The organism is uncultured Ruminococcus sp. (genome assembly GCF_947301925.1).
Classification (GTDB): Bacteria; Bacillota; Clostridia; order Oscillospirales; family Ruminococcaceae; genus Ruminococcus.
In genome coordinates, this window is sequence record NZ_CAMYUE010000003.1 from 230,687 (window position 1) to 288,357 (window position 57,671).

Here is a 57,671-nt window from a genome sequence, read left to right on the forward strand (position 1 = left end):
GCAGTCGTAGTCGCCGTAGATACAGATACGCTCGCCGCTGTCTATGGCGCTGTTTATCGTATCCGCAGCCTCCTGCATATCCTTTATGAGAAAGGGGTCGGAAAGCTCATCGGCATTGAGGCTCTCCATGACCGAATCAGGCGAGGAATAGCCTTTCGCAGCAAGAGCTGCCGCTGCAAGTGAGCTGACTCCGCAGCCAAGCATAAGCGCAGAGACCGCATTTCTGTCGGGTCTGCCGACGGTCCATTTTTTCATACATATTCTCCTGACAACATGATATATAGTTCATTATATCACAAAAGCCCTGTTTTTTCAATAGAACAGGACAAAAAATCCAAATTGTAACCGAAAAGCCCCTGCATTTGCAGGGGCGGTATTCATGTTACGCTCTCGATCTTTATGCGGAGCTTCTTTATTATCTTCTTTTCCAGCCTTGATATGTATGACTGCGATATGCCGATACAGTCGGCCACCTCTTTCTGAGTCATCTCTCTGCCGTTGATGAGGCCGAAACGCATCTCCATAATCTCTCTTTCACGGTCGCAGAGCTCCGCCACGGCGCTGCGGAGGATCTCGCGCTCCGCCTCGGTCTCTATGCCCTTGTTGACAATATCGTCATCGGTGCCCAGTATATCCGAGAGGAGCAGCTCGTTGCCGTCGTAGTCTATATTCAGCGGCTCGTCTATGGAGAGGTCGTTGCGGTACTGCGAGGACTTGCGCAGGAACATGAGTATTTCGTTCTCGATGCACCGCGAGGCATAGGTGGCCAGCTTTATATTCTTCGTGGGACAGAAGGTGTTCACCGCCTTGATAAGGCCGATGGTGCCTATGGAGACAAGGTCCTCTATACCTATTCCCGTTGACTCGAATTTCTTGGCTATATATACCACAAGCCGCAGATTGTGCTCGATGAGGCATTTCCGTGCTGCGGGATCGTGCTCTGTAAGCCTTGCGAAGACCTCCGCCTCCTCCTGTCTTGTGAGAGGCGGGGGAAGGGTATCCGAGCCGTTTACATAGAATACCTCTCCTGTAAGGTGTTTTTTCACAAATGATCTTACTTTTTCGATAATGTTCATGTTTTTACTCCTTATGCCTATATTTTCAGCAGCTTCGGGTTGAATACCGCCTTTCCGCCGCATTCGCCGAAGCCTACGACAGCGTCGACCTTCTTCCTTCCGCCTTTTTCTCCGCAGCTTATGAGCACCTCGTCGGGGCGGAACACGGGTATCAGCCCTTCTCCCGAAACCGTGGAGCATGGCAGCAGACGGAATCCCCGCGGGAGGCTGTCCCTGTCAAGATGAGCTCCCGTAAGCTGTGCAAAGCTGTCCTCGGGACATATCAACACGGGAGAACCCGTAAAGAAATCCACAAGGCAGTTGCCCGTATCCGCCAGCCCGTTCAGAGATATTGTCCTGCCGCCCTTTCTTATGATAACGCTGTAGCCGTCGGCGGGAGCCCTGTCCCATATGAGACGAAGCACCCGAAGGGCAAAGTACATCACGGCTGTGGTGATTATGAGTATGAGCAGGGAGAAATCTATGTAGAAGCAGGCGTTGTTGAAGTGGATGAACTGCGGCTCCAGCAGGGAATATGCTCCGTATACCGCGCCTGCCAGCACGAAGTTCGCGCCGAAGAAGGCGGCGGTATTTATCATGAGCCGCCTGAACCCGTGATATCCGAAGGCGGCGGCAACTATGCTGACTGCCGCAGCCAGCTTTATTGTCAGGGACAGCGGAGCTCCCAGCTGCGGGAGAAGAATGGTCAGCGAGAAAAGGCTGCCGTAGACCGAGGCTGCCGCACATCTTCCGTTTTTCAGGGGGGAATGGGTAAGCCCTGCCGTTATCCGCAGCAGGAAGAAGTTCACATAGATGTTCAGAACGATGAGTACATCGACGTATATCGTCTCCACTAAGCACCTCCTGTCAGGCTGTCTTAATACATTATAATGCACTGCCTCCGCGTAATATGTCATAATCTGTCCGCGGCCGGTCCGGATATTGACAAAGGGGCAGCGCCATGCTATAATGGTTACTCAAGACAGACACGGAGTTTTTGAAACCGCTCTGTCTTACAGGACAAATCCATCGGCGAAAGGAAGGAAAAACTATGAAGATCGCAGTATTCTCAGACGTTCACGGAAATCTTGCGGCATTGAAAAAAGTGCTGAGACAGATCAAAGAAAAAGGCGCAGACCTGACAGTGTTTTTAGGAGACATTTTTCAGCGAGGCAATGAGGAGTTTGAATGTCTTGAGCTGTTGAAGGAAAGCGGTATCATCTGTCTCAAGGGTAACTGCGAACTTTACGCCGGGTACGGAGTAGATGTTGATCCCGATGTGGAGCATCTCAGGGCGTATTATGACGGTATCAGGGAAAGACTCACCCATGAGCAGATGGAGTTTATCAGGCAGCTGCCCTTGTTCTATGAGCTGGAATGTCACGGACATAAGCTGCGCTTTTCACATTTCCTGTTTCTTGATAAAGAGGCGGCATATCCGTTTTTACCGCTGTCGAGCCTGAAAAACGGCGAGTTCGACAAGGCCTGTGCAAGTGAAGAGGTAATGGGATATGATCTTGTTGCCGTGGGACACTCCCATCAGAACTTTGTGAAAGGAAAAGTAGTTTCTGTTTCGGCTGCGGGACTGGAGGGAGCTTCTTACCTTCTTATCGAAGTCAGCGAGGAGTCGGTCGGATTTGAGCACATAAGCCTTGACTGAGTATTAACACAGCCTACATATAAAGGAAAATGCCCCGCAGCGGTCTTTATCGCTGCGGGGCATGGCTTTTTATTGATATTGCGTTTCGTCAGATCATATCAGCGGCAGGAATATAGCGCCGAGTATCATTAATGCTGCAAGAGCCAGCACGATTATCCTCATCCACAGCTTCTTGTCGGTGCTTTTCTGCTTGTTTTTCACGGGCTGTACAGGCTTTGTCTCCTGCACCTTCCTGTTCTTTTTACTGCTCATTCATATCACCTCAATGTCTTTTTTTAGTACGTTTTTGCGGTTCGGTATATAATCGGAGTATATCTCCGACTTCTTTCTGTTTCCGTAGGCGGCCTTTTTTCTGTCGAATACGGGTTTGCCGTCGGGACGGCGGCTCCTGCCGCGCTCGGCATAGGGGCTTCCCTTGTAGAGCTTTACCTCCACCTTGTTGCCGTTGATCTTCATAGAGTCGGAGCTCTCGATGATGTAGTCGCACTCTGCCTCGGGCACTTCAACGGTGGTGTGCTCGTCGTATATGTCTATCTTGCCGAAGTCCTTGCCGGTCATTCCCGTGGCGTCCACCAGTGCGCCGAGAATGAAATTCGGAGCTATACGGCGGTTCCTGCCTATATTTATGACTATCCTTGCGGTCTTGGCGCCGCTGTTCCTGCCCTTTCTGAGAGGACGGGCGTTTTCAAGATCGGGGAGAGCCTCTGTCTCCGCGCGGAGCTGCTTTTCGATAACTCTTGCCGCGGCCTCGCGGTAGTCTATGCCCCGGGCAGCCAGCCTGTCAAGTATATCATAGGCGTTATGGCCTGCCTGAGCCTCTGAGATCTCCTTTATCATTGACTCCTTCTTCATGGCTATGATATCGGACTTCTCCGGGAGAGGCATCTCGCGTATCTCGGCGTGTATGTACTTTTCAATAGCGCGGAGATCGTAAAGCTGACGCCTGCCGCTTATAAGGGTATAAGCTGTACCCGTTCTGCCTGCACGGCCTGTTCTGCCAATGCGATGGATATAGTATTCGTTGTCCTGCGGCAGGTCGTAGTTGAACACCGCGTCGACTCCGCTGACGTCAATGCCTCTTGCAGCAACGTCCGTAGCCACAAGTATCTCCGCAGCTTTTCCCTTGAAGCTGTTCATGACCTGTGTACGCTGTATCTGCTTCATATCGCCGTGGAGGCCTGCCGCTCTGAAGCCGCTTTTCACCAGCTCGTCGGTAAGCTGATCCACCATGGCCTTTGTGTTGCAGAATACCATAGCGGAGGAGGGCTTGTATGCCGTAAGGAGGAGCTTCAGGGCGTCGGTCTTTCTGCCCATTGCCACCTCAAAGTAGAACTGCTCTATGAGCTCCACAGTCCTCTGTGCCGATTTTATCTTTATATGAACGGGATCGCGCTGGTACTTCTCGGTTATGGCCATGATCTCCTTTGGCATAGTTGCCGAGAAGAGCACGGTCTGTCTGTCCTCGGGGATATCTGCAAGTATGGTCTCTATATCCTCGCGGAAGCCCATATTCAGCATTTCGTCGGCCTCGTCCAGTATCACGGTGCGGATACTGTCCAGCTTCAGAGTGCGTCGGCGGATATGATCCATGACACGTCCCGGCGTACCTATGACGATATTGGCGCCGCGCTTCAGCTCATGTATCTGCTTTTCCATGCTTGCTCCGCCGTATACCGCTGAGGTCTTTACGCCCTCCTTGTATTTGGCGAATTTGCGTATCTCCTCGTTGGCCTGCATGGCAAGCTCACGGGTGGGGCAGAGTATCAGCACCACTGCCGACTTCCTGTCGGCCTCGGTTATGCTCTCAACGGCAGGTATGCCGAAAGCGGCGGTCTTTCCCGTGCCTGTGTTGGAGCGTCCCACCACGTCACGGCCTTCGAGGAGCAGCGGTATGCTCTCCTGCTGTATCTCGGTCATCTCCGTATATCCCAGCTCGCCAACGGCACGGAGAAGAGCCTGCGACAGATTCAGTTCATTAAAATTCATTATATTACCTTTCTTTCTGTATTCCAATACAACTTATAATAGCACAAAAAGCGGAAAAGGTCAAGAGAATAAGTGATGAGTTTTCGGTGAGTAGGAGGGATTATTGACAAATCGGCAGCAATGTTTTATAATAAATATAAAAATCAGCAGTAAAAGGAGCTTCGGAATGATACAGGACATCTATCCCAGCAGGCTGTATAACAGCTTTAAAAACCACGAAATCAGCAATAATGACTATCTTCTCTGCTTTGACGGCGAGGGAAGGGTGCTTGCGGATACCCGCAGCGGCAGCATTGTTTTCCCGAAAAGCGGTGATATCTCCGTCGGCAGGACTATCTACGGCTTTTCGGTGGATAATGACCGCTATTTCCTCGCTTTAGGTGAGACGGATAATACAGATACAGTCTTTGAGCACCTGACACTCCGTCAGCTCAGGGACAGATTCAGCGGAAAGGAGCTTTTTGCAGCCTTTACAGCCTATCACCTCTGGAATTGGTATAATGACAACAGCTTCTGCGGAAGGTGCGGAAATGGGTTTGTTTTAAGCAGTGACGAACGGGCGCTGAAATGCAGCAAATGCGGTAATACAGTTTATCCCAGAATAAACCCCGCGGTCATAGTTGGAGTTGTAAAGGGCGACAGCATACTTGTTACACGCTACCGCCGCGGATACGCTCATAACGCCCTTGTGGCAGGCTTTACCGAAATAGGCGAGACTCTCGAACAGACCGTTGAGCGCGAGGTCATGGAGGAGACAGGCGTGAAAGTCAGGAATATCAGGTACTATAAGTCCCAGCCATGGGGAATGGCGCAGGATATCCTTATAGGCTTCTTCTGCGAGGCAGACGGCAGCGGAGAGATACATATGGACGAAAACGAGCTGAAGTATGCGGAGTGGGTGAGCCGTGAGGAGCTGGAGCTCCAGCCCACGGATATCAGCCTGACAAACGAGATGATGAAGGTATTCAGAGACGGTAGAAACTTCTGATATAACAAGAAAGCCCTGTGAGCGGTCAGCCGTTCACGGGGCTTTGTTTATTTTCTGTTTATGCCTGTCAGGTCCTTTATGACTTCTCCCGCGATTATAAGTCCTGCCACTGACGGCACAAAAGATACAGACCCGGGAGTGGAGCGCCTGCCGCTGCCGCTGCGCATTTCTGTCTGTCCCGAGCCGTCATCAGCGGCCTCACCTACGGGAACAACGGGCTGCTCCTTAGAGTAGACCACCTTCAGCTTCTTTACGCCGCGGCGCTTGAGCTGATAGCGCATAGCCCTTGCAAGGGGGCAAACGGAGGTCCTGTATATATCCGTGACCTCAAATGCCGTAGGATCCAGCTTGTTTCCTGCGCCCATTGAGCTTATTACGGGAACTCCCGCCTTCTGCGCCTGCATGATGATCTCTGTCTTGCCTGTTACGGTGTCGATGGCGTCGATGATGTAGTCATACTGCGAAAAGTCAAGCTGATCGGCAGTTTCGGGCATATAGAACATCTTGTGGCAGGTAACTTTGCAGTCGGGATTGATGTCGTGTATGCGCTGAGCCGCCGCGTCCACCTTGTACATACCTACGGTGTTGTCAAGGGCGATTATCTGGCGGTTGATATTGGTCACGCATACCTTGTCGTCGTCGATAAGGTCAAGCGCCCCCACTCCCGAGCGGGCAAGAGCTTCAACGGCATAGCCGCCCACGCCGCCTACGCCGAAAACGGCAACACGGGAGTTTGCAAGGATTTTCATGGCTTCTTCGCCGAAAAGAAGCCCGGTTCTTGAAAAACGGTCGGACATAGTTTACTCCTTCTTATAGTGACTTTTCCATGTATCCGCAGGTAAACGGGAAGAAATCGAATTTTTTCGTGTCTGTATGTACAGCTCCCTGTTTTTCGTACCATTTGCGGAGCTTCTCATTTTCTTCAACTATGCTGAATACAAGCTTTTCGCAGCCTTTATCCTTTGCTTTTGCGCAGGCGTCGGCGAACAGAGCGCTGCCGATGTTTTTATGCCTGTATTCGGGAAGAACACAGAGGTTATTCAGCTCGCATTCATTGTTTTCGAGCAGAAGCAGGGAATAATATCCGATAATTCTTCCGCATTCGGAAAAATATCCGTACATCGGACGTTGCTCGCTGTCAAACTGCGAGTAGAGTTTATCATCAGTAGTTGCAAAGGCAACAAATCGGGGAGCGTTTTCAACAGTGAAGCCGAACTCGTCTGCAACAGTCATGAAGCTTGTCCTTATGACTTCCGTACATTCGGGAATATCATCTCTTTCTATAGCCTTTATCGTAAGTATTGAAGGCACTCTGAACTTTTCCAGACGGTAGAGCCTCTCCTCGTCAAGCTCCGCCTTGCCGTCCTTGTAGTCGTAGCCGAACTTCCTGTAGAACTGGCAGCCTGTAATGGACGAGGGTATCTCTATACGCTTTGCACGGAGGAAGTACTCGTCCTTTTCGAGAGTTTCCATAATGAGCCTGCCTACGCCTCTTCCCTGATACTCGGGAAGCACGAATATAGTGAACAGACTGCTCTCATCTTCCTTGCCCCAGTAAGGACCGATAGCTCCGCAGCCGATGATAGTATCGTTATCCTCTACTACATAGAAGTGCGTCCAGCCGGCGCGCTCGAGGATATTCTTAGGCTGCGTGATTTTGACCCACTCTTCCATGGACTCGGCAGGGTAGTCCTTAACGTTGGATATTCTTATAGTTTTTATAACAACAGCCGAAACTGCTTCTGCATCGGCTGTTTCAAATCTTCTTATGCTCATTTTCTTTCTCCTTTCTGAGTTTATGTGCGGTGATTATGGTATAGCTGTAGGCATTTACGGTAATTATACAGCCGTTCACGGTCACGTACCAGTTCTTGCCTCTGCGCTCGGTAACGGCTTCGGGAGCGCTTATTCTGTCCCTGCACCATTCAACGACATCGGCGCAGTCAAGGGAAAGATTTCGCCTTATACGAACTGCGCCAAGCTCCGTAGTATGGAGCTTGGCGATATTGTTCAGTAATTCCATTATTCTGTGATCCTGCGTGCTTCGATGTAGAATCTCTTGTCCTCGGCGTGTCCCATGGAGAATGTCTTTCTCGGGAGAGCGCCGTCTTTGATAACGGTGGGGAAGAGCTGAGACTTGTCCATATCCGGCAGTATGAACGCAATGCCATTATGCTTCTCAGCAAGTGACTTGACTGTATCGGCGCCGTGGATATAGTCTATCTTGCCGCCGTTTGCCTTGATGTAGCCGTCCAGGAAGTTCTGGAGAGAACCAACGGACAGGTTCGAGGACTTCTTGTTGATGTAGAGCTTCTTTTCGGTGCCCTTGCATGAGCAGATAACGTACTGATCGGATACCTTTGTCTCGGAGAGCTCAAGTGCAGCTGTGAGCTCGCCAATGAGCTTGTCACAGTCCACATCGTACACAAGGCGGTGGATAGCCTCGAATTTGAGTGCGTCGCTGTGGAGGTTAACTATCTCGGCAAGAGCATATCGGGCAGGGTGATTGGAGAAGTCCTTATCGGGATCAGCCTTTTTCAGCTGCTCGTAGAACTCCTTGGCAGTAGCGAGGGAGTGGTTTCCGTCGCCCATAGCGTAGAGGAGAACGGGAGTATCGGAAAGACCGTACTTCTTGCAGAAGGTGTCGGGGTCTGCCAGTGCGCAGAGAGCCTTGTCGACAGCCTCCTGAGCGGATTTGTCTACCAGCCAGCCCTTGATGCTGCCGCCGTTCTGCATGAGCTCCAGATCGTAGAGCTTGCTGTCGTCGGAAACGGTCTTTGCGAGGGGCTCGATAACAGTATTGTCAGGATCGTCAATGAGTATCATGATGTGGGGGAGTTCGAGGGGAGCGCCCTGTCTTACCTTGATACGGGGAGGTATACGCTCGATGACAGTAGCCTCGGTAGCTCTTACCTCTGAGGTGCTGCCCTTTGAGAAATCGTACTTTTCCAGGTCGATAGCGCCCACGATGCCCTGACGGAGAATGCCGTTGCTCTGAACGCGCTCAACGTAGACCATAGCGTCCTTGTACTCGGTGAATATACCGTCGGCAAGGTACTTGTCCATAGACTTATGTATATTGTCGATACGCTCTGCAACGCCGTCCTGCTCGAGGTAGAGCTCGGGGAGGATAAGGTTCAGCGTAGAGGGAGCGCTGCCCACAGTAGCGCTTACCTCGTCCCAGTACTCAGGCTCGCTGGTGTACTGGTCGCAGGCGATAACGGACCACTTGTGCATATCGCAGTCCTTGGGGATAAGAATGTCAGCGGAATGAAAAGCAGTTGAGTTCATGGTAAATACTCCTTTATAGTTATTGGTTTTTAGTGCTCAGTGCTTAGTATGGGCGGATGCCCAAGAGTTTAGAATTGAGAGTTGATGTGCTCTCTTCGCACACATTATTTCAATAAGTCGCCGTCGGACGACACAACAGCTCTCAACTCTGAACTTTTTTCATTTCATTAAAGAGCCTGCCCACGGGAAGCCCCACCACATTGAAGAAATCTCCGTCAATGTGGGAGATAAGTGCGGAGCCAAGCCCCTGTATGCCGTAGCCTCCCGCCTTGTCGTAGGGCTCATCGGTATCGGCGTAGGCCTCTATTTCGGCAGCCGTGAGTTCCCTGAAAGTAACGTCTGTCACCTCGGAAAAGGAGGAGATCCTGCCGCCGCTGATAATGCAGCAGCCCGTGACTACCTGATGTGTACGTCCCGAGAGCTTGGATATATCGGCAATGCACTGAGCTTTGTCCTTAGGCTTGCCCAGTATCTCGCCGCCGCAGATCACCGTGGTGTCGCAGCCTATAACAACGCTGTCGGGGTACTTTTCCGCAGCCGCTTTTGCTTTCAGCACCGCAAGATACTCGGAAGCCTTCATGGGCTCGATATCGGGGGGGAGAGTCTCGTCGCAGTCCGTTGAGACCGCCTCGAAATCCTCGGTTATGTATCTCATCAGCTCACGCCGTCTCGGTGAAGCTGATGCAAGTATTATCTTCATCATATTCTCCATATCTTTATTTCACGGCTCCCATACGAAAAGCCCCTCCGACTTTGCAAGCTGCTCCATCAGCTGTCTTATCCCGCCCGCAGAGGAGAACACCGTCATGTGTGTGTCGTCTGTATCCACGGAAATAAGGGTATCCTCGGAAGGTATGAGTATATACACCAGTCCGTCCGCGGCCATGATAAGGTCTGAGAGCTGCTGCGGAGAGGGCGCGGCTGTCTCATGTTCTCTAAGGCAGTCGTATGCCGTGACGTCGTAATAGCAGTTGAGTTTCAGTATGATATTCAGGAATTTTCTGCGGAGCTCCGCAGAATAGGGCGGATCGAGGAAAAACTTCTCGATCCCGAAGAAATTGCCGCCTGAGTCCTCGGGGACGCGCCGCGGAAGGAAGTCCACAACGAAATATTCACCGCCGAGGAGGCGTTCTGTAAGCTGTTCGTTCATAGCTGCCTCTTTAATAGTTTATTCTACAATCAATTCTATCACAAGGACAGTTGTATGTCAAGGCAGGAAGTCCTCTCATTGTTCATTTTGTATCAGTATTCGTAAGAATTATTGAATATTTTTTACTGTATCATTTTTGTGTCACTATTGAATTGTGAATTGAAATGTTGTATAATTATTAGGTATTTATTTATGTAAAAGAGGGTAATAATGATATGAATGAAAGAGGATTCGGAGGACCGCGCGGCAATTACGGACCTCCGCAGGGGATAGGCGGACCACCTCCGGGTGCAGGCGGACCACCTCCGGGCGCAGGCGGACCACCTCGGGGCGCAGGCGGACCTCCCGATGGAATGGGCAATCCGCTGGGATATGCTCCTGTGCGCTCGCTGATGATGAAGTTTGCAATACCCAGTATAATCGGTATGCTGGTAAGTGCTCTTTATAATATGGTAGATCAGCTGTTTATCGGAAAAGCAGTTGGTACCCTGGGCAACACGGCTACCTCCATAGCCTTCCCCTTTACGACGGGGTGTATGGCACTGGCGCTTCTGCTGGGAATAGGCGGCGCGTCATGCTTCAATCTCACCCTTGGAATGGGCGATAAGAAAAGAGCTCCCTATTTTGCGGGAAATGCTCTTTCGCTTATGGTGGTCAGCGGAGTTATCCTTTCCGCGTTGACACTGATATTCCTGACGCCTCTGCTGAAATGCTTCGGCGCCACGCCTGCAGTGCTGCCCTATGCGCAGGAATATGTAAAGTATACGGCACTGGGCTTCCCGTTCCTGATACTCACATCGGGAGGCGGACATATAATCCGTGCGGACGGCAGTCCGAAAATGACCATGATATGCAACATCACGGGCGCTGTGATAAACACGGTGCTTGATGCAGTGTTTGTTCTCGGCCTTGACTGGGGAATGAAGGGCGCTGCTATCGCTACTGTGATCGGACAGGTGGTTTCGGCCGTGATCGTAGTGGTTTACTGCTTCAACTTCAAGACGGTCTACCTTTTCGGTATGCACCTTTTCCCGAAGGGAAACATAGTCGGCAGGATATGCTCCATAGGAATGGCTTCCTGCTTCAATCAGCTGGCTATTGCCGTTGTGCAGATCGTTCTCAATAATTCTCTGAGACATTACGGAGCTCTTTCGGAGTACGGTGCAGATGATCCCATAGCTGTAGCGGGTATCGTCATGAAGGTCAATATGATAGTATTCTCCATTGTTATCGGACTTGCTCAGGGAACCCAGCCCATCGAGAGCTTCAACTACGGTGCGCAGAAGTACGACAGAGTAAGGAGCGCATTCTGGATGGCTCTGAAGACGGGAGCTGCCATATCTCTGGTGGCGTTCGTGATCTTCCAGCTGTTCCCGAAGCAGATACTCGGCGTATTCGCCAATGATCAGGCAAGCGCGGGATATTATAAGTTCGGAGCCAGATTCTTCCGAATATCATTTTTCTTCACCTGGCTGAACTGTCTCCAGCCCATAACCTCCACGTTCTTCACGTCCATAGGAAAGCCCATAAAGGGTGTGTTCCTGTCGCTGACAAGGCAGATACTCTTCTTCCTGCCGCTGCTGCTGGTGCTTCCTATGTTCTTTGATATAGACGGTATCCTTTATACAGGACCTATCGCAGACGGACTTGCTGCTCTGGTTGCCGTTCTTATGGCACGGCATGAGTTCAAGGAAATGCGGAAGCTGGACTTCTATTATTAAAACAAAAATAAAATTCCCGCAGTATTGATTTATTGTGGGAATTTTGTTATAATATTTAGGTGTGCTGGGGCATAGCCAAGCGGTAAGGCAACAGACTTTGACTCTGTCACTCGTGGGTTCAAATCCCGCTGCCCCAACCAGCGCCGGGCGGGCGCGCGCAGTTTCGCGGCTTAGTTTTACTGAGCCGCGAATTTTTTTCGCGACCCATACCGTATCTAAATCGCTTCACCTTGCCGGCACAGCTCGCGTTTCACATATTGTGGAACGCTTTTTTTATTCACGAAAATTTTTTCAGATTATATGAAACACTTTCCGTTTTGGTATCGATAGTAATGTATGAAGGCGAACGGAGCAGAGAGCTGCCGTACAAAAGCCGGTTATTCAAATAAGGAGAGTTAAATATGAAAAAAAGAATTATTGCTGCAATTACAATATCCATGCTTCTGGTGGGCTGCGGAGAGATATCGGTCAAAGATGCTGATGTCTCGGAGCTCAGCTTACAGAAGGTGACTACAACGTCCGTTGCCGGGACTCAGGCTTCTACAGAAGCGACTTCCGCAACAGCTGAAAAGACAGAGCAGACTTCAGAGGCTGCAAAGCCTTCCGAGAATACAGGCGCAGATGCTTCCGCTGATGTACAGTCAGAGGCACAGGCCGAGCCTGCCCCTGCTGATGTACAGGCAGATAATACCGTGCCCGACTCTCAGCCTGCGGCTGATGCATCTCAGAAGGATCCCTTCGCAGGCACTTTCTATGAGAGCAAGGTGGGCAGAGGCGCAATGACTATCACAAATATCGGAGACGCTACATACAGCGTTAAGGTAAGCTGGCCGGGCACATCTTCCGGAGAAATGATCTATGAGGTCAGCGGAGAGTTCAATGGCAGAGGCGTGATGCATTACACGGACTGCGTGAAGAAGTACAGAACCACCACGGATAATGTCAACTTTAACGATGAGGTAGAATATACCGACGGAACAGGTTATTTCATGATTTCAAACGATGGTGAGAATGAAGGTATCACCTGGCACAGTGATAAAGCTGAAGATGGAGGTTATGACTTCCGGTTTATCAGGTCATGAGGGAAAAAAGGATAAATATGTGAAAAAACGGAGCGGCTTTGGGGCCGCTCTTTTGTTTTGAAAAAGAGGAGATTATATTACATAATATAGATATTATATTAGATATTATTAAAATGTAATAACGGCAGCTGATTTTCCTTACGGTATATTTTTCTTGGCAAACAATTGTGGACATAGTCAAAATAGTAAAATGTCATATGTTTTTTATATATCTGCGAACAGCTTAAAATGCGATATTAGCGGCACGAAATGAAGTCGGCGGCAAATGCGTTTTGGTATTTTGCATATATTTACGTCCCGTATATTATACAAAACCCCGAATAATGGAAAAGCTATTGACATCACGCTGAATAGGGTGTAATATAATATTATAAACATAATTAACATCCGCTTCTACGGAAGCTTATACCATTCAGGGGGTAGTATTATCATGAAGAAGCTTATTGCAGCAGCTATGGCTACGGTCATGGTCGGAAGTCTTGCATCCTGCGGCAAGGATCAGGGCTCAAAAGAGGAAGAGACAAAAAAGATCGGTCTGGCAATGCCTACTCAGGATCTTGAGCGCTGGAACAACGACGGCGAGTACCTGAAGAAGCAGTTCGAGGAAGCAGGCTATGAGGTAGAGCTCAAGTATTCACAGGGCGATGCCACAAAACAGAATAATGACATAATCGGTATGATCGCTGACGGAGTTGATCTTCTGCTGGTGGCTCCTGTTGAGGGAGACAAGCTGTCAAAGACTCTCGATGAGGCAAAGGCAAAGAATATCCCTGTGGTTTCCTATGACCGTCTTATAATGGATACAGACGCTATCACATATTATGTATCCTTCGATAACTATACAGTAGGTAAGCTTCAGGGCGAATTTGTCCGCGACGAGCTCCAGCTGAATTCCACCGACGGACCTTACAATGTAGAGTTCGTTTCGGGAGATCCGGGAGATAACAATGCACGTTATTTCTTCAGCGGCGCTTATGATACACTTCAGAGCTATATCGATTCGGGCAAGATCGTTGTTCCTTCGGGCAAGACCACCTTTGAGCGCGTTGCTACCGACGGCTGGACCAGTGACAATGCCGAGAAGGATATGAAGACGAATCTGTCGTCCAATTATAAGGATAAGGAACTCGATGCTGTTGTATGCTCCAACGATTCCACGGCTCTCGGCGTAACAAGAGCTATCGAATCGAGCTACAAGGGCAGAAACCTTCCTCTTATCACAGGACAGGACGGCGATATCGAGAATCTCCGCAATATCGTTGACGGAAAGCAGTCTATGACTGTTTACAAGAATATCAACGACGAGGCAGGCGTTGCTCTTGAAGTCTGCAAGAAGCTCCTGGCAGACGAGATACCTGCTGCAAGTCTTGTTGATTCGCTGTCTGTAGAGTGCGAATTCGATACAGACTCCTACAACAACGGCAAGAAGTATGTTCAGTCCTATCTGCTGGTACCCAATGTCATCACAAAGGATAATCTCCAGCTTCTGGTAAACACAGGCCTTTACCAGTGGGACGCTGATGACAAGTATCTCGAACTTGTTAAGTGATTGTATATTAAAAGAGACTGTCTGACGGCAGTCTCTTTTTCATTATCCGAAACTGTAATTGCGTGATTGTTGCTTTTTTGTTCGTTTTGTGTTATAATGCAATAAAACAGTTCATGCAACGAGGTGAATCAGTATGAAAAGGAAAGATTATATAAGCTGGGACGAGTATTTCATGGGCATCGCCATGCTCTCGGCACAGCGCAGCAAGGACAACTCCACACAGGTCGGGGCCTGCATAGTCAACGACAAGCACAAGATCGTATCTGTGGGCTATAACGGTATGCCTACGGGCTGTGATGATGATGATATGCCCTGGGAGCGTGAGGGCGAGACTCCTCTCGATACCAAGTATCCCTTTGTGTGCCATGCGGAGCTGAATGCTATACTCAACAGCAGCTTCGGCAGCCTCAGCGGCTGTACTCTCTATGTTACTCTTTTTCCCTGCAACGAGTGCGCAAAGGCCATAATCCAGTCGGGTATAAAGAGAGTGGTTTACAAGTGCAACAAGTATGCCGATACAGACAGCGTAAAGGCCTCCTGCATACTCTTTGACAAGTGCGGAGTTTCTGTGGAGGAGTACCAGTCCAGCGGCAAGGATATAGTCCTTTCCATGTAACGGGGGAGAAGACGATGATGAAGCGAATTAACTGCTCGGTGCAGCTTTGAAGGGAACGACGCACCGAGTAAGAAGGTTCCAGTGCTGCACCCTTTTATAATACCATTAAATATAAAGGAGCAGTTTTTATGAACGTATATCTTGAAAAACTCGAACGCATAGAATTCATTGTGACTATGTGCTGCACAGGAAAATGCAGGCATTGCAGCGAGGGAGACCACTCCGCATATCACGGCCACATAGACGGAGCCGCTGCCGCAGAGGCGGTGACAGAGGTCTGCCGTCATTACAATATAAAGTCCCTCATGACCTTCGGCGGTGAGCCGCTGCTTTTTCCCGGGACTGTCTGCGCGATACACAGCGCTGCCGCAAAAGCGGGCATAGGCTGCCGCGAGATAATCACCAACGGTTATTTCACTAAAGACAAAGCGCGGATAGCTGAGGTGGCTCATATGCTGGCGGAAAGCGGCGTGAACCGCATACTGCTTTCGGTAGACGCCTTCCATCAGGAGACCATTCCTGCAGAGCCTGTTGAGCTCTTTGCGGAGAGAGCAAGAGCGGAGGGCCTGCCCATAGAGCTGAGTCCCGCATGGCTGGGAGGCAGAGACGCCGATAATCCATATAATGCGGAAACGAGACGGCTTCTGGAGCGCTTTTCGGAAAAAGGCTTCGGTATAGCTGACGGCAATGTTATATTCCCCAAGGGCAATGCACTGAAGTATCTGAGTGACTACACAGAAAGCTTTGCGGATATCGCGGATCCCTATGAGGAAGATCCGCGCCAGCTGCACTCGCTGTGCTTCAGCGCGGACGGAAGTGTGCTGAAAGGCAATATATATGACAATGATATCATTGATATAATAAGAGACTACAGGCCGTAAAAAAGCCCGTGAGCTTAACCGCTATACTCATATAGCAATTTTACGGGTGATATTGAGGGAAACCCTTTTGAAAAAGGGTTCCTCTGACGGAGGCGCGTCCCCTCTGTCACTGCGTGACATCTCCCCGCACTGCGGGGAGTCACCCTCAAACTCCCTTCCTAAAACTTTTAGCATTAAATTTAGCCCGTGCAGGGCGCTTCCCGGTTATTACCGGATTTCACATTTTGTGAAGAGCGCCCTGCACGGGCTAAATTCAGTTATAAAGTCTTTGGAAAAGGGGTTCGGGGAAAGAACCTTTCCTCAGAAAGGTTTTTCCCCGATAATTACGCATAAACTTCTATATAAGCACCACGGTTAAGCTCACGGGCTTTATTTATACTCTTTTCAGGTGGCGGGACTGTTTTTTTCTGCGTTTTTCGTCGTACATCCTGTTATCCGCCTCGGTGACGAAGTAGAATATATCCTGCCCCGTTTTAGGTCTGGCTATGGTATACCCCGTACTTGCGCCGAGAACATAAGGATTGCGGCCGCTGCTGTTTATCTCCGCGATACCGGCCTCTATCCGCTGTGAGAGCTGCTGGGCCTGTTCTTCGGTGTAATCGGCGCCGAACACTATGAACTCATCTCCGCCGAAGCGGCAGAATATCTCGCCGTCTGTGCATACTCTGCGCAGTATCTCCGCTGTATTGCAAATGGCCTGATCGCCTGTACTGTGTCCGTAGGTATCGTTTATGGACTTGAGACCGTCAAGGTCAATGAACATCAGCATGATATCCCGGCTGTTCTTTACACAATCGCGGTATATGTCCTCGGTGGCCTGCACGAAGCCGTTGCGGTTGTATATACCCGAGAAGGTATCCTTGGTATAGAGGTTTGCAAGACGGTCTACGGCGTATTCAAGACACATGAGCTTCCGCAGGTTTTCCAGTGAGTTGCAGATATTAATGCAGAAGGTCTCGAACATGATGTTCTGGAGTGCCAGTCTTGTGCTTTTTATGGCCATATATCCGAGACAGCGCTCGCCGAAGTGCAGGGGAGTGATATAGTATATCTTGCCCGATTCTCCCGTATCAGTCGCAGGAGGCAGTATATCCCTTGACTTTATCTTTCCGCACTCCATGAATTCGCCGTTGACGTAGGCTATGGGCACAGAGACCTCCTCGGTGTAGGCGACGGGGACAGGCTGATCTGTATGGTTTGCTGCTGCAGGATTGTCCACAGCGGTCTCGGAGTCCCAGTTATCGCAGAGACAGAAGTAGAATTCATCGGGATGTATCTCCACGGCAGTGCGCTTCAGTGTGGTTATGTAGTCGTCGAAGTTGTTGCAGGCCTCCAGCTGGGTGGACATCCTGTTCAGAACGGCCATATATATCTGTACGGTCTCAAAGTTGGAATAATTGCGGAAATTGAGATCCTTCAGCTGGTTCACATCAGAGAGAGCATTGTGGCAGCAGCCGCAGCTCTCGGTAAATCTTGCCGACATATTGAGTATGACGTTTCTCTGCTGACGGTTTCCGTTTAAGTGCTCGCGGAGCATCTTGCAGGCAAGTCTGCCCGACATTGTCAGCGGACGGTCTACGGAGGTGAGCTCCACCTGGAAGTTGTGGCTGTTGTAGGTGTTGTCGAAGCCTGTGACCGCAACGTCCTCCGGGACCTTGTAGCCTCTTGAACGCAGAGTTGTTATTGCGGAGGCTGCCATAACGTCATTGGCACAGATAACTGCCCTGGGCATATGGGGCAGGTTATCGGTGAAGTGCTCAATGGCGGCCTTGCCCGAGGGAGCGCGGAAATCGCCGTAGTATATGGCGTCTTCGCTGATGCTGATACCGTTTTCCTTCAGGGCGGTACAGAATGCAGCGAGCCTGTCGGAGCTCTCGGAGTTGTCCGCAGGTCCCGAGATATAGGCGATATCCCTGTAGCCGTGGACCTTTATCATATGCTCGGTTATACTGCGCATGGCGGTCTTGTTGTCGATGCCTATATGATAGAAGCAGGGGACGTCCTTGTCGATGCTTACGGCAGGGATCCCTGCATTTTTTATCTTTTCTGTTATATCCTTCATAACATGACGTGAGGACAGGGTGTTGGTGAGCAGGATAGCGCCGTCGAAGTCTGAGAAATCGGGAAGCTCGAAGATGTTGAATTCGCCGATCTCATGTCTGGGACTGTTCATTTCGCCGCTGAAGGACACAAAGGCCGACACATTGAGACCGAATTCGGCAGCTCCCGAAGATATTCCGCGGAGTATAGCGCTCTGATAGCTCTGGCCTATCTCCTCCACGATCAGCGCGATCCTTTTAGTATCCATTTCTGCCCCTCCTTTCCATATAGTCATGTTATATTGCAATAAAACTATATATTTATTTTACTATACTTTTTGATAAAAATCAATAGATTTTTATTATAATATTCATTGGATATATTAACGCTTCGTTAATATAATTATCCTGAGAGTAATAATCCTGTGGCCGATAACAAATAAGCATACAGCGGAAAGAAGTCGAAAAAACTCTCCGATTCTTGGATAATTTATAATAAATGCCGAAAATCAAGGTGTATATTGACAAATCTCAAAAAAATGGTATACTAATTAGTAGGGGATAACGTCATATTAATGGCTTTATCAAATAATTCCGTATCTGTGCCCGACGCACAGGCGGAAATGCTGCGGAGGGAATTTATGAATATCTGGCACAAGATCAGTCCTAAGAGAATAAATCCCGAAGATTTCATCGCAGTGATCGAGATAGGCAAGGGCAGCAAGATCAAGTATGAGCTCGACAAGGAAACGGGTCTCATCAAAATGGATCGCATACTCTATACCTCAACTCACTATCCTGCGAACTACGGTTTTATCCCGAGGACCTATTCAGACGACAACGACCCCCTCGACGTTCTGGTGCTCTGCTCTGAGCAGCTCATGCCGCTTACGCTGGTAAGATGCTATCCTATCGGAGTTATCAGAATGCTTGACAACGGACATCTCGACGACAAGATCATCGCGATACCCTTTGACGATCCGAATTACAATATGTACAAGGATATCGAGGAGCTTCCGAAGCACATTTTCGATGAGATGACGCATTTCTTCACAGTCTACAAGGAACTTGAAAACAAAACAACAGCCGTTAATGAGGTCGATCATGCCGAAATTGCAAAGAAGATTATCAGCGGGGATATTGAACGCTATATCGAAAACTTCTGCAAGTAAGCGGTGCTCGTACCGAAAATGACTAAAAAGCGAAAGGAGTATCGCGCGTAAAAACGTGCGAAAACAGTATTATGACAGCTTCAAGTGAAATTTTATTCGGCAGCGATTCAAATGTCGCACCTATCGGAATCATCGCAATGAACAGCGTTACCGAGCTCGGCAGCAAGATCGATGACTACCTCGTTGACTGGGCAGGCAAGGGCGGTATCAATGTGGACAGCTTCCTCGTTGAGAGCGAATGCCCCCGTTTCTCGTCAGGCGACGGCAAGGGCCTTATCAAGTCCACTATCCGCGGCAAGGATCTTTTCATTATCGTAGACGTTGGAAACTACAGCATAAAGTATGACTATTTCGGAATGCAGAACGCAATGTCCCCCGACGATCACTTCCAGGATCTCAAGAGGATAATACAGGCTGCAAGCGGCAAGGCACACCGCATAACTGTCATTATGCCCACTCTTTACGGCGGACGTCAGCACAGAAGAAGCTACCGCGAGTCTCTGGACTGCGCCTGCGCACTTCAGGAGCTGGAGGCTATGGGCGTATCCAATATCGTTACCTTCGACGCACACGACCCCAGAGTACAGAACGCTATCCCGCTCATGGGCTTTGACAATGTAATGCCTACCTATCAGGTGCTGAAGGCTATGCTCAAGGACATAAAGGATCTTGACTTCAGCAAGGAGAAGTTCATGGTAGTAAGCCCCGATGAAGGCGCTCTCAACAGAAATATGTACTATGCTTCCGTTCTTGGCGTTGAAATGGGTATGTTCTACAAGAGAAGAGACTACTCCACTATAGTTAACGGCCGCAACCCCATCGTTGCACATGAATATCTGGGCAATCCCGTTGAGGGCAAGGACGTTTTCGTTTCCGACGATATAATCTCATCAGGCGAGTCGATGCTGGACGTTGCCTCCGCTCTCAAGGAGAAGAAGGCAGGAAGGTTCTTTGCTTACGCTACCTACGCTATCTTCACCAACGGCCTTGAAAAGTTCGACAAGGCTTACGAGGACGGCATAATCGACGGCGTATTCGGTACAAACCTTACATACAGGACTCCCGAGCTTCTCAGCAGACCCTGGTTCCATGAGGTTGACGTTTCAAAGTATATCGCATACTTCATTGAAGCTATCAATCATGACGTATCTATCAGCAAGATCATTGATCCTCACACAAAGATACAGAACCTTCTCCAGAAGTATGGCATGAAATAATAGATCACAAAGGCACTGTTCACAAACGGTGCCTTTTTATTTTGTGAAATCTGCGTGAAACCATTGGATAACACTTACAAGAATATTGACAATTATTCGTCAATGTGCTATAATGATACTTGCAAATTTTAATTTGCACAAGCAGTCATTTGTTAAATGATATAAAGGGGGATCTTAAATGCTTCAGTTAAAGGACATCGTGAAGAAGTACGGTGTCGGGGAAAATGTGGTCACAGCCCTTGACGGGGTGAGCATGACCTTCCGTGAGAACGAATTTGTGGCTGTACTCGGCCATTCGGGCTGCGGCAAGACCACACTGCTCAATATCATCGGAGGTCTCGATCACTATACATCGGGCGACCTCATCATCAACGGGGTATCCACAAAACAGTACAAGGACAGAGAGTGGGACGCCTACAGGAACCACTCCATAGGCTTTATTTTCCAGAGCTATAACCTTATACCTCATCAAACAGTGCTCTCAAACGTGGAGCTGGCGCTGACTATCTCGGGCGTTTCCAAGTCGGAGCGCCGCAGACGGGCAAAGGAGGCTCTTGAAAAGGTAGGCCTTGGAGATCAGCTCCACAAGAAGCCCAACCAGATGTCGGGCGGACAGATGCAGCGTGTGGCTATCGCACGAGCTCTTATAAACGATCCTGATATACTCCTTGCCGACGAGCCTACGGGCGCACTTGATTCGGAGACCTCCATACAGGTAATGGAGCTCCTGAAGGACATCGCCAGTGACAGACTGGTAGTCATGGTAACTCACAATCCCGAGCTTGCCGAGCAGTACGCTACCCGTATCGTAAGGATAAAGGACGGAAAGCTCACAGGCGACAGCGATCCCTTTGACGGTGAAAAGCCCGAAAAGGCCGGATCAAAGAAGAATAAGTCCGCAAAGACCGTAAAGAGCGGCAAAAAGGACGCAAAGCAGGAAAAGGATACAAAGAAGGAGCAGCCCGCAAAGGCTGCTGCGGATAAGAAAAAGAAGGTCTCGATGTCCTTCGGTACCGCAGTTTCTCTTTCACTTAACAACCTGATGACCAAGAAGGGAAGAACTCTTCTGACCGCGTTTGCAGGTTCTATCGGTATCATCGGTATCGCCCTGATACTTGCCCTTGCCACAGGCGTTAACGAGCTCATAGACAATATACAGGAGGAGACCCTTTCCTCCTATCCTCTGGAGATAACCAGGGAGAACACCGATACCTCGGGTATGATAGAGGCTCTTATGAAGAACCAGCAGGAGTACGAAGCCCGTACCTTTGAGGACGATAAGGTCTACTCCAACACCCAGGTGTACGATATGTTCAATTCCTTCAATACTGCCGCAAAGCAGATCAACAACATGAAGGACTTCCGTAAATTTGTTGACAGCGACAGCGTCATAGCAGACAAGGCCTCCGCGATCGGCTATTCCTATGATGTGAAAATGCCCGTGTTCACACAGTCTCCCTCGGGCGAGATAATCAAGGTGGACTTTATGGATATGTACGGCAAGGCAATGGGCATGGGGGATTCGGACGTTATGACCGCCACCATGAACAATCCTATGGCAGGCATGGAGATGCAGGCCTTCGGACTCAATGTCATGGAGGAGCTGCTTCCCGGCGAAAACGGTGAATATGTCAGCGACCTTGTCAAGGAGCAGTATGAGGTGGTCAGCGGTAAATGGCCCGAGGACTATGACGAGGCAGTCGTGGTGCTCAGACAGAACAACGAGCTCCCCGATATCATCACCTACGCAATGGGTCTGAAGGATCAGGAGGGCTTCAACGAGAAGCTGAAGGCTATAATGGCAAACGGCGAGATAACCGACTACGGTCAGCTTGAATGGAGCTTCGACGATATAACAGGCAAGAAGTTCAAGATGATACTGCCCTGTGAGTATTACCAGAAGAACGAAGCAGGCAAGGGCTGTATCGACCTGTCTGCAACGGAAAAGGGACTTGAGTTCCTTTACAACTCCGCAGATGTGGGCACGGAGATAAAGATCGTGGGCTTCATAAATGCAAAGGACGGCGTAAAGTCGCCTATGCTGAAGGGCTATATCGGATATACCAGCGCACTTACACAGTACGTCATCGACAAGACCAATAACAGCGAGCTTGTAAAGGCTCAGACAGAGGATAAGGAGAACGACCTTATCACAGGCACAAAGTTCATGTTCGACGGATACGTTGAGCCTACAGCTCAGGAAAAGAAAAAGACCGCTGAGGACTTTATCAGCAGTGCCGATACGGATACAAAGGCCGATATCTACCGTCTGGTGGTATCACAGCCCGATCCCGCACAGCTCAGCGCTCAGGTAGAGGCTGCAATGAAGGACTTTGACCGCAATACCTTTATCGAGCAGATCTCAGGACAGTATGCCGAGGAGCTCGGTATAGACACCACTCAGATCAACGCCTATATCGGTCAGCTCAGCGATGAGGAGATAAAGAGCTATGCCGAGGAGGCTATGGGTCAGCAGATAAAAGAGCAGTATGCAAAGGCAGCTCAGGAGCAGCTGGGCTCGCTTACCAATGCGGAGCTTGCAAAGCTCCTTGACAGCACGCCGCTTACCGATGACAACTACGCTGCTGTATTTGAGAAGTACACTCCCGAGGAGATATCGGATTCCACATATGAGGATGTTCTCAGTACGCTGGGCGTCGCAGATGAGAGCGATCCCTCTATCATACGCATATTTGCAAAAAGCTTCGAGGACAAGGACGAGATCGCCGATGCTATCACGCGCTACAACAAGAGCGCTGAGGAAGCAGATGTCATACACTACACCGATTTCGTGGGACTTCTCATGTCGTCGGTAACAGGCATAATAAGCGGTATATCCTACCTGCTCATTGCATTTGTGGGCATATCCCTTGTGGTATCCTCAATAATGATAGGTATAATCACCTATATCTCAGTGCTCGAGCGTACCCGTGAGATCGGTATACTCAGAGCTATCGGTGCTTCCAAGCACAATGTAAAGACGGTATTCAATGCCGAGACCCTTCTTGTGGGACTGGCGGCAGGTATTATAGGCATAGGAGTATCCGTGCTTCTTACCATTCCCATAAACGCCGTTATCCACAGCGTGACCACTCTTGACAACTTCCGCGCACACGTTCCCGTGGTGGGAGCGATAGTGCTCATAGCCATCAGTATGATACTGACGCTTATCGCAGGTCTTATCCCTGCGGGAGTAGCTGCAAGAAAGGATCCCGTGGAGGCTCTCAGAACAGAATAAAAAAGAAAAGGACTGCAATGCAGTCCTTTTTGTTGTCATTATGAGTATATTTCGGCAAAATCGTTCACCTTTGTGCCAAGATCGGTTATATAGTCCGCAGTGAGCACATCGCTGAAGCCGCATTCCGAAAGCGCCTGACGGAAAGTGAATTCTCCCGAGTTGCAGGATATCCTTGCCATTTTCTCATAGCGCTCCAGAGCCTTGTCGGGAGCGTTGAAGGCGTCCTCAAAGAGGTCGAAGGTCGCCAGCGCCGAGGTGGCGTAGCTTATATAGTATCCCGGGCTCTCAAAGATGTGGGATATCATATACAGGTGATAGTCGCCCACATAGTAGCTGAAAATGTCGTTGAACATATCCACCATTTCCTGCGGCGTCAGGTCGTCCTTTCCCTTGACGGCACGGTATTCAAATTCGCCCACAAGGTAGCCGCTTATGACGGAATCCAGCAGGTCTATTACCTGTTCAAGCTTCATGGCATCGCTGCTGTCTCCGTACAGCTCGTCGTAGAACTGTGTGAAGATGAGCTCAAGTCCCTGGGACTGTATCTCCGCTATATCAAGGTTATTGCGTGAAAGGTAGGTCGGAGTGTCATCGTAGAAGGTAGCGTGGAAGTGTCCGAACTCATGTATAGCCGTGGGGAGCAGCTGATCGTCGTCCATATTGCCTATGAATATGGTTGCACTGGATTCAAGGGGCAGCTCGTCGGTAAAGGCTCCTTCAAACGCAGCTTCATCATTGCATATGGTATAGAGCTTGTCATGGCAGATGAGCTCCGCACTTCTGCCCAGGTCATCGGAGAGCAGGGGAGCGTATTCACTTATGACCTTAAAGGGCTCAGTGTACTCCGTACCCGATGAAAAATATTCGTCCCAGTCGAGATTGTCGATATAAGCGTCTATGAGCTTGTCCATGGCGGGCATCAGCTCTGACTCTATTGAGTCTCCGAGAGCAAGTATCTCCTCGCCGCTGTAGTCCCTGTCGTACTGGGAGTACAGGCTTTCCGCGTCGTAGTCCTTCAGCAGGTCAATGAGTATCTCCGCGCATTTCAGATCCTTTTCATCGTCGCTGAGACTGTCGTCGGCAATGATATCGTAGTATTCGCTGCGCTCCTCGGAGATATCCCAAAAGCTGCTCTCCGATTCTGAGCGGACGGTATCAAGGTCATAGCTGAGATCACCGTAGGATTCGATATCGTCTTCTGTGATAAGGGGCTCGAACAGCTCCTTGTATTCGCTCTGGAAGCCTCGTACAAAGCCGTAGGTCAGAAGGTCGGCTGCTACATACAGTACATTGTATACCTTGTTGTAGGCCTCCTCCGCCTCGTCCTCGGTGTAGTTGGAGTAGAACTCTATTTCCGCATAGGTATGAGCCTCGTATATCCTGTCATAGAGGTCAAGAAGGGCGTCGATGTCCTCCTTTACCGTCTCGCTGTTGGCAGTCTTGCAGATATCCTCCGTGAGAGTGTCCACGGCTGTCTCCACCTCGGAGAGATGGGGACATTCCGCATGACGGACGGGCTCAGAGCCGCCCTCCGCATAGGACTGGCCTATTTCCATTTCCTTTTCATAGTCCCTTTCCCTCGAGCTTCTGGGCACGTTATTGTCCGAGCAGGATATAAGCGAAAGGGTCACCGCACCTGCGGCGAGAAGGGCGATAAAACGGTGTTTCATATATTATCCTTTCTTTTCAGCGGCGCAGCTTTTCAACTGCGGAAGGGATATCGCGTATATCATCGACTATTATGTCTGCATCTGCCAGCTCGTCCCTGCTGCCGAAGCCGTAGCCGCAGCCTATGGACGGAAGACCGTTTTTCACGGCGGTCTCTATGTCGTGGAATCTGTCGCCTATGACGATATAGTCTCCCTCATGCTCGGGAGCTATCCTGCGGAATATCTCATACTTGGGGATAAAGTCATAGGCCTCGCAGCAGTAGAAGCAGTGGAAGAAGCGGTCAAGACGGAACACTCGTTTGTGGCGTTCAAGGTAATGGAAGCGGCAGTTGCTGAGGAATATGAGGGTATAGCCCTTAGCTCTCAGTTCGGAAAGCATATCCTCCGCGCCCTCATAGAGAGCGCCCTCGCCGCTGTCTACTCGCCTTGCCATATCCTCACCCAGCATTACCCTTGCCTTTTCGCGTATTACAGGATCGAGCTCAGGGTGGAACTGATTCCACATATCCGTGGAGTTAAAGCCAAGCCAATGGCTTATCTCCTTGTCGGCGTACTCCCTGTCGGAGATATAGCCGTTATGGGAAAGCCACTTCATAGTGTCACGGAAGGCGGGAGCATAGGTGAGCATGGAGTTGTGTATGGTGCCGTCGTAGTCGAATATGAGGTTTGTCATTATGCCTCTATCTCTCTGATGAGGTTTATCATCTCGATGGCGCCCTCGGCACACTCGCTGCCCTTGTTGCCTGCCTTGGAGCCTGCGCGTTCGATAGCCTGCTCGATATTCTCGGTGGTGATAACGCCGAACATAACGGGGATATCGCTCTGGAGTGATACCTGTGCGATACCCTTGGCAGCCTCGTTGCATACAAGGTCATAGTGTGAGGTGCTGCCTCTTATGATAGCGCCGAGGCAGATAACAGCGTCATACTTGCCGGACTTCGCCATTTTGGAAGCGATGAGGGGGATCTCGAAAGCACCGGGCACCCATGCTATGTCTATGGCGCCGTCGCTGACGTCATGGCGCTTGAGCGTGTCTATAGCGCCGCCCAGCAGCTTTGATGTTATGAACTCGTTGAAACGGGCCACAACGATACCTACTCTTATGTCCTTTGATACAAGCTTGCCTTCATATGTTTTCATGATATTTCTCCTTTTATATTATACTTGTCTGTTGCGTGTGTAATTATCATTCAGGAGCTTTTCAAGCTCCTCCTTCTTTTCGGTTATGTCGAATTTCTTCGGCATTATACCGTTGTTGAACCAGAGATTGAGGGTCTCGCCCGATATTAAATAGGTCACTTTTTTCTTCTGTTTCGCAAAGCCGAACCTGTCGGGGAGGTATACCCTCTGGGTAGTGATATAGGCAAATCTGCCCACGATGAAGTCCAGCACCACCACAACGGTGAGAATGAGGCCTGCAAGGAACAGGAGGCCGTAGCAGGTCATGTGGTAGGTGTCGTTCATGGTCCTTGCGCCGTTCCACTCAAGGAAGCCTATGAGTATCCATGCTGCCCATACGCAGGACCACCAGAGAGCGTCCTTCTTGCGTTTTCTTTTCAGCTTTATTGCAGTCTTTTTCTTCGATACCCTGTTTTTGAACACGAAATAGCCTGCAACTCCCCACAGGGATATGATCGTTACTATACAAAGAACGCATATTGAGATTATTTTCAGCTTTCCCATGTGATATACTCCTTATTTTGTCAGCGGATTTTCATAGCCGTGCTTGCCGTACCAGTCAGCCAGCATTTTTACTGTCTTCATCTTCTTTATGCCCAGATGGAACACGGCGGGCTTGTCGGCGCCCTTGCGGTAGAGCTTCAGGCATTCGCCCAGCTTGTCCTTGGCAAACTCATAGCTGTATTCCTCACGGGGCAGGAGCTTGCAGCCCAGAGGACCTGCGCTTATGACGCCCTGAGGGGACAGGGGGACGAACAGTCCGAATATGGAAAGTATCATTGCTCCCAGGAGAATGGCCCAGGGAACACGGAAGCCCCTGTTGAACACCAGCAGGGCAATATCTGCCGCAATGGCAATAACATATAGCAGCAGGGTGGGAAGGTTCATGACGAAGGACTTTTCCTTCACTTTAACGATGCCGCGGAGCAGGTTGATATCGGTCATAAGAATGACGAGAGTGCCGAGAGAAAGAACTATGGTTGCAAAATACCACCAGATACTCATAATATATCACCTCAATAATCAAGTATATGTCCCATCTTGTCGCGCTTTGTTTTAAGATAGAACAGGTCGTAGGCGGTAGCGTCCACCTGTATGGGTACACGCTCCTTTATTTCCAGTCCGAAGCCGCTGAGTCCGTAGACCTTTTCGGGGTTGTTGGTCAGCAGGCGCAGAGTCTTGCAGCCGAGATCGCGGAGGATCTGTGCGCCGATGTAGTATTCGCGCATATCCCCGGGGAAGCCCAGAGCAAGATTTGCTTCAAGGGTATCCATGCCCTTGTCCTGGAGCTCGTAGGCGCGGAGCTTGTTGATAAGGCCGATCCCTCGTCCTTCCTGCCTCATATAGAGGAGTATGCCGCGGCCTTCCTTTTCGATCTGGGACATGGCCGCCGCAAACTGCTGTCCGCAGTCGCATTTCAGCGAGCCGAAGGCGTCTCCTGTGAGGCACTCGGAGTGTACGCGGCAGAGTATATCCTGTCCGTCGCCTATATCTCCCTTTACCAGCGCCACATGGTGCTCACCGTTGAGCTTGTTGACGTAGCCGAGAGCCCTGAATTCGCCGTATTTGGTGGGAAGCTTGGTGTTGGCCACGCACTCCACAAGGTCATCGTGGACCTTTCTGTACTCCTTCAGCGCCTGTATGGTGATGAACTTCATGCCCCATTCCACAGCCTTTTCCTGAAGCTCGGCAGCTCTCATCATAGTGCCGTCGTCACGCATTATCTCACAGCAAAGGCCGCATTCCTCCAGCCCTGCGATACGCATGAGATCAACAGTAGCTTCGGTATGTCCCTCCCGTTCGAGAACGCCGTTCTTCCTTGCCATAAGGGGGAACATATGCCCGGGCTTGCGGAAATCGTCGGGCTTGGCGTCGGGAGATACGCACATTCTTGCGGTATAGCCTCTCTCCGCCGCGGATATGCCCGTAGTGGTGTCCACATGGTCTATGGATACCGTAAAGGCGGTGCAGTGATTGTCGGTGTTGTAGTCCACCATCTGGTGAAGGTGGAGTTTGTCACATAGGGCGGCACTCATGGGCATACAAATGAGACCCTTTGCGTGAGCTGCCATGAAGTTTACATTTTCGGTCGTTGCGAACTGAGCAGCGCATATCATATCGCCCTCGTTCTCGCGGTCCTCGTCGTCGGTGACGAGGATTATCTCGCCGTTTCGGAGAGCCTCGCAGGCCTCCTCGACAGTGCTGTACTGAAACATTAATTATTCTCCTTGCTGATAGTATAATTTATATAAAGCCGTGCTTTGCCAGCATCTCCATGCTGAGACTGCTCTGAGGAGCAGCTTCCGCAGGCTTCATGAGCTTTTCCACATACTTGCCGATGATATCGTTTTCAAGATTTACCGTATCGCCGACCTTTTTCGCGGAAAGTATGGTCTGCGAAGCGGTGTGTGGGATAATGGACACGCTGAATGAGCCTTCCGCAACTGCCGCCACCGTAAGGCTTATGCCGTCAATGACAATGGAGCCCTTTTCCACGATGTACCGCAGCAGATGAGGAGCTGCGCTCACTGTGTACCACACGGCGATGCCGTCGTTTCTGATATTGGTTATGGTGCCTGTGCCGTCGATATGCCCGGAGACGATATGTCCGCCGAAGCGTCCGCCCGCAGCCATAGCCCTTTCCAGGTTTACGGGACTGCCCGCTGTAAGGCTGCCCAGAGACGAGCGGCTGAGAGTCTCGTTCATGACGTCTGCGCGGAACACTCCGCCGCCGAAGTCCGTGACCGTAAGGCATACTCCGTTTACGGCTATGCTGTCTCCGAGATGAACGTCCTCCAGCACCTTTTTTGCCTGTATCTCAATGAATGAGGAGCTGCCCGACCGCTGTATGCGGCTGACTCTGCCAACCTCCTCGATTATTCCCGTGAACATTACTTATAGACCACCTTTCCTTCGATCAGGATATCTGTGCCTATACGCTGTATTTTCGTATTTTCTATCATGTAGGCATTGTCTGGGGTTTTTACTCCCGTACCCTCGACAGGCGTTTTTGCGTTACGTCCGCCGAATATCTTCGGGGCGATGTAGGCTTTTACCTTGGTGACCAGTTCGTGGCGGAACAGATCCTCGATAAGTTCTCCTCCGCCCTCTACAAGTATGCTGTCTATCTTTTTTTCTGACAGTTTCCTTACTAAAGTATACAGATCTACACGGCTGGGGTTAGGCACGGTCGATATTATCGTGCAGCCCATTTCTTCGAGGATATGCCTTTTTTCACGTTTTTCGCGGTCATAGCCCTTGTTGCAGCTGGTCATAGCGATTATAGTCGGAACGTCTTTTGCAGTCTGTACTATCTTGCTTTCAAGAGGTATCCTGAGATTTGAGTCGCATATTATCCTTATTGGGTTTCTGCCGTTTTCAAGGCGGCAGGTGAGCAGGGGATCGTCCGCAAGAACAGTGCCTATACCCACCATTATGGCGGAGTGCCTCAGCCTTTCGCGCTGTACGTCAAGTCTTGCTTCTTCTCCCGTTATCCATTTGGACTCGCCTGTGCAGGTCGCTATCTTGCCGTCCAGTGTCATTGCGTATTTTACTGTAATAAACGGCCATGCTTTAGTGATATAGTGGAAGAATATCTCGTTGAGGGCGTCGCATTCCTCTTGGAGTATGCCCTCGATGACCTCTATGCCGTGCTCGCGGAGTATCTTCACTCCCTTGCCCGCCACAAGGGGATTGGGGTCGGCAGAGCCGATAAACACCCGCTTTATGCCGTGGGCTATGACAGCGTCGGTGCAGGGAGGCTGCTTGCCGTGGTGGCAGCAGGGCTCCAGAGTTACATACATATCCGCACCTGTACAGTCTATGCCCTTTTCGTCGCAGTATGCAAAGGCGGAGCGCTCTGCGTGGAGGTCTCCGTATTTTTTGTGATAGCCGCTGCCTATTATCTGTCCGCCGCGGACGATGACAGCTCCCACCATGGGGTTGGGCGATGTGAAGCCCATACCCTTTTTGGCAAGCTCGAGAGCCTCGCACATAAATTCTTCGTTAGTCATTGTTTCTCCATAGGATTATTTTGGTAGGGAACGCCGCTCCCGGCATTCCGGGTGTTCATGTAAATAGAAAAAGCCCCGTGATTCGGGGCATAAACTCTTATACTGCACTCAGCGTGCGGTTTATCTTCTTTCATCCGGACTTTACCGTCGGCTTCGGAATCACACCGAATCAACCCAAAGGCTCGCAGGCTATAACTGCCGGTCAGGACTTTCACCTAACCCCGAAGATAAAAAGTGGATATTCAGTTATTCTTCGGTAGCGTATGCCGGGAGCGGAGGCACTCCGCCTGCCGGTAGGGAATTACACCCTGCCCCGAAGATATATAAGATCCAAGACCTAAGATCTAAGATCTAAGATCTAAGAATTAAGACATGAGAATTGGTATATAAGAGTTTTATTCAGAACTATGCTTCTTAGTTCTTAGTTCTTAGCTCTTAGTTCTCAACTGTTATTATATCACTGTGTTATACATTTGTCAATATCCTATTGACTAAATCTTAAAAAAGGGGTATAATATGTATATTACATCATAAGGAGTGTTTTTAATGAGCGAATGTACACACGACTGCTCAAGCTGCGGAAGCGACTGCGGCAGCAGACAGGAGCCTCAGAGCCTTCTGGAGCAGCCCAACAAGATGAGCAGCATCGGCAAGGTCATCGGAGTTGTCAGCGGTAAGGGCGGAGTCGGCAAGACTCTCGTTTCATCCATGCTTGCAGTTTCGCTTCAGAGACTTGGCAAGAACGTGGGAATCATGGACGCAGATATCACAGGTCCTTCAATACCGAAGGCTTTCGGCGTTCATCAGAAGGCTGACGCCTGTGAATTCGGCATAATCCCTGCAAAGACCAAAATGGGTCTTGATATAATGTCTATCAATCTTCTCCTTGAGAACGAGTCCGATCCCGTTGTCTGGAGAGGCCCCGTTATCGCCGGAGTGGTAAAGCAGTTCTGGACAGATGTTATCTGGAAGGACATTGACTGTCTGGTAGTTGATATGCCTCCCGGAACAGGCGACGTTCCGCTGACAGTGTTCCAGTCCCTGCCCGTAGACGGTATCGTTATCGTAACATCACCGCAGGAGCTTGTATCCATGATAGTTGAGAAGGCCGTAAAGATGGCAAAGCTCATGAATATACCTATTCTCGGTATCATCGAGAATATGAGCTATTTTGAATGTCCCGACTGCGGCAAGCGCCACAGCATATACGGCGAGAGCCACATCGAGGAGATCGCTGCACAGTACGATATCCCCGTGCTTGCGAAGCTCCCCATTGATCCACAGCTTGCAAAGCTCTGCGATCAGGGCACTATCGAGCTTTTCGAGGGCGAATGGCTCACAGAAGCTGCCGAGAAGATCATTTCGGAATAAATGCAGGGGACGCCTGTCCAGGCGTCCCTTTTTGTGTTATGATACAAGAAAAGGGAGGAATGATCCGCCCTTTAGTTTTTATATGAAAACGGGAGCCCGAGGGCGGGCTCCCCTACATCAGCGATACTTATAAACCGTCGCCGCCTCGAAGCCGTCCAGCAGGGTAGTCATTCTTCCGAATGCCATACCTGTGCCCTTGGCTACGCAGTTTATGGAGTCCTTGGCGATATTGCAGCTTATACCCAGAGTACGCTTTATCAGCTGAGTAAGTCCGCCGAGAAGTGCGCCGCCTCCTGTGAGGAGAAGTCCGTTGTCGTAGATATCTCCCACCAGCTCGGGGGGAGCGTCCTCCAGTACCTTGCGGATAGCCTCCATGATAGCGAAGGTGTCGTCCTCGATAGCCTCAAAGAGCTCTGTTTCGCTGAGGAGCACCTGTGCGGGAAGTCCCTTGAGGAGACTTCTTCCCTTGACCAGATATGTCATCTCGTCGCTGGGGTCGTAGAGGTTGCACAGCTCTATCTTTACCTTCTCGGCAGTCCTTTCGCCGATGAGGAGCTTGTACTTGTTCTGCATATACTTTATTATCGAGCGGTCTATGGAGTTGCCTGCCACCTTGACGGTATGTGAGGTAACAACGCCGTTCATGGAGACGATAGCCACATCTGTGGTGCCGCCGCCGATGTCAACTATCATGTGTCCCTTTGCCTTGGTGATGTTCACGCCTGCACCTATCATTGCGGCGATAGGCTCCTGAATGAGGTATACCTGGCGGGAGCCTGCACTCTTTGCGGCGTCCACCACGGCACGGCTCTCGATGTCGGTGATGAAGGAGGGGATACAGATAACGATACGGGGCTTCATGAGCTGTCTGCCCGTAACCTTGAGTATGAACTCCCTTATCATGCTGTGGGTCAGGTCGTCATCGGAGATGACTCCCTCGCTGATAGGACGCTTTACCGCGATATAATCGGGGTTCCTGCCTATCATCTCATAGGCCTCCTTGCCTACAGCGAGGACTCTTTCCGTCCTGGTGTTGTAGGCTATGACCGAGGGCTCGCTGAGGACAACGCCCTTGTTGCCCATGGTCATAACTATATTTGATGTGCCAAGGTCTATTCCGATATCAGTATTTGCCATTTCTACGTTCCTTTCTTACTGCCCGAAGGGGGAGGAGCTGTCATGTCTGTCCGTCCCTGCAAGCATATGGCGCAGGCAGGTGTAACGCCTTGTGCGCTTGTTGTTGTCTACCATTTTATTTATATTCTCCTCGTTCCCGATAAGAATGAGGAGCTTTTTTGCTCTTGTAACTGCCGTGTACAGCAGATTTCTGTAGCACAGCTTGTCGAAGCCGCCCATTATGGGGAGGATCACCGCTTCAAACTCGCAGCCCTGACTCTTGTGTACGGTGACTGCGTAGGCAAGATCCACCTGTGACAGCAGATCGAAGGTATAGGCGGCCTTTCGTCCGTCGAAGTCGATATACGCAAGGGAGCTCCTGTTGTCGATGCTGATTATGCGGCCGATATCTCCGTTGAAGATACCTGCGCCCTGTTCGCCGTCCTTTGACCAGGTGATGTCGTAGTTGTTGCGGGTCTGCATGACCTTGTCGCCCTCGCGGTAGGTGTATACGTAGCCCTTTTTCTCCTGCTTGTTCCGTGCGGGAGGGTTTAGCTCGTCCTGAAGGAGCTTGTTGAGCTCCACGGTTCCTGTTACGCCCTTGCGTGAGGGAGTAAGCACCTGTATATCCTCGGTGGGGGAGTAGCCGTAGGCCTTGGGGAGCCTTGTTTTTGCAAGGTCGGTTATGAGCTTCAGCGCCTGCTGATAATCGGTGCGCCTGAAGAAGAAGAAGTCGCTGTCCTTGCGGGTGAGGTCGGGATATTCTCCCGCAACTATCTTATGGGCGTTGGTGACTATGCAGCTCTGCTGAGCCTGACGGAATATCTCCTTCAGCTCCGTAACGGGGACTATCCTGCTGTCGATTATGTCGCCCAGAAGGTTGCCTGCGCCCACTGAGGGCAGCTGGTCGCTGTCGCCCACCATTATGAGCCTGCATCCGAGACGTACTGCACGGAGCAGCTTCTCGAACAGCACCACGTCCACCATTGACATCTCGTCGATGACAAGCACGTCGCAGTCCAGGGGATTGTTCTCATTGTGGGCGAAGGTGAGCCTGTCCCCCGAATCGTAAACTACTTCCAGGAGGCGGTGTATGGTCTTTGCCTCGCAGCCTGCAAGGTCCGACATACGCTTGGCAGCCCGTCCCGTGGGGGCTGCAAGGAGCACCTTCATGCCCTTTTTCTCGAATATGGATATGATAGCGTTGAGGGTGGTTGTCTTGCCTGTACCGGGACCGCCCGTCAGCACCATCAGACCTCTTGAAACAGCGGTGGTTATTGCCTGCCGCTGGAGCTTTTCGTATTTTATGTTATGCTCCTCCTCCTCGATGTCGATGAGAACGTCATAATCGAAGTCCTCGGGGGAGGAGAAATCCTTCAGTATATGTATCCTGTCCGCAATGAAGCTCTCCGCGTAGAAGTAGTCTGGAAGGTAGACGAATTCCACCTCGTTCCTGACGTACTCGAAAAGCTCGTTATCGTCAAGCGCGGCATTGTATGCGGCGTAGAAGTCACTTTCGGTTACGCCCAGGGTGTCCTGGGTCTTTTTTGCCAGCACCTCCAGAGGCAGGCAGGTGTGGCCTATGCCGCCGTTTGCGCGGAGTATGTACTGCACTCCCGCGATTATCCTCTTGTTGTCATTGCGAGCTATGTGCATATCGTGGGCGATAGTGTCGGCCTTTGAGAAGTCCAGCTCGATGCACTCGCCGCAGAGCAGGTAGGGGTTCAGCTTCAGCAGTGTCATGGCGTCGGAGCCGAATTTGCGGTAGGTGTTCATGGCGAAGCGGGACTTCACCTCATACTGGGACAGAAATGCCATAAGGTTCCGAAGGCAGAAAAGCTTCTGCGCCTCGGCAGCTATCTCATCGCACTTCTTCGGTGATATGCCCTTTATCTCCGCAAGACGGAATGGAGCGTTCTCCATGATATCGAGAGTGCGGTCGCCGAACACGTCAACTATTTTCCGCGCAAGGCCGGGGCCTATGCCCTTGACGGCTCCGGAAGCAAGATACTTCTCGATGTTTACCACGGTCTCGGGGAGCTTTCTCTCACAGTATACCGCGCTGAACTGTGTTCCGAAGCGGGGGTGGGTGATATAGCTGCCCTCGAGGATAAGACCCTCGCCCTCCTCGATATCGCCGAGCTCTCCCACAACGGTGATGAGCTCGCCGCCTGCATCAAGGTCAAGGACGATATAGCCGTTATTCTCGTTTTTGTAAAGGACATTCTCCACCGTGCCCTCGATGTGAAGGACCTCGTGCTCCACCGCTTTCACCTCTGCACATAAAAATACATCATATATTATACCACAAAGCTGAAAAAAAAGCAACACCGAGAAATATATTTCTCATGGGCAGGGATTGCGGAGATACCTTCTCATTGCCCTGTCCGCCCCATGGGGGAGTACCAGCTCGGCGGCGTGGTATACCGAGCAGAACTCCCTGCACAGCTCAAGCTGCTGATCTGTGCCGCCTATGTCAATTAGAAGTATAGTGCCGATAAAGGTGCTCCCGTCCTCGATGAGAGAGGCAATGTATTCCAGACGCTGCGGGAGCTCATCGTCCTCCGCAAGTACGGGTATCACGGTACACAGGGGATAGCTTCTTCTCCTGAGCTTTGAGCATACGAAAAAGCAGCATATCTCTATGGCTGCAATGAAGAATACAACGGTCAGGGCTGTTATCTCGGCAGTTTCCATACGACCACTCCTTTCGCTGTATTATATGCGGCAGGAGGGGTTCGGGTTACGGCTCAGAGGGGCTTTCTTATGAGCATACACTGTGAGGATTTGACAAATCCCAGCTTTTCAGCCGTTCTTGAAGAACCGTGATTTGAGCGCTGACAGGTCCATGTGGGACGTCTTTCGGGGAGTATCTCCCGTATCAGTGCGGCAGCTGCCGCAGCGGCAAGCCCCCGTTTACGGTGGAGCTCTGCCGTCTCTATACCTATATCTGCCTCGGTGCTGCTTACAGCCGAAGTAAACGCCCATGCGGCAGGCTCGTCTCCCTGCATGACGCATACTCCCATACCGTTTTCAAGGTATTCATCATAGTCCCTCCAGTAGAGAGAGGGAGGCACTCTGCCTTCAAGTCTGCCGAAAAGCTCCCTGTCGATAGGGCTGAGGGTATAGCCTTCGGGGAGAGGCATATCTGGTGCGCTGTCACAGGGATAGGAGTATATATCCCGTGGGATAAGCTCCACTCCGCCAAGCGAGTCAAGGAAGGCGCATACGGCTTCATCGCTGCACATGAGCTTCAGCTCCTCGCTGACGGTGAAGCTGTGGAGTTCCCTCAGTGACGCTTCATCGGGTATCCCCGTGAAAAAAGAGAAGTTGTTTCTGTGGCGGAAAAGTATGCAGTTCCCGAAGCGGTATATCCTGCCGCTCTGGAAGCCCTCTGCTATTGACAGGGGATAGACTCTGCATATGGGCACATTCTCAGCCGCAGAGATAAACGAATTGTATTCAGCAGGGGAAATAAGTTCCATGTTATCACCTCATAATTATCATATCGTAACAGAAAAGCTCCCCGGAAGGGAGCCTTATGTCATATTATCCTGTTCACACAGGGAACCAGCTTCAGCAGTCTTGTTATAGCATATGATACAGCCAGTGTGACTATAAATATGCCTATGACAGCTAATGTACCGCCGTGGTCGAAGGGATTGAACTTCATTACAGCGTATATGAACTTCAGCACTGCCATGTGTATCAGGTAGATACCGAATGAGCAGCTGTCAAGCTCTGCGGCAATGGTGTCCAGTACAGGCACTTCGCTGTTCTTTGTTCTGCGTATATAGCCGAATGCTCCCAAAGAAGCCGCCAGATACACGGGGAAGGAGTAAACGCTGAGCATGGAGTTTATCTTTGTACTTGCTTCGGGTGCTTCCGACGCATTTGAGGTGCTGTATACCGTCAGCATAGCGATTATTCCCAGACTTATGAGGAACATAAGTCCGCTTGCATTCTTCGGAAGCTTTATTATCCCCGTATGCATTGCATGACCGAGGAAGAGATACAGCGGATATACCGTGAACACACAGATGTAGAACGAAAGCTTTTTGCCCGATATGGTCTCTATAAGCGGCAGCACCGTAAGGAACACGGTGTATACGAGCAGCAGATACTTTATATCGTTTGCTTTGGCGTTGCTGCTTATGAGCTTGTATATGGGGAGCATTATATAGACCGCCAGCATAAGGTAGATATACCACATATGCGGCCAGCCTGTTCCCTGAAAGATATCGGTGAGGATATCCTTTACCGTTGCGCCTGCGGAGCGGTGTGCCGTGGTAAATGTATCAAATACCGAGAACAGCACCGAGAATACAACAAGAGCAAGCGCCATTCTCGGGATATACTTTCCGAAAAGCTTCTTTGCAGAAAGCTCGCGGTTCCTGTCAAGGAGCAGCGCTCCCGAAGCCATAACAAAGCAGGGAACTGCCCACATCATGGCGTTTCGCAGCGAGAGCATAAGACTCTGCTGTCCGGTTGTGGTTGAATAATTATTAGCAGTGTAGACAGTGTGCAGTATTACTACTGCGATACACGCAAGAGCTTTTATGCGGCTCAGATAGAGCACGCGCCCTTTTTTTACCATGTCAGTCCACCGCCGCCGCCTGCAAGGCAGCCTCCGTTGGGATCTTCTGTAGGTGCCTGAGTAGGTGCATCTGTGGGAGCTACATAAACTGTTGTGGGCTCAACATAGGGTGCCTGAGTGTATACGGGCTCCACATATGCGGGCTGAGTATAAACGGGCTCTTCATAATACTGAGCGTCGATGTTGTTGTTAGCCTCGGGGTTGACCTCGGAAACGGGCTCGGTTGCGTTCTGTGCAGCAAGCTCTGCGGCAGCCTTCTCGGCTTCCTTTGTGCTTACCTTGTCGCCTGACTCCTTGGAAACGTACTCGATATATGCAACGTCACCTTCAAGCTTGATCTCGCCCTCGTCGATATCGCCGAAGGGGAACTGGTGGAGCTCTGCGGTCTTGTTGTCAGTGAACTCGATCTTTATTGTATACTCAACTGTGGCAACAGCCTCGCTGTCTCCGTAGGTAACATCGCTGACCTTGTTGGGAACATAGTAGAGAAGACGTCTCTCGTTCTTGACATAGGGATCCTTCTCGTCGATCATGTTGGAGGGATATTCCTCCTCGGTCTCAGCCTTTACGGTGAAGCTCTTGATGTCTTTGCCTGTCTTGTTGTCAAGAGTGAGGACGTATACCGAGTCGCCAGCGGCTCTGTCACCGATAAGCTTCATCATATCGGTGGATGTGGTGGGCTCTGTGGAGACCTGTGCAGTAGTGCTGGCAGCCTCAGTAGGTGCCTGGGATATCTCGGCGGCAGGTGTGGTGTTTCCGCAGCTTATAAGCGCAAGTGCGCATACGAAGGCAATGGTCGCAAATATTTTTCTCATTTTTTTATCTCCTTTTTTCAGCTCATTACAGTTTGTTTCTGATACATCCAGGTACCTGTCTGTTTGTACTGGATCATATAGCCGTTCTTACCTGTTTCATTCTGGAAGTCGGGGTCGCATACATAGAGTGTTCCGTTTATTGTTACCTCGACCCATGAATGAGGTCCGTAGCCGCCCTTGGCAAGGGGAACCTGACCTGATATCATGTGGGCGTCATAGCCAAGAAGCTTAGCCATCTCACAGAACATAGCCGCCATTACATAGCAGTTGCCCTTTCTGTTCTTGAAGCCGTAGTCAGCATACCACTCCATGGTAGTCTTGGCGTCCTGGGGGAAATTGGGATCCTGCTTGCGTCCGTAATAGGTTATGCCGGCAGCGTCATTGAAGGCCTTCTTCAGATCCTTTCCGATGACGTTGAGTCTAGCCTGTGCAAGGGGATACGACGCAGTAGTAGTTGTGGTCGTGGTGGAAGTTGGAGTGGTAATGGTGGTCACGTTCCACTTTGCGCCTGTGGCGTAGTAATCCTTCTTGGGGAGAACTACCTGTGCTATCTCGTTGGGAGTGAAGGTGGTCTTTTCAACTATGACTTCCTTGGCTGTTACGCTTATCTCGCCGTCCTTGTACTGTACCGACTCTACAACGATATCGGGAGTATAGTCCGGTGTGGTAGGCGCCAGTGAGGATACCTTGGTAACGAAGCCCATATTAACATAGCCCGATACGCCGTTGATGGTCACATGGCCGAAGTTGCCGTCTGCGGTGCCGTTGGCGTGGGTTATGGTGAACTTGGTGCCGGGATATATCTTGCCGATAGAGGCTGAGTTGTAATCATGTTCTTTTCTTATGTTCATATACTCCGTTACAGCAGCAGAGGGAGTATAAATGCCTGCATATGTATTGGTGCAGCCGCATGAGAGCTTCTCAACGCTCTTGACGCCGAACCTTGAGGGATCGAATCTTACGGGCTTCAGGAGCAGTACGGAATCTGCGAAGAACTCGTCGTTGTACTTGGAAAACAGGCTGTTTATGGTATCTGCCGAGAAATACTTTGAGAGAGCGTTCTTCAGCTCTGTCTGTGAGGTGACAACTGCTTCTCCCTCACTGAGCGGGAGCTTTTTCATAGCGTCGGTAACAGCGCTGTCAGCGGACTTGGTGTTGGTCTGCTTGAACTTCAGGGCTCTCTCAGTAGCCAGCAGGAGCTTTCTCAGCTCAGCCATATCGTAAACGTCAACGCTCTTGTCGCCGTTGATATCAGCCACCTTGGCCTGATCCTCTGTGAGTATCTTCTTTCCCAGGATATGATCCTGGAGGATAGTGAGATCGTCGGCTGATATAACACCGTCACCGTTGAGATCGCCTGTGGCGGCTGCGTTTACAGCTGCGGGCATGACTCCCGTGGCGGCTATCATGCCTGCCAGTATGACACTGAGCACCTTTGGATGTTTCATATATTTATCTTCCTTTCAGGTTTATCTTATGACTTCCATATTAACATAACGAAGCGACAGAAGAAAATGTGACATGAAATTAGAAAAAATTTTATAGATCTCCGTAAAAACTTACTCAGATTATGTGATCCCTTTACTATCCCTTCAATATATGGCCCGGAACGGAGCTTGCGTCCGTCAGCCCAGGCTGCGGAGATCATTCTCGGACAGGGACGTTGAATTGTCGCCCAGAGAGAAATATCTTCCGTATCTGTTTCTGAATACTGCGGTATCTCCGCTTGTGACGGGGGAGAATGCGCCGTCGGGCAGTTCGCTGCCGCCGTCTTTAATAAAGAACAGCAGGGTATCGCCCTCCTCCTGGCTGCCTTTGCAGCCGCAGCTGTCATATACAAAACAGCCTTCCACGTTGCGGTGGGTGTACAGACCGTGGCTGCTGATGTACTCATCGGCAGGCATATAGCCGCCGTCCATGAACACTGTCAGCCTGTCTCCGCTTTTCAGATCGCCCCTGAATGCCTCCTGAACCGTGAGGTTTTCGGCAGTCATGGGAACCCCGTCAATAGAAGTATACACTATTTTATCGATTTTTGCAAGTACCACAGCGTAGGAATTATCAAACATCTGTTGAATATTTTTTGCAGTTTGCTTATCCGGCCCCTCGTTTCCCTCTATCGGTTCTGTCGGCGAATTTCCTGCTACTGCAAATTCTCCGGCATCTATTATATCACCGTTTACGTCATATGTAAAGTCGGGGGAAACCGTCAAGTCTTTGGGGCTGTTGCCTTCAATGGGACTAACAGGATGTTCTTCCATCTCCGGCGGCGATGTGGTGACTATGACTCTGTCATTCTTTGAGGTAGTGGTGACAGCTCCTGTTTTGGTTGTGGTCACCTTTGCGGAGGTAGTCCTTGCGGAGGTGGGGCGCTGTGAAGCAGCTGTGGTAGACCGGGGTCTGCTCTCCCTGGAAGTCGTTCCCGGTTTTGCGGTGGCAGTGGTCACAGCTTTGCCGTCTTTGGCTGTGGTAGTGACAGCAGCTCCGTCCTTTTCCGTGGTGACCGCCCAGGAGGTGCTTATGCCGGCGGTGGTGGGCTCGCTGTTGGTATCGGCGGTGGTATCGGCAGCTTCGGAGGTAGTCTCCGTTACTATGGGCAGAGGATCGCTTACGCCGAAATTGGTTTTGCCCTTCGGCATATGAGTGATAACGCCTATGCACACCGCAAGCATTGCCGCAGCCGCTGTGATACGCATTATTATGGGCATAACGGGCTTTTTCTGCTTTTCGGTGTCGCGTTTTCTGAATTCCTCAATGAATTCCTTTTTCTTATCGGGTTCGGGGATACCGAAGGCTTCCGAAAGTCTGAGTTTTTCCTTATCGGTCATATAAGCTCCTCCTTTCCCATATACTCCTTCAGCGAGCTGAGGATACGGTTTATCCTGCGGCTCAGGCTGAAACGCGAGATGTTATACAGCTTTGCTATGACGTTCAGGGGAACGCCGTTGAGAAATCTCAGCAATACTATCTCCCTGTCCTCGCTGCTGAGTTTGTCAAGAGCCATTTTCAGCTCAAAGCCCGAGAGAACGTCCTCCTCCATGTCCTTGCCGTCGGATTCGGTGTCGGAGAGCTCTGTGGGTTTCTTTTTGCGGAACTCATCGGTACAGAGATTGCCTGCGATAGTGTAGAGAAGCTGTAGTGTCTTGTCCTCGCTGCTGTAATGCGGGTGTTCGAGGTAACGGAGAAAGGTCTCCTGCGTCAGATCTTCTGCGGTCTCCTTATGGCGGACGCGCAGATAGCAGTAACGGTATATCTTTTCATACTGTTCATCAATATCCAAAGACACAGGACCACCTCCTCCGAAGTCTTATAAATTACATTATAACATATAATATTGTATAATGCAACAGCCGCGGCGTTATCTTCCCGTTTTGCAGAGCTTTCACGCGAAAAAGGCAGCGGCGGCTCGCCGCTTATAACATATAATATTGTATAATGCAACAGCTTCGCAGGCGGTAATGCAGAAAAAAGGGGAACCCGAGATGAGTTCCCCGAAATATCCCCCTTACAGGATATGTTTTATTAAAAATAGCGTGCAGACAGATGTTTTACATCAAAGTGAATTGAGTGCTCCGATAAATACGGGGAGTTTTGTTTCCGTATCTATTATGCAGTATACAAAAGGCCTGTCAAGGACAACGTCTTTTATTTCCTTTTGCTCGATAGGAGCAACGGCGTTTTCCCTCATTGCTACCAGTGTTGCGGCAGCAGCCTTTGTGCCGTTTTCGTCAAGCTCTATGAATGTCTTGTGGATAACAGCGCCTATGTGGATAGGATTCTTGTTGGCTATAGATGACATCTCCGAGAAGTCGGCAAAAGCATCGAAAGCTGTGGGCATACCCATTGCAACGAGCTCTTCGGACAGATCGTTATCATATTCGTAACTGAATTTCGGAAGCTCCACACGGGCCTCTATCTTATTGTCCTTGTTGCTGTTGAGAATTCCGTTGAGCTTTTCAGCGGTCAGGTTTTCGATAAAGCTGTCAACAGTGGTGTTCTCATCGGGGAGTAGAGCCGCAAAGGCATAATTGCCGCCGCTGTAGTACTTTATCATGCCGTCGGTGTCGTCGTCGCCTATGTACCTTTCGTGACTGCAAAGCATATCTGCGTCCTGCTCGGAACCGTCAGCAGCAGTGAACTTGCTCTCCTTCATGTTGTATTCAAAGTACGGTTCTTCCCACTGTGCCTCGAATGCAACGGCGTTTACCAGGTACATAACGTCGTATATGTCGATATTATCGAGAATACTCGGTATCATTCCGTGGGTCTTGTCGTTTACCCAGCCGTTTACGTCATTCAGAGTTGTCTCGTCAAAGGGCGAGATGTAGAATTCACTGTCGTAGTAGTCGATACAGTTCTGAAGGAATGTTGGACGGACCTTTATGCGATTCTCGTCATTAATCGCCCAGATAGAGTTTGCTGTGTCGATCTGCCAGTCGTTGTATTCGCTCTTGTTGTTGTTTACGGTGCGCAGACGCTGTGTGAGCAGATACTTGTTGAGCTGTTCCATTTTCATACCGCCGCCAAGTACGTTCTCCATCTCGGTGCGGGTCTTGCCGTTGGCGCCGTTTGCTGTCATAGCCAGAGCCTGCATGATGGAGTAGGGCGATATGAGCGTATTTTCGGGATCCTTGTTTTCTGCGTATGTCTTCCTGAACATCTCAACGGTGAATTCTGCCTGACTGTTGATGAATTTCTCATCGGCAGCAAGTCCGCCGGCGTGTGAAGAGCTTATGCCCGCGCAGAGATTTCTTGAATCGGGTGCATATGAGGGCTCGGGAGCCGATGCTATACAGTTTATGAGCATTTTTCTCATAGCGGACAGATCGAATACGTCCATAATGCCGTCACTGTTCACATCGCCGCCCATGGATATCGTAATATCAGTGTTGCCTCTGAGCCAGCGCTGGAATAAAACCAGATCGGCAAGGTTGAATACACAGTCACCGTTTACGTCGCCTGTTATGTATGGGGTGAGACCCGACGCGGCCGTTGCTGCTGCAGCAGGTACCGCGATACACATAGCGGTAAGAGCTGCCAGTGTTTTTCTGAACTTCATGATTATACCTCCTTAAATAATAGATTAAGCCGAGCGAAAGCACTGTTGTGCGTTTTCATATATATTAACGTTTACAGAGGGGGAAATGTGCGGCTGGAATTGTAAACATTTTGTGAACAAAACGTTTCGTGCGCAAAAAAATCGCGCTCCACTCAAAGTGAAACGCGAATATGGCTGCGGGGCTCCGCCTGTGTATGTGTTACTATCTGAATATTCTTCCGTAAGCGAAAGCAGAGTAAGCCGATTATAAAAAATGAGCGAGCTTGCAAGCGCCATCGTGGCAGCGGTCAAGCTGGCTCAGCTTGCTGGAGCAGATAACGGGGGTCGAACCCGCCTCCTCAGTTTGGGAAACTGAAGTAATAACCGCTATACTATATCTGCATACATTTATTTTAACATACTATTCCGGAAAATGCAAGTGCAAAATAAAAAAATCGGCAGCCATTTTCGGGCTGCCTGAATTTCATGTCAGAACGGGTCGAATCCTATGACCTTTGTTGCAATTTTTTCGCGGAAGGTGGTGTCGTGCTCAACGAATAACATGGTGGGGGAAAAGCGCTTCAGAAGCTCCTCTATCTGCATACGGGAAAAGACGTCGATGTAATTCAGGGGCTCGTCCCATATGTAGAGGTGTGCAGGCGTCAGGAGGCTTGCTGCTATGAGCAGCTTTTTCTTCTGTCCCTCGGAGAAGTTTTCGATATTCTTTGTGAGCTGCGAGCGTTCCGTGCCCAGCTGGCGCAGGACGGTGCAGAGCATACTCAGATCGAGACCGCGCTCCTCGCAGAGCTGCTGTATGCTGCCTCTGAGCTTTGAGGTGTCCTGATCCACATAGGATATGATGAGCCCCGAGGCAGTGTCGCATATGCCGCTGGTCGCAAAGCCCGACGGTGCGGAGGTATGTGACGCGCGGTCAAGTATGGCCTTTATCAGCGTTGATTTTCCGCAGCCGTTGGAGCCGTGGAGAGCAACTCTGTCTCCCTGCTGTATGCTGAAGGTGAGGGGCCTGAAAACAGGACGTTCGCAGCCGCTGTAGGTTACGGTGAAGTCCCTGATATCCACTATGGTCTTTTTGTGGTGGACAAGGGGCGAGAGCTTCAGATCGGCCACACGCTCGATATCGCTGAGGAGGCCTTCCTGTTCTTCGATATCCCTTGCTATGCGCTTTTCTATGTGCTTAACGCGGCTCTGCATCTTCTTGGTCTTTGCGCCGATATAGGAACGAGTGCTGATACAGCGGTCGTTTTCCTTTATGGGATCGAAGCCTATCTTTGTGCGCTCGCTTTTATCAGCCCATTCGGCGGTCTGTCTTGCAGCTTGTCTCAGCTTGCGTATCTCCTTTTTGTGCTTCTCATTCTCAGCCTCGGCAAAGCTGTCCCTGCGCTGCTTGTTCTCCCACCATACGGAGAAGTTGCCGTTCTGAACGTCTATGCTCTTTCTGTTCAGCACCAGCACATGATCGGTGCAGGCGTCCAGAAGGTCTCTGTCGTGGGAAACGAGTATGAACCCGTTTTTCGCGGAAAGGTATTCCTTCACCTTTTCTCTGGAGCTGCCGTCGAGATGATTTGTGGGCTCGTCGATGAGCCTGAAATTGTCTCCGCAGGAGAAAAGCAGGGCAAGGAGTATCTTTGTCCTCTCGCCGTGACTGAGGGTATTGAAAGGTCTGTACAGTATATCAGCTTCCTCGCCGAGCTGCGACAGCTCGATGATAAGCCGCCATTCCTCATAGTTCGGCTCAAGCTCGGAAAGGAACTCCGAGGCGGGACGTTCTGCCTGAGCATCAGTTACGCGGCAGGGAAAACAGCTGAATGCAACAGATGAAGATATGGTGCCTCTGTAGCTGTATCTGCCCATGAGCAGATCGAGAAATGTGGTCTTGCCTTTGCCGTTCCTGCCGATGAAGCCCAGCTTCCAGTCGGTATCTATTGAAAAGGACACGTTTTCAAAGACGTTGTCGGAGCTTCCTTCGTAGTAGAATGTAAGATCGTTTACAAGTATCTGTGACATATTTATTCCTCCTTTCGGCTCCCGGCAAAAAACGGGAACCGTTTGCTGCCAAACAGTTCCCGTTATGTTCCTTACCTCAGGGCGCAAAGACAGGATATGCCTGTACAGGGCGCATGGATATATATAGCACAAAAAAGAGGTTATGAGAACATAATCCACTTTTGGCAACATGATAAGACAGTATGCCTGTAAATTTCACACTGTCAGATAGATATTCATGTATTCAAAAGCGAATTATCTTTTCATCCTCACACCTCTTTCGGTTTATTCTGAAAGAATTATATCACAGTTTTCTGTTATTGTCAAGAGTAAAAAGCGGCACCTCCGCCATAACAGGCAGAGGTGCCGTGGTTAATGACTTTTGCTGCTCACCATGTTATGGAGGAGTGACTGTGTATATAGAATTCCTCCTGGCTTGGCTGCCAGCCCTTTTCCTTCGGCGGGAACTGTCTGTCAAATTCCTCCACCGCCTTTTCATCATCGCAGGGATGGTCCACATCGCTGGGACAGTAGGTCCACTTTCTGCCGTCGAGGGCGTCCTCGCGCAGTACCTTTACCAGCAGTGCGGCAGGGAAGACGTCTCCTGCAAAGCAGACGTTGTACTTCTTGCAGCTCTTGTAGCCTCTTGCAACATAATTATCGGGATTTCCGAAGTTTATTACAACGTCATAGCCCATTTCAGCCGCCTTAGCAAAGGTGTGCTCCAGCAGAGCCTTTCCGAAGCCTCTGCGCTGAAATCCGGGCAATACGCACAGCGGTCCCATTGTGAGTATGTTCTTCACATTGCCCTGCTGGTCCGTGAGCTTTGCCTTGCAGTACATAACCGAAGCGACCACCTTTCCGTCCAGTTCAAGGACGTAGTCCAGCTCGGGGACGAAGTCCTCATGACTGCGCATGATATGCACGAAATAGTGTTCAAAGCAGCCGGGTTTGGACAGGTTCCAGAATGCCTCGCGGGCAAGGTTTTCGACCTCGCGGTAGTCATTTTCGTTTTCTCTGCGGATGATATAGTCATTATTATTCATTGTTTTTTTCCTCCTGAAATAGTTGACCGGACACGGGAGGCTTGTGTGGGATAGTATTCGCAAACCGCCCGTTTACGCTGCTATCTCAGTTCTGTTATTATTTTTCAAACAACGATCTCCTTTAAAAATGTGTAAAATACGTCATTATGCGTATTTTCAAGCTGATTATAGCACGTTTTTCCATGTATGTCAAGAAAAACTGGCAGTTTTTCAGACTGCCCGCAGTGTTCGTCAATTGCCGCCGCCCTGAAGGAGCAGGCGTCTCATGCTGATAAGGTCGAAAACGTCGGTCTCTCCGTCATCGTTGATATCAGCAGCCATAAAGTCGTTAATGCCTGTATCATCTGCGTTCAGCAGCCATTTCTGCATTACCGTAAGATCGGCCACATTTATCTGTCTGTCGCCGTTTGCGTCGCCCTTGTGATGGAGCTCCGCAAACTTTTTCTTGTTGGAGTATGCGTACTCGAAGACATTTGACCCCGCATATCCGTAAATCGTGGTACAGTAAGGGATAGCCTGAAAGTTCTCGCTGTCGCCGTGTATAATACAGTCGGGATTCTCAAAGATTATCTTTTGGAGGCGATCGCAGTACTGAAAAGACATATATACATCGGTGACGTTTTTCGGTACGGTGAATTCAGTAAGACCTGTACAGAAGTTGAAGGCTCCTGAATTTATTACGGTGACGCTGTCGGGGATATACACCTTTTTAAGAGAGGTGCAGCCCGAGAACATATTTGCAGGTATCTCTGTGAAGCCGTCGGGAATGATAAATTCTTCAAGTTTTTTACAGTCGGCGAAGGCACCGTCACCAAAGCTCTTCAACGTGGACGGCAGTGTGACAGAGGTTATTTCCGAGTCATAGAAGGCATTGCTGCATATTGTAGTGACACCCTCGGGAATTAACAGATCGCCTGTGCAGGCAGTGCCGTCAAACACCATATCGTTAATGATGATAAGTCCGCCGTTTTCGTTGAGCTTTTCCAGCCACGGCGTATCAGTGAAGGCCGTGCGGGGGATATCCATTCCCGTTTTTGCGGGTAGTATGACCTCTTCAAGGGAGGAACACTGTGCAAAGGCGTTGTCGCCTATGTAGGACAGTGATGGAGGGAGTGTGACGCTCTTTAAACTGTTGCACTGACTGAAGGCATACATATCGATCATTTCCAGGCATGATGGAAGACTTATTTCTTCAAGTCCTTTACACTGTTCAAATGCCATAAATCCGATACTTCGTATACTGTCGGGAAGCTCTATGTTTTTCAGTGAAGCACAGGCTGCAAAGCACCAGGATCCTATCTCTGTGATACCTTCGGGGATATTTATTTCTGTAAGTGACGAACAGCCTTCAAAGGTGGCGTGACCGAGATCGGTAAGGCCGTCGGGTACAGCGACGGTTTCAAGTGAAGTGCAGTATGAGAAGCAGTTTGATCCCATATGCTCCACTGTGTCGGGAATGACCACCGATTTTATATTTTTATTCCTTGCAAAGGCATTGTCGGCTATGCGGTGTACACTATCGGGAATGATGAGCTCCTCGCCTGTGAAGTCCTGTCCGTCAAGCAGTACGCCGTTTATTATGAGCATACCGTCGGTTCTGGAGCTTTCCTCCCAGGGAGTCAGACGAAAGGCGTTCTTGCCTATATCCGTAAGGCTTTCGGGGATAGTCACAGTTTCAAGGGAGGTACAGTTTGCAAAAACATCGTTTCCCAGATTTTCAAGGCTCTGCGGAAGTTCTATCTCCCTGAGTGAGGAGCAGCCATTGAATGCACCCTCATAGATCGAATCCAGTCCGTCGGGGAGTCTTACCTCTTCAAGAGATGTGCAGCCGCTGAATGCATATGCTCCTATGATGTATACGAAATCCGGGATACAGACACTTTTTATACTGCGGTTATTGCAAAAGACGCCGCTCGATATTGTCCTGACAGGATATCCGTCTATGCTATAGGGAATGACAACATTCTCATCGGAGCTGTCGCACCTTGTTAAAACTACAAAACTCAATGGGCCGTTGGATTCGATCATACCGGTGAAAGTTCCGTCGGTGACTATTTTTTCATAGTCGATGAAGTACAGATTTTCTCTTGTGGCATAGCGCTCTGCGGTGGAGCCTTTTTTTCCGTATATGGTAAGGTATGAAAGGAAAGAACCTGAGTTCATGGGGATCACCATTTCCTTGTTCTCTATCCTTACCCATTCAAGGGAGCTGCGGCTGTCTGAAGTGAATGAACCGTTTCCCACTTTTTTTACGCACTCGGGGATAACTATGCCTTTGACTTTCTTGGGGTTGAAGAATACATCATCGCCTATTGCCGTAACGGGCATTCCCTCTATCTCATCGGGGAGAACAAGCTCTGGGATGATATCCTCCGTTGTTAAAATATAGCCTGTTATGGTGGCCTCGCCGTTTTCGGCGGTGTAGTGAAGATACCCGTATTCCGTCTTTATTATGTACTCCTCAGCGGAAGCAGCATATGCTGCGGCAGGGGAGAACAGTCCGGCGTCTGCGGTAACGGTTACGGGAGCAGCTATGACGGTCATTGCTGTCAGAATGGTCAGTAATCTTTTTGCTTTCATACTATCTGCCTCCCTGCTGGCAGTTGACGTTCTTCTTAACTTTATGATATCATATTCTTATGAGGATTTCAATTATTTCAGAAATTTTTATTATAAAGTGTAACACTTTACATTTTTGTCCTGAGTAAGTATAATGAAAACGTCAGAGCGACGCAGACGATTTTCAAATCAAAGGATCGGGGGAGTAGTATGACAGACAGCGAATACCGGGTATTATATGACAGATCGCCCGCTGCTGCGCAGAATGCGCTGTTCGATGAGTACCTGAACTATGTTTATTCCATAGTATACAACAAGCTGAGGAGCTGCGGCAGGGAACAGGACATAGAAGAATGTGTCAGCGATGTTTTTTCGGCGGTTTTTCTGAGCTATGACGGCAGTCAGACCGTAAACGGCGACCTGAAGGGCTTTATAGGAAAGATCGCTTCCAACAAGGCAATAAATATGTTCCATTCTCTATCAGCAAGGAACGGGCGTACCGCCTATATCGATGAGCTGGAGGGACAGCTGCCGTCGGAGGGCTCGGTCGCGGAGAACGCAGAGCGCTCGGAGCTGAGGGATATCATGATAAGGTGCATAAAAGCTCTCGGGGAGCCCGAATCCACCATGGTGATCCACAAGTATTACTATAATATGAAGTCGGGAGAGATAGGCAGAAGGCTCTCCATGCCTGCGGGGACTGTCCGCGTAAGGTGCAGCCGTGCGCTGAAAAAGCTGAAGACCATGCTGGCGGCAGAGGGCTATGAGCTGAAGGAGGGGAAGATATGAAGGACAACAAAAGGATAGGGTTTGAAGTGCTTGAAAATACAGATACGGAAAAGATAGCCGAAATGGGCGCAGATTCTCCCATAATAAGCAAGGGCGCAAGAGAAAGAATGCGCAGGCTGAGCATAAAAAAATATGAGGAGTCAGGAGGCGTCGCCGACAGGACTTCCGCAGATACGGAAAACGATGGCTATATCGTATCGGAGCCCACAGAGAATTACAGCCGTTCGGCGATAAAGCGGGTCATTACCGCTGCGGCAAGCTGTGCGGCAGCTCTGGTGCTCATCGGTACAGGCGTTCTCCTGCTGAGGAAAAAGCCGGAGGCTCCTCCCGTGATAAGCGAATCAGATGTGGTGACTGCAATAACTTCTGTCAGCACAGATCAGAAGACCTCCACCACATACGTTACAACGTCGGTCTCAACGCAGACAAGCGGAGCCGGCGGCGCAATGACTACGGTGACAACGGTGAAGCAGAAGGATTTCAATATTACTTCTCCCGTGTCGCAGGAGTATATCGATTCGGCTCGTGACAAGGTGCTGGATACGCTGATACATTCCGATCAGCAGTTATATGATATACAGTATAAGTATATAGATCTCAACGCAGACGGTGTATCCGAGCTGGCTGTGTTTTATCAGAGTGCATATTATATGCTGACGGTATATCGTTATAACGGTTCAGAGTATGTATGCGACAGGAATGAGTACGGATATGATGACGCTCTCATGTGTACCTGGATGCCAGAGATAAGCTCGGACGGCAGGTGCCTGCATCTCTACGACAAGGAGAGCGGCGGCGTGGATATTTATGTCACTATGGGCGATGATTATTCGTTGAATACGGTAAGATTCTATTACGGCACAGACTGGAAAGACTTCTATGATCACGGTGGAGATGCCGGTGGATATGCTCCTCAGAAAGCATGGTTCGTTGACCGCGAAAAAGTATCACAGAGCGAATTCAATGAAAGGCTCTCGGCATATTCACAGTACAGCTTCAGCGAAATGGGCGGATATACTTATGTGGCTGCTGAGTCAGACGGAGTCGCGGCTGAACGCCGTGAAAGCGAGAATTTTGAGCAGCGGCAGAAGGAATACGACAGAGAACACCCCCATAACTATGATTATGCTCATTTCACCATAGACAAGACCTATCTTGTGAGCAAGGGCATACTCGACAGGAATACTTCATATATGTTCGAGCATAATGACACCTACTGTGACGGTACAACAAGCAATCAGGCCTGTGGAATGGCGGATTATAACGACGTTTACTATGACGGTGAAGCAGTGGTGCTGGATGTTCACTACGGCGATAATGACTACGCTCCCTGTCATGTTGAGGTAAAAGCCTGGGGCAGCCATGAGCAGGGCTACATCGACCTGTTCAGTCTGGATATAGACTTCAGGAACAGGACGTGGACAGCAAGCAGCGACGCGGTCTACAGCTATGTAGATCTATGGTTCGATTGCCCCGGCGATTATAACAACTGAGATATAAAACAAAAGGAAGATAAAAATATGAGCCGCAGGCATTTGCCTGCGGCTTTGTTATGCTGTCAGGAGTTGATATCCTCCTCGCTTATGAGCTTGTCGTTCTCCCATTTCTGGCGTTTTGTCCTGCCGTCGGGGTATCTGAATATACCGTCGCCGTGACGCATATCCCTGTCCCAGCCGCAGTCAAGTATGCAGCCGTTCCTGTAGTGATAGACTCCGCGGCCGTGTCTGAGGCTCACAGAGAAAGCGCCGTCGTATCTGTCGCCGTTGCTGTAGTAAAAGACGCCGATACCGTCCTTTACGTTGTCCTTCCACTGGCCTTCGTATCTGTTGCCGTTCTTGTAGCAGTACACGCCTGTACCGCAGCGCATATCGTCCTCGAACTCGCCCTCGTATTCGTTGCCGTCGGCCCAGGTGAATTTACCCTTGCCGTGCTTGAGGCCTTCCTTGTAGCCTCCCTCGTATCTGTCGCCGTTATTGTAGGTGAACACGCCCTTGCCGTGGAGCTTTCCGTTGAAGTCCACCTCGCCCACATAGGTGCCGTTGTCAAATCTCACTGTGCGCTGTGAATCGGGAGAGGGCTTTGGTGTACCGCTTATGAGCTCCTCGCTGACCATTTTGCCGTTCATATATACGCGCTTGTATACGCAGTTGTCGCGCTGTCTGAGTTCAGCCTCGCCGAACAGCACGCCGTCCACCCATTCGCCCTCGATAACGTCGCCGTTTTCGTAGGTGTAGACGCCGTGGCCCTGGTATTTGTCCCTGCTCCACGAGCCCGCATATTTAGGCCGTCCGTTCTCGTAGTATTCGGTGCCTTCGCCGCACCGCCAGCCGTTTTTCCACTGGCCGTCGTAGTCCACCTTGCCCGACTGCTTGTACTGCTTTCCGTTTCCGTGGAATTTGTCGTCGCTGAATTCGCCTGCATACACAAGAGATTTGCATACGTCGTCATCGCCGTTGTCTTTGCCGATATCGTAATATCCCTTGGCATATTTCCTGCCGAAGCCGCAGAGCCTGCCGTCCTTCCATTCGCCGTCGTATTCGATCTCCAGGTCGTTTATAAAGACTCCGTGACCGTCAGGCAGCCTTGCATGGCCCACATGGCCCGAATATGTGCCTGTTCCGAGGGTAGGACTTGAAAAATGGATATTGTTTGCGATACCGTTGCTAACCTTTAAAAAATCCAACATTCCCATAGTATCAGAATCCTCATTATCATTCCGTACCATCAGTGATGATACGCCGTGTATGCTTGGTATCACCGAAGCATATCTCTTTTTTGAATATTGTATCATATTCCGATAGTAAAGTCAATATTTGAAGTGTGTCCCGAGCCGTTCCTGCCATATAAAATATATGAGGACGTACAAGGCGTGAAAGCGTTAAATATACGGAAATATACGCTGTTCCGTCGAAAACGCGACTTATAGATATTTCCTATGGGTAATCATAATCCTTTCGTATTGGACAAATGCCTATAGGTATGGTATGATTAGTTCATCGAAGAAAACAGGAGTGATAAAAATGAAAAGTCACAGACAGATAATCAACTCGGAGCGAATGCGATGTTGCCGCTGAACCCGGGGAAAAACAATAAGAGGATATGAAAGAAATAATGTGATGAAAGGTTAGATAAATATGAAAAAGAAACTTACAGCTATTTCCGTGATCGCAGCTCTGTCACTGCTTACAGGCTGCGGCGCATTCAACAACAATTCGGGCACTGCTGACGTAAGCTCGGAAAAGAGCGCAGACACCACTGCGGCAGAGGATACAAAGGACTGCTGCGAGGATAAGGCCAAGGACTGCTGCGAAGATGAGCCTGCCGACTGCTGCGGCGACAGCGCAGAGGCAGTTATCGGACAGCCCGAAAAGACGGATATAAACATCGGCTATCTCAACTCTACGGCGCATCTCCTTGCATTCGTTGCTGCTGAGGAGGGCTACTTCAAGGAAGAGGGACTCAAAGTTACTCTTACACAGTTCTCCAGTGCTGCCGAGCTTGTGAACGGCCTTGAATCCGACAAGCTTGACGCTGCCTTCATCGGCTCTGTACCTACTCTTACGTTCCAGAGCCAGGGACACGATGTTTCCATATTCGGCGGAGCAATGACCAACGGCCACGGCTATGTCATCAAGTCTGAATTCACCGACAAGGACGAAGCAGGCGTTGAGATACTCAAGGGCAGGAACGTTGCTTCCGTAAAGAACAGCGTTCAGGACGCAGAGCTCCAGATACTCCTGAAGGACGCAGGCATCGAGATAGGCGAGGGCAAGGACAAGGTCAATATCGTTTACTTTGACAGCCAGAAGGACGCTTATGCAGCCCTTATGAACAAGTCCATCGACGCAGCTTCCGCTTATTCGCCCTATACTTCACTTGCAAAGTCACAGGGCTACAAGGTAGTCTACTACTGCGCACATGAGGAAGCGCTGAAGAACCAGCCCTGCTGCCGTCAGGTCGCAAAGACATCTGCGATCAAGGACAATCCCAATACATATACAGCTCTTGAACGTGCATTCATCAAGGCCTATCACTTCACCCAGACCGATCACGAAAAGACTGTCAAGGACGTAAAGAAATACATTGATATAGAAGAGGAATTCATCGACACAGAGGTTTACGGCGGCTTCAGCGTATCGAGCCCCGATCCCGACAAGAAGGGTACCCTCACACTGAAGGATACTATCATAGAGCTTGGCTACACAGACGATTACGATATCGAACCCTACTACAACACCGATATCTACAAGGCTGCTCTTGAAAGTATCATTGCGGAGGGATCCGACGATATATATGATTCTCTGAAGGAGCATTTTGATGACTACGAATAAGATCGAGATCAAGGATCTCACAGTAAACTATATAGAAAACAAGCGAAGCTTCAACGCTCTGCATGACGTTTCTTTCGGCGTTGCCAAAGGAGAGTTCGTCAGCGTTATCGGAGCCAGCGGCTGCGGAAAGTCCACTCTTCTCAGTGTGCTTGAGGGGCTCTATGCCCCCGCAGGCGGTTCCGTTCAGATCGACGGCAAGGAGCTTCACGGCACGGGCACCGAGCGCGGAGTAGTTTTTCAGCATTACTCCCTGTTCCCGTGGATGACAACAAGGAAGAATATCGAGTTCGGCATAAAGCAGTCCCGCCGCGATGTCAAGCGCAGCGAACGTGCGAGAATAGCCGATGAATTTCTTACAAAGGTGGGACTTACAGGCTTCGGAAGCAAGTATCCCTCACAGCTGTCAGGCGGTATGCAGCAGCGTGCGGCTATTGCAAGAGCGCTTGCTATGGATACTGAGATACTCCTCATGGACGAACCCTTCAGCGCCATCGACGCAAAGAACCGCGTTATATTGCAGGATCTTCTCCTGAAGCTCTGGGAGGGCGACGGCTCCGAGGAGCGCAAGACAGTTGTATTCGTTACTCACGATATCGACGAGGCCATACTGCTCTCGGATAAGATAGTTGTTCTCACAGCTCACCCGGGCACTGTTAACGAAGTGGTGAACGTTCCCTTTGAGCGTCCCCGCAGGCGTGAGGACTTAGTCAAGACAGACGAATACGGAAAGTTCCGCAACAGGCTGCTGTCACTTCTCTACAGCGATATTGCCGAGCGTATCGGCGGAGATGAGGTGGTATTATGACGCTGAAGAAACGATACCTCCGCATAACTCATCTGCTGTTCATAGTATTGCTGCTGATACAGCTTCTTCCCGACAGATCAACAAAGGAGGTCTTCACAGGCTCGCTTATAACCTTTGCGGTGGGACTTGAAGTCATCGTACTTGCGGCTTCCTCGTTCATCAAAAAGGAGGAAAGCCTGTCGCTGCTGCTGGATATCGCAGGCTTTGTGTATGTGCTTCTGGGAATATGGTCGCTGGCCACTGCAAAGTACAACATACTCAACGATCTGCTTTTCCCTGCACCGGGCAAGGTGATACATCAGTTCACCGAGGACAGGTCGGCTATAGTCACAAATATAGTAAGCTCACTGGGAACTACAGTCAAGGGCTTCCTGCTGGCTTCTGCCGTTGCCATACCGCTGGGACTGTTCATAGGCTGGAGCGCAAGAATAGGCGGAGCTGCCACATATATCACCAAGTTTTTCAGCTCCATACCTCCCATAGTTTACATACCCTACGGCATAGCGCTTCTTCCCACATTCAAATCCGTGTCCGTATTCGTTATCTTCCTGGCCACATTCTGGCCTGTATTCGCAGGAACCATGAGCGGAGTCCTGGGCGTTGACAAGAAGATAATCGACTCGGCAAAGGTGCTCAACGTCAGCAAGCCCGAAATGCTGTTCAGAGTCATACTTCCCGCGTCCTTGCAGCAGATATTCCTGGGCTGCAATCAGGGACTCAGCGTGTCATTCATACTTCTCACATCTGCGGAGATGATAGGCGCAAGGGACGGTATGGGCTACTATGTCAAGTATTATTCGGACTTCGGCGACTATACACGCACTATCACAGGACTTCTGGTTATCGGCTTCGTGGTAATTGCAGTAACATTCCTGTTCAACAAGCTCCAGAGCCGTCTTTTAAGGTGGAAACGGTAAGCGCAGAGCCGTCTGTTAAGGTGGAAAAAATGGAAAAATACAAGATGATAAAGCCGGAGAGCGATAACTGTTCGTTCTTTGGCTTTTTTTATTTCGGGTTGCAGGGGAGCCCTCTGGGCGTCCGCCGTACAGCAACGCATATCCGAAGGGGCGACGGAAACAACGGTCTGCCAGGGGCTGCCATTACATATTATTCTCCCTTTCTTTCTTACACTGTTACTTTGAGTATAATACCGCAAACAATAAACTACAAGTAAGGAAGTAAGAAAGAAAGAGTGAAACATTGTTTCAGTACCCGGGCTTTGGATTTATCTGCAACGGTATTAACGGTCTGCCAAAGGCTGCCATTACATATTATTCTCCCTTTCTTTCTTGCACTGTTACTTTAAGTATAAAAGCACAAACAATAAACTACAAGTAAGGAAGTAAGAAAGAAAGAGTGAAACATTGTTACAGTTCACGGGCTTTGGATTTATCTGCAACGGTATTAACGGTCTGCCAAAGACAGCCCTGCGATCTGAGTTCTGATAACAGCAAAATCTATAAAACCTACAGGAATAATAGAATATTTCTATAACTATCGCTGAATATAGTCTGAGCCTATTGACTTTCTTTATAGGCTGTGCTATAATACATACAGTTCCGATAGGAATACAGAGATTAATGAAAAGGAGTGCTGAACATGAGAAACAATATGATGTGTTGTATGCAGTGTTGTTGTTGTATGAACAAGTCAAACGATATCCGTATTCTGCATACCTATGCTCAGCGATGTTGCGTCATCTCCTGACTTTAAGCGAGTAATATGTTATGCGCAGGATGCGAATGTCATTCTGCGCATTTTTTATGTTTCGGAGGAAATTATGGTCAATGAGAGAGAAAGCGTAACAGCTAAGATATGCGCCTTTGTGAGAGCCTGGCATTCCAACAGGGCGCGTCAGAAGATATACGACGACTACCTTGCATATGATATGCTGGGCAAGGAGGAATACGACAGCATTTACGAGCTCATCAGCAGCGGACTTGACGGTTCACTCAGTCTGCAACGGGAGGACACGGAGCAGGTCATAAGCGAGTATTTCGCTCCCATACCCCTTTCGAGGATACACTTCAACGAGAGCAGGCTTATGGACTTCGCAAGGGAAAACGGAAAGATACAGTACGTTATCTGCGGAGCGGGCTCCGATACGTTTGCCTTCCGCAATGACAACGAGGATATCGAGGTCTTCGAGATAGACCACCCCGACACCCAGCGCTACAAGCTTGAAAAGATACGGGAGCTTGAATGGAATATCCCCGATAATGTGCATTATGTGCCCGTTGACTTCGAGCGCGAGCGAATGTGCGGCAAGCTTATGGAAGCAGGCTTTGATCCTGAGAAAAAGACCTTCTTCAGCATACTGGGCGTTACCTATTATCTTGCGCTGGACGTATTCACCGATACTCTCAGGCAGATGGCGGAGCTCTCGGCTCTCGGCAGCGTGGCGGTATTTGACTATCCCGTAAAGACAGGGGAGTTTCCCAGAAGAGTGGCAAAACTTGAACAGATAACGGAGTCCATGGGCGAGGTCATGCGCGGCGGATACGACTACAATGAAGTGTCGCGGGCGCTGTACTCCCTGGGCTTCCAGATAGACACCTATATGCCGCCCGAAAAGGTGCAGAAAAAGTACTTTGACGGCAGGCAGGACGGCCTCAGGGCATTCGAGAACGTTAGCCTGATCTCGGCCACCTACACCGCAGGCTACGATTACGAATAAACAATTTGCAGGGGCG

General features: G+C 50.0%; 52 protein-coding genes, 2 tRNA genes and 1 riboswitch (1 of these 55 cut by a window edge). Of the genes, 19 read left to right on the plus strand and 35 right to left on the minus strand.

What is annotated here, in order from left to right; translation table 11 throughout:
- From recJ to Q0Y65_RS06500, 3 genes are all read right to left on the minus strand, one after another.
- Nucleotides 1–255, minus strand: the 5' end (the start) of a protein-coding gene (gene recJ / locus Q0Y65_RS06490) for a single-stranded-DNA-specific exonuclease RecJ (RefSeq protein ID WP_297958351.1). The gene continues 1,788 nt to the left of window position 1, outside the view; the window shows 255 of its 2,043 coding nt (coding positions 1–255); its start codon is at nt 253–255; its stop codon lies off the left edge, out of view.
- Nucleotides 256–377: 122 nt separating this feature from the next.
- Nucleotides 378–1,076, minus strand: coding sequence for an RNA polymerase sporulation sigma factor SigE (sigE, locus tag Q0Y65_RS06495; protein ID WP_297958353.1), 699 nt, complete (start codon nt 1,074–1,076; stop codon nt 378–380).
- Nucleotides 1,077–1,093: 17 nt separating this feature from the next.
- On the minus strand, nt 1,094–1,909 hold the full coding sequence (locus Q0Y65_RS06500; RefSeq protein WP_297958355.1) for a sigma-E processing peptidase SpoIIGA: 816 nt from the start codon (nt 1,907–1,909) through the stop codon (nt 1,094–1,096).
- Between the two features lie 197 nt (nt 1,910–2,106).
- Between Q0Y65_RS06500 and Q0Y65_RS06505 the strand changes: the two genes are divergently transcribed.
- Nucleotides 2,107–2,715 carry a metallophosphoesterase gene (locus tag Q0Y65_RS06505; RefSeq protein WP_297958357.1) on the plus strand — a complete coding sequence of 203 codons (609 nt, stop codon included), beginning with the start codon at nt 2,107–2,109 and terminating at the stop codon, nt 2,713–2,715.
- A gap of 93 nt (nt 2,716–2,808) precedes the next feature.
- Here the strand turns inward: Q0Y65_RS06505 and Q0Y65_RS06510 are convergent, their stop codons facing one another.
- Together Q0Y65_RS06510 and Q0Y65_RS06515 are read right to left on the minus strand one after the other, a co-directional pair.
- On the minus strand, nt 2,809–2,967 hold the full coding sequence (locus tag Q0Y65_RS06510) for a hypothetical protein (RefSeq protein WP_297958359.1): 159 nt from the start codon (nt 2,965–2,967) through the stop codon (nt 2,809–2,811).
- A complete protein-coding gene (locus tag Q0Y65_RS06515) occupies nt 2,968–4,701 on the minus strand; it encodes a DEAD/DEAH box helicase (RefSeq protein ID WP_297958361.1) in 1,734 nt (577 codons plus the stop codon). It abuts the gene before it with no gap.
- Nucleotides 4,702–4,867: 166 nt separating this feature from the next.
- Between Q0Y65_RS06515 and nudC the strand changes: the two genes are divergently transcribed.
- Nucleotides 4,868–5,689: an NAD(+) diphosphatase gene (gene nudC / locus Q0Y65_RS06520; RefSeq protein ID WP_297958363.1), complete on the plus strand. Its 822-nt coding sequence runs from the start codon at nt 4,868–4,870 to the stop codon at nt 5,687–5,689.
- Nucleotides 5,690–5,736: 47 nt separating this feature from the next.
- Here the strand turns inward: nudC and Q0Y65_RS06525 are convergent, their stop codons facing one another.
- The 6 genes from Q0Y65_RS06525 to Q0Y65_RS06550 form a co-directional block, all read right to left on the minus strand.
- Nucleotides 5,737–6,486 (minus strand): tRNA threonylcarbamoyladenosine dehydratase, encoded by a 750-nt coding sequence (locus Q0Y65_RS06525; RefSeq protein ID WP_297958364.1) that lies wholly within the window; start codon nt 6,484–6,486, stop codon nt 5,737–5,739.
- 13 nt (nt 6,487–6,499) lie between these two features.
- Complete coding sequence (locus Q0Y65_RS06530; RefSeq protein WP_297958365.1) at nt 6,500–7,465, minus strand: GNAT family N-acetyltransferase; 966 nt, start codon at nt 7,463–7,465, stop codon at nt 6,500–6,502.
- On the minus strand, nt 7,446–7,712 hold the full coding sequence (locus tag Q0Y65_RS06535) for a DUF3781 domain-containing protein (protein WP_297958366.1): 267 nt from the start codon (nt 7,710–7,712) through the stop codon (nt 7,446–7,448). Before Q0Y65_RS06535 ends, Q0Y65_RS06530 begins: the two co-directional genes overlap by 20 nt.
- Entirely contained in the window at nt 7,712–8,980 is a 1,269-nt protein-coding gene (locus tag Q0Y65_RS06540) for a DUF1015 domain-containing protein (protein ID WP_297958368.1), read from the minus strand. The genes Q0Y65_RS06535 and Q0Y65_RS06540 overlap by 1 nt, the downstream gene beginning before the upstream one ends.
- 142 nt (nt 8,981–9,122) lie before the next feature.
- Entirely contained in the window at nt 9,123–9,692 is a 570-nt protein-coding gene (locus Q0Y65_RS06545; RefSeq protein ID WP_297958370.1) for a nucleoside triphosphate pyrophosphatase, read from the minus strand.
- 9 nt (nt 9,693–9,701) lie between these two features.
- Nucleotides 9,702–10,130 carry a hypothetical protein gene (locus tag Q0Y65_RS06550; protein ID WP_297958372.1) on the minus strand — a complete coding sequence of 143 codons (429 nt, stop codon included), beginning with the start codon at nt 10,128–10,130 and terminating at the stop codon, nt 9,702–9,704.
- A 215-nt stretch (nt 10,131–10,345) separates the two neighbouring features.
- Here Q0Y65_RS06550 and Q0Y65_RS06555 point away from each other — a divergent pair, with 215 nt between their 5' ends.
- From Q0Y65_RS06555 to Q0Y65_RS06580, 6 genes are all read left to right on the plus strand, one after another.
- Nucleotides 10,346–11,851, plus strand: coding sequence for an MATE family efflux transporter (locus Q0Y65_RS06555; RefSeq protein WP_297958374.1), 1,506 nt, complete (start codon nt 10,346–10,348; stop codon nt 11,849–11,851).
- A 65-nt stretch (nt 11,852–11,916) separates the two neighbouring features.
- Nucleotides 11,917–11,991, plus strand: a tRNA-Gln gene (locus Q0Y65_RS06560).
- Between the two features lie 261 nt (nt 11,992–12,252).
- A complete protein-coding gene (locus tag Q0Y65_RS06565; RefSeq protein WP_297958376.1) occupies nt 12,253–12,933 on the plus strand; it encodes a hypothetical protein in 681 nt (226 codons plus the stop codon).
- 430 nt (nt 12,934–13,363) lie between these two features.
- Nucleotides 13,364–14,482, plus strand: coding sequence for a sugar-binding protein (locus tag Q0Y65_RS06570; protein WP_297958379.1), 1,119 nt, complete (start codon nt 13,364–13,366; stop codon nt 14,480–14,482).
- 133 nt (nt 14,483–14,615) lie between these two features.
- Nucleotides 14,616–15,098, plus strand: a complete 483-nt coding sequence (locus tag Q0Y65_RS06575) for a dCMP deaminase family protein (RefSeq protein ID WP_297958381.1) — start codon at nt 14,616–14,618, stop codon at nt 15,096–15,098.
- A gap of 128 nt (nt 15,099–15,226) precedes the next feature.
- Entirely contained in the window at nt 15,227–15,979 is a 753-nt protein-coding gene (locus Q0Y65_RS06580; protein WP_297958383.1) for a radical SAM protein, read from the plus strand.
- A gap of 373 nt (nt 15,980–16,352) precedes the next feature.
- Here Q0Y65_RS06580 and Q0Y65_RS06585 read toward each other — a convergent pair whose 3' ends face one another.
- Nucleotides 16,353–18,287 (minus strand): GGDEF domain-containing protein, encoded by a 1,935-nt coding sequence (locus Q0Y65_RS06585; RefSeq protein WP_297958385.1) that lies wholly within the window; start codon nt 18,285–18,287, stop codon nt 16,353–16,355.
- 372 nt (nt 18,288–18,659) lie between these two features.
- On the opposite strand from Q0Y65_RS06585, the gene Q0Y65_RS06590 reads away from it, so the two are divergent.
- The 3 genes from Q0Y65_RS06590 to Q0Y65_RS06600 all read left to right on the plus strand — a co-directional run bounded on the left by Q0Y65_RS06590 (nt 18,660) and on the right by Q0Y65_RS06600 (nt 23,645).
- A complete protein-coding gene (locus Q0Y65_RS06590; protein ID WP_297958387.1) occupies nt 18,660–19,190 on the plus strand; it encodes an inorganic diphosphatase in 531 nt (176 codons plus the stop codon).
- Nucleotides 19,191–19,261: 71 nt separating this feature from the next.
- Complete coding sequence (locus tag Q0Y65_RS06595; protein ID WP_297958388.1) at nt 19,262–20,407, plus strand: ribose-phosphate pyrophosphokinase; 1,146 nt, start codon at nt 19,262–19,264, stop codon at nt 20,405–20,407.
- 178 nt (nt 20,408–20,585) lie between these two features.
- Nucleotides 20,586–23,645, plus strand: a complete 3,060-nt coding sequence (locus Q0Y65_RS06600) for an ABC transporter ATP-binding protein/permease (RefSeq protein WP_297958390.1) — start codon at nt 20,586–20,588, stop codon at nt 23,643–23,645.
- Between the two features lie 38 nt (nt 23,646–23,683).
- Here Q0Y65_RS06600 and Q0Y65_RS06605 read toward each other — a convergent pair whose 3' ends face one another.
- The 8 genes from Q0Y65_RS06605 to ribD are packed head-to-tail and all read right to left on the minus strand — an operon-like array spanning nt 23,684 to nt 30,507.
- Complete coding sequence (locus Q0Y65_RS06605; protein WP_297958391.1) at nt 23,684–25,315, minus strand: hypothetical protein; 1,632 nt, start codon at nt 25,313–25,315, stop codon at nt 23,684–23,686.
- A 16-nt stretch (nt 25,316–25,331) separates the two neighbouring features.
- Complete coding sequence (locus Q0Y65_RS06610; protein WP_297958393.1) at nt 25,332–25,988, minus strand: HAD family hydrolase; 657 nt, start codon at nt 25,986–25,988, stop codon at nt 25,332–25,334.
- Nucleotides 25,988–26,455: a 6,7-dimethyl-8-ribityllumazine synthase gene (gene ribE / locus Q0Y65_RS06615; RefSeq protein ID WP_019678426.1), complete on the minus strand. Its 468-nt coding sequence runs from the start codon at nt 26,453–26,455 to the stop codon at nt 25,988–25,990. The genes Q0Y65_RS06610 and ribE overlap by 1 nt, the downstream gene beginning before the upstream one ends.
- Before the next feature lie 18 nt (nt 26,456–26,473).
- Complete coding sequence (locus tag Q0Y65_RS06620) at nt 26,474–26,998, minus strand: hypothetical protein (RefSeq protein ID WP_297958397.1); 525 nt, start codon at nt 26,996–26,998, stop codon at nt 26,474–26,476.
- A gap of 12 nt (nt 26,999–27,010) precedes the next feature.
- A complete protein-coding gene (locus Q0Y65_RS06625; protein ID WP_297958399.1) occupies nt 27,011–27,499 on the minus strand; it encodes a hypothetical protein in 489 nt (162 codons plus the stop codon).
- An 11-nt stretch (nt 27,500–27,510) separates the two neighbouring features.
- Entirely contained in the window at nt 27,511–28,710 is a 1,200-nt protein-coding gene (locus tag Q0Y65_RS06630) for a bifunctional 3,4-dihydroxy-2-butanone-4-phosphate synthase/GTP cyclohydrolase II (protein WP_297958400.1), read from the minus strand.
- A 28-nt stretch (nt 28,711–28,738) separates the two neighbouring features.
- Entirely contained in the window at nt 28,739–29,386 is a 648-nt protein-coding gene (locus tag Q0Y65_RS06635; protein WP_297958402.1) for a riboflavin synthase, read from the minus strand.
- Complete coding sequence (gene ribD, locus Q0Y65_RS06640) at nt 29,386–30,507, minus strand: bifunctional diaminohydroxyphosphoribosylaminopyrimidine deaminase/5-amino-6-(5-phosphoribosylamino)uracil reductase RibD (RefSeq protein ID WP_297958403.1); 1,122 nt, start codon at nt 30,505–30,507, stop codon at nt 29,386–29,388. The genes Q0Y65_RS06635 and ribD overlap by 1 nt, the downstream gene beginning before the upstream one ends.
- 118 nt (nt 30,508–30,625) lie before the next feature.
- Nucleotides 30,626–30,740: riboswitch (FMN riboswitch) on the minus strand.
- A gap of 313 nt (nt 30,741–31,053) precedes the next feature.
- On the opposite strand from ribD, the gene Q0Y65_RS06645 reads away from it, so the two are divergent.
- A complete protein-coding gene (locus Q0Y65_RS06645; RefSeq protein WP_297958404.1) occupies nt 31,054–31,878 on the plus strand; it encodes an Mrp/NBP35 family ATP-binding protein in 825 nt (274 codons plus the stop codon).
- Between the two features lie 117 nt (nt 31,879–31,995).
- Here the strand turns inward: Q0Y65_RS06645 and Q0Y65_RS06650 are convergent, their stop codons facing one another.
- From Q0Y65_RS06650 to Q0Y65_RS06715, 14 genes are all read right to left on the minus strand, one after another.
- On the minus strand, nt 31,996–33,015 hold the full coding sequence (locus Q0Y65_RS06650) for a rod shape-determining protein (RefSeq protein ID WP_297958405.1): 1,020 nt from the start codon (nt 33,013–33,015) through the stop codon (nt 31,996–31,998).
- A 15-nt stretch (nt 33,016–33,030) separates the two neighbouring features.
- Nucleotides 33,031–35,259 carry an ATP-dependent RecD-like DNA helicase gene (locus tag Q0Y65_RS06655; RefSeq protein WP_297958406.1) on the minus strand — a complete coding sequence of 743 codons (2,229 nt, stop codon included), beginning with the start codon at nt 35,257–35,259 and terminating at the stop codon, nt 33,031–33,033.
- 81 nt (nt 35,260–35,340) lie between these two features.
- Nucleotides 35,341–35,691, minus strand: coding sequence for a hypothetical protein (locus Q0Y65_RS06660; protein ID WP_297958407.1), 351 nt, complete (start codon nt 35,689–35,691; stop codon nt 35,341–35,343).
- Between the two features lie 53 nt (nt 35,692–35,744).
- Nucleotides 35,745–36,479, minus strand: a complete 735-nt coding sequence (locus Q0Y65_RS06665; RefSeq protein ID WP_297958408.1) for a GNAT family N-acetyltransferase — start codon at nt 36,477–36,479, stop codon at nt 35,745–35,747.
- A 59-nt stretch (nt 36,480–36,538) separates the two neighbouring features.
- The gene (locus Q0Y65_RS06670; RefSeq protein ID WP_297958409.1) at nt 36,539–37,591 is read right to left on the minus strand and encodes an acyltransferase; all 1,053 of its coding nucleotides are present in this window, start codon (nt 37,589–37,591) and stop codon (nt 36,539–36,541) included.
- The gene (locus tag Q0Y65_RS06675) at nt 37,585–38,406 is read right to left on the minus strand and encodes a hypothetical protein (protein ID WP_297958410.1); all 822 of its coding nucleotides are present in this window, start codon (nt 38,404–38,406) and stop codon (nt 37,585–37,587) included. The genes Q0Y65_RS06670 and Q0Y65_RS06675 overlap by 7 nt, the downstream gene beginning before the upstream one ends.
- A 17-nt stretch (nt 38,407–38,423) precedes the next feature.
- Nucleotides 38,424–39,854, minus strand: a complete 1,431-nt coding sequence (locus tag Q0Y65_RS06680) for a dockerin type I domain-containing protein (RefSeq protein ID WP_297958411.1) — start codon at nt 39,852–39,854, stop codon at nt 38,424–38,426.
- Nucleotides 39,855–40,031: 177 nt separating this feature from the next.
- The gene (locus tag Q0Y65_RS06685; protein ID WP_297958412.1) at nt 40,032–41,234 is read right to left on the minus strand and encodes a hypothetical protein; all 1,203 of its coding nucleotides are present in this window, start codon (nt 41,232–41,234) and stop codon (nt 40,032–40,034) included.
- Nucleotides 41,231–41,692 (minus strand): RNA polymerase sigma factor, encoded by a 462-nt coding sequence (locus tag Q0Y65_RS06690; protein ID WP_297958413.1) that lies wholly within the window; start codon nt 41,690–41,692, stop codon nt 41,231–41,233. The genes Q0Y65_RS06685 and Q0Y65_RS06690 overlap by 4 nt, the downstream gene beginning before the upstream one ends.
- 267 nt (nt 41,693–41,959) lie before the next feature.
- On the minus strand, nt 41,960–43,465 hold the full coding sequence (locus Q0Y65_RS06695) for a serpin family protein (RefSeq protein ID WP_297958414.1): 1,506 nt from the start codon (nt 43,463–43,465) through the stop codon (nt 41,960–41,962).
- A gap of 306 nt (nt 43,466–43,771) precedes the next feature.
- Nucleotides 43,772–43,846, minus strand: a tRNA-Gly gene (locus Q0Y65_RS06700).
- An 87-nt stretch (nt 43,847–43,933) separates the two neighbouring features.
- Nucleotides 43,934–45,469 carry a ribosomal protection-like ABC-F family protein gene (gene abc-f / locus Q0Y65_RS06705; protein WP_297958415.1) on the minus strand — a complete coding sequence of 512 codons (1,536 nt, stop codon included), beginning with the start codon at nt 45,467–45,469 and terminating at the stop codon, nt 43,934–43,936.
- A 368-nt stretch (nt 45,470–45,837) separates the two neighbouring features.
- Nucleotides 45,838–46,494 carry a GNAT family N-acetyltransferase gene (locus Q0Y65_RS06710; protein ID WP_297958416.1) on the minus strand — a complete coding sequence of 219 codons (657 nt, stop codon included), beginning with the start codon at nt 46,492–46,494 and terminating at the stop codon, nt 45,838–45,840.
- A 231-nt stretch (nt 46,495–46,725) separates the two neighbouring features.
- On the minus strand, nt 46,726–49,074 hold the full coding sequence (locus Q0Y65_RS06715) for a leucine-rich repeat protein (protein ID WP_297958417.1): 2,349 nt from the start codon (nt 49,072–49,074) through the stop codon (nt 46,726–46,728).
- Between the two features lie 189 nt (nt 49,075–49,263).
- Here Q0Y65_RS06715 and Q0Y65_RS06720 point away from each other — a divergent pair, with 189 nt between their 5' ends.
- Entirely contained in the window at nt 49,264–49,842 is a 579-nt protein-coding gene (locus tag Q0Y65_RS06720) for an RNA polymerase sigma factor (RefSeq protein WP_297958418.1), read from the plus strand.
- Nucleotides 49,839–51,335 carry a hypothetical protein gene (locus Q0Y65_RS06725; RefSeq protein WP_297958419.1) on the plus strand — a complete coding sequence of 499 codons (1,497 nt, stop codon included), beginning with the start codon at nt 49,839–49,841 and terminating at the stop codon, nt 51,333–51,335. Before Q0Y65_RS06720 ends, Q0Y65_RS06725 begins: the two co-directional genes overlap by 4 nt.
- A gap of 65 nt (nt 51,336–51,400) precedes the next feature.
- On the opposite strand, the gene Q0Y65_RS06730 is transcribed toward Q0Y65_RS06725, so the two are convergent.
- On the minus strand, nt 51,401–52,600 hold the full coding sequence (locus tag Q0Y65_RS06730) for an MORN repeat-containing protein (RefSeq protein ID WP_297958420.1): 1,200 nt from the start codon (nt 52,598–52,600) through the stop codon (nt 51,401–51,403).
- Between the two features lie 376 nt (nt 52,601–52,976).
- Here Q0Y65_RS06730 and Q0Y65_RS06735 point away from each other — a divergent pair, with 376 nt between their 5' ends.
- From Q0Y65_RS06735 to Q0Y65_RS06755, 5 genes are all read left to right on the plus strand, one after another.
- Nucleotides 52,977–54,173, plus strand: coding sequence for an ABC transporter substrate-binding protein (locus Q0Y65_RS06735; RefSeq protein ID WP_297958421.1), 1,197 nt, complete (start codon nt 52,977–52,979; stop codon nt 54,171–54,173).
- Nucleotides 54,160–54,978, plus strand: a complete 819-nt coding sequence (locus Q0Y65_RS06740; RefSeq protein ID WP_297958422.1) for an ABC transporter ATP-binding protein — start codon at nt 54,160–54,162, stop codon at nt 54,976–54,978. Before Q0Y65_RS06735 ends, Q0Y65_RS06740 begins: the two co-directional genes overlap by 14 nt.
- Complete coding sequence (locus Q0Y65_RS06745; protein WP_297958423.1) at nt 54,975–55,895, plus strand: ABC transporter permease; 921 nt, start codon at nt 54,975–54,977, stop codon at nt 55,893–55,895. The genes Q0Y65_RS06740 and Q0Y65_RS06745 overlap by 4 nt, the downstream gene beginning before the upstream one ends.
- A 29-nt stretch (nt 55,896–55,924) precedes the next feature.
- Nucleotides 55,925–56,152, plus strand: coding sequence for a hypothetical protein (locus Q0Y65_RS06750; protein ID WP_297958424.1), 228 nt, complete (start codon nt 55,925–55,927; stop codon nt 56,150–56,152).
- A gap of 606 nt (nt 56,153–56,758) precedes the next feature.
- On the plus strand, nt 56,759–57,655 hold the full coding sequence (locus Q0Y65_RS06755) for a class I SAM-dependent methyltransferase (RefSeq protein ID WP_297958425.1): 897 nt from the start codon (nt 56,759–56,761) through the stop codon (nt 57,653–57,655).
- Nucleotides 57,656–57,671 lie beyond the last annotated feature (16 nt).

Excerpts from the sequence above, each read along its gene's own strand:
- sigE (WP_297958353.1), bottom strand. The coding sequence starts at position 1,076 with ATGAACATTATCGAAAAAGTAAGATCATTTGTGAAAAAACACCTTACA.
- Q0Y65_RS06505 (WP_297958357.1), top strand. The coding sequence starts at position 2,107 with ATGAAGATCGCAGTATTCTCAGACGTTCACGGAAATCTTGCGGCATTG.
- Q0Y65_RS06510 (WP_297958359.1), bottom strand. The coding sequence starts at position 2,967 with ATGAGCAGTAAAAAGAACAGGAAGGTGCAGGAGACAAAGCCTGTACAG.
- Q0Y65_RS06515 (WP_297958361.1), bottom strand. The coding sequence starts at position 4,701 with ATGAATTTTAATGAACTGAATCTGTCGCAGGCTCTTCTCCGTGCCGTT.
- nudC (WP_297958363.1), top strand. The coding sequence starts at position 4,868 with ATGATACAGGACATCTATCCCAGCAGGCTGTATAACAGCTTTAAAAAC.
- Q0Y65_RS06525 (WP_297958364.1), bottom strand. The coding sequence starts at position 6,486 with ATGTCCGACCGTTTTTCAAGAACCGGGCTTCTTTTCGGCGAAGAAGCC.
- Q0Y65_RS06530 (WP_297958365.1), bottom strand. The coding sequence starts at position 7,465 with ATGAGCATAAGAAGATTTGAAACAGCCGATGCAGAAGCAGTTTCGGCT.
- Q0Y65_RS06535 (WP_297958366.1), bottom strand. The coding sequence starts at position 7,712 with ATGGAATTACTGAACAATATCGCCAAGCTCCATACTACGGAGCTTGGC.
- Q0Y65_RS06540 (WP_297958368.1), bottom strand. The coding sequence starts at position 8,980 with ATGAACTCAACTGCTTTTCATTCCGCTGACATTCTTATCCCCAAGGAC.
- Q0Y65_RS06545 (WP_297958370.1), bottom strand. The coding sequence starts at position 9,692 with ATGGAGAATATGATGAAGATAATACTTGCATCAGCTTCACCGAGACGG.
- Q0Y65_RS06550 (WP_297958372.1), bottom strand. The coding sequence starts at position 10,130 with ATGAACGAACAGCTTACAGAACGCCTCCTCGGCGGTGAATATTTCGTT.
- Q0Y65_RS06555 (WP_297958374.1), top strand. The coding sequence starts at position 10,346 with ATGAATGAAAGAGGATTCGGAGGACCGCGCGGCAATTACGGACCTCCG.
- Q0Y65_RS06565 (WP_297958376.1), top strand. The coding sequence starts at position 12,253 with ATGAAAAAAAGAATTATTGCTGCAATTACAATATCCATGCTTCTGGTG.
- Q0Y65_RS06570 (WP_297958379.1), top strand. The coding sequence starts at position 13,364 with ATGAAGAAGCTTATTGCAGCAGCTATGGCTACGGTCATGGTCGGAAGT.
- Q0Y65_RS06575 (WP_297958381.1), top strand. The coding sequence starts at position 14,616 with ATGAAAAGGAAAGATTATATAAGCTGGGACGAGTATTTCATGGGCATC.
- Q0Y65_RS06580 (WP_297958383.1), top strand. The coding sequence starts at position 15,227 with ATGAACGTATATCTTGAAAAACTCGAACGCATAGAATTCATTGTGACT.
- Q0Y65_RS06585 (WP_297958385.1), bottom strand. The coding sequence starts at position 18,287 with ATGGATACTAAAAGGATCGCGCTGATCGTGGAGGAGATAGGCCAGAGC.
- Q0Y65_RS06590 (WP_297958387.1), top strand. The coding sequence starts at position 18,660 with ATGAATATCTGGCACAAGATCAGTCCTAAGAGAATAAATCCCGAAGAT.
- Q0Y65_RS06595 (WP_297958388.1), top strand. The coding sequence starts at position 19,262 with ATGACAGCTTCAAGTGAAATTTTATTCGGCAGCGATTCAAATGTCGCA.
- Q0Y65_RS06600 (WP_297958390.1), top strand. The coding sequence starts at position 20,586 with ATGCTTCAGTTAAAGGACATCGTGAAGAAGTACGGTGTCGGGGAAAAT.
- Q0Y65_RS06605 (WP_297958391.1), bottom strand. The coding sequence starts at position 25,315 with ATGAAACACCGTTTTATCGCCCTTCTCGCCGCAGGTGCGGTGACCCTT.
- Q0Y65_RS06610 (WP_297958393.1), bottom strand. The coding sequence starts at position 25,988 with ATGACAAACCTCATATTCGACTACGACGGCACCATACACAACTCCATG.
- ribE (WP_019678426.1), bottom strand. The coding sequence starts at position 26,455 with ATGAAAACATATGAAGGCAAGCTTGTATCAAAGGACATAAGAGTAGGT.
- Q0Y65_RS06620 (WP_297958397.1), bottom strand. The coding sequence starts at position 26,998 with ATGGGAAAGCTGAAAATAATCTCAATATGCGTTCTTTGTATAGTAACG.
- Q0Y65_RS06625 (WP_297958399.1), bottom strand. The coding sequence starts at position 27,499 with ATGAGTATCTGGTGGTATTTTGCAACCATAGTTCTTTCTCTCGGCACT.
- Q0Y65_RS06630 (WP_297958400.1), bottom strand. The coding sequence starts at position 28,710 with ATGTTTCAGTACAGCACTGTCGAGGAGGCCTGCGAGGCTCTCCGAAAC.
- Q0Y65_RS06635 (WP_297958402.1), bottom strand. The coding sequence starts at position 29,386 with ATGTTCACGGGAATAATCGAGGAGGTTGGCAGAGTCAGCCGCATACAG.
- ribD (WP_297958403.1), bottom strand. The coding sequence starts at position 30,507 with ATGACTAACGAAGAATTTATGTGCGAGGCTCTCGAGCTTGCCAAAAAG.
- Q0Y65_RS06645 (WP_297958404.1), top strand. The coding sequence starts at position 31,054 with ATGAGCGAATGTACACACGACTGCTCAAGCTGCGGAAGCGACTGCGGC.
- Q0Y65_RS06650 (WP_297958405.1), bottom strand. The coding sequence starts at position 33,015 with ATGGCAAATACTGATATCGGAATAGACCTTGGCACATCAAATATAGTT.
- Q0Y65_RS06660 (WP_297958407.1), bottom strand. The coding sequence starts at position 35,691 with ATGGAAACTGCCGAGATAACAGCCCTGACCGTTGTATTCTTCATTGCA.
- Q0Y65_RS06665 (WP_297958408.1), bottom strand. The coding sequence starts at position 36,479 with ATGGAACTTATTTCCCCTGCTGAATACAATTCGTTTATCTCTGCGGCT.
- Q0Y65_RS06670 (WP_297958409.1), bottom strand. The coding sequence starts at position 37,591 with ATGGTAAAAAAAGGGCGCGTGCTCTATCTGAGCCGCATAAAAGCTCTT.
- Q0Y65_RS06675 (WP_297958410.1), bottom strand. The coding sequence starts at position 38,406 with ATGAGAAAAATATTTGCGACCATTGCCTTCGTATGCGCACTTGCGCTT.
- Q0Y65_RS06680 (WP_297958411.1), bottom strand. The coding sequence starts at position 39,854 with ATGAAACATCCAAAGGTGCTCAGTGTCATACTGGCAGGCATGATAGCC.
- Q0Y65_RS06685 (WP_297958412.1), bottom strand. The coding sequence starts at position 41,234 with ATGACCGATAAGGAAAAACTCAGACTTTCGGAAGCCTTCGGTATCCCC.
- Q0Y65_RS06695 (WP_297958414.1), bottom strand. The coding sequence starts at position 43,465 with ATGAAGTTCAGAAAAACACTGGCAGCTCTTACCGCTATGTGTATCGCG.
- abc-f (WP_297958415.1), bottom strand. The coding sequence starts at position 45,469 with ATGTCACAGATACTTGTAAACGATCTTACATTCTACTACGAAGGAAGC.
- Q0Y65_RS06710 (WP_297958416.1), bottom strand. The coding sequence starts at position 46,494 with ATGAATAATAATGACTATATCATCCGCAGAGAAAACGAAAATGACTAC.
- Q0Y65_RS06715 (WP_297958417.1), bottom strand. The coding sequence starts at position 49,074 with ATGAAAGCAAAAAGATTACTGACCATTCTGACAGCAATGACCGTCATA.
- Q0Y65_RS06720 (WP_297958418.1), top strand. The coding sequence starts at position 49,264 with ATGACAGACAGCGAATACCGGGTATTATATGACAGATCGCCCGCTGCT.
- Q0Y65_RS06725 (WP_297958419.1), top strand. The coding sequence starts at position 49,839 with ATGAAGGACAACAAAAGGATAGGGTTTGAAGTGCTTGAAAATACAGAT.
- Q0Y65_RS06735 (WP_297958421.1), top strand. The coding sequence starts at position 52,977 with ATGAAAAAGAAACTTACAGCTATTTCCGTGATCGCAGCTCTGTCACTG.
- Q0Y65_RS06740 (WP_297958422.1), top strand. The coding sequence starts at position 54,160 with ATGACTACGAATAAGATCGAGATCAAGGATCTCACAGTAAACTATATA.
- Q0Y65_RS06745 (WP_297958423.1), top strand. The coding sequence starts at position 54,975 with ATGACGCTGAAGAAACGATACCTCCGCATAACTCATCTGCTGTTCATA.
- Q0Y65_RS06750 (WP_297958424.1), top strand. The coding sequence starts at position 55,925 with ATGGAAAAATACAAGATGATAAAGCCGGAGAGCGATAACTGTTCGTTC.
- Q0Y65_RS06755 (WP_297958425.1), top strand. The coding sequence starts at position 56,759 with ATGGTCAATGAGAGAGAAAGCGTAACAGCTAAGATATGCGCCTTTGTG.